51 protein-coding genes and 3 pseudogenes (2 of these 54 running past the window's edge) are annotated in these 57,355 nt (G+C 60.8%); 17 read left to right on the top strand and 37 right to left on the bottom strand.

Annotation, left to right across the window (positions count from 1 at the left end):
• Positions 1–1,355: the 3' portion of a glycoside hydrolase family 3 protein gene (locus tag ACRANW_RS12490; RefSeq protein ID WP_479432096.1), read on the top strand. The gene continues 1,024 nt to the left of window position 1, outside the view; only the last 1,355 of its 2,379 coding nucleotides appear in the window; its start codon lies beyond the left edge, outside the window; the stop codon is at positions 1,353–1,355.
• Here the strand turns inward: ACRANW_RS12490 and ACRANW_RS12485 are convergent.
• The 6 genes from ACRANW_RS12485 to ACRANW_RS12460 all read right to left on the bottom strand — a co-directional run bounded on the left by ACRANW_RS12485 (position 1,352) and on the right by ACRANW_RS12460 (position 8,893).
• Entirely contained in the window at positions 1,352–2,518 is a 1,167-nt protein-coding gene (locus ACRANW_RS12485) for a DUF1501 domain-containing protein (protein WP_479432095.1), read from the bottom strand. The two genes, ACRANW_RS12490 and ACRANW_RS12485, sit on opposite strands and share 4 nt — an antisense overlap.
• Positions 2,519–2,523: 5 nt before the next feature.
• A complete protein-coding gene (locus tag ACRANW_RS12480) occupies positions 2,524–3,969 on the bottom strand; it encodes a DUF1800 domain-containing protein (RefSeq protein WP_479432094.1) in 1,446 nt (481 codons plus the stop codon).
• A 154-nt stretch (positions 3,970–4,123) separates the two neighbouring features.
• Positions 4,124–6,100 carry an alkyl/aryl-sulfatase gene (locus tag ACRANW_RS12475; protein ID WP_479432093.1) on the bottom strand — a complete coding sequence of 659 codons (1,977 nt, stop codon included), beginning with the start codon at positions 6,098–6,100 and terminating at the stop codon, positions 4,124–4,126.
• Between the two features lie 131 nt (positions 6,101–6,231).
• A complete protein-coding gene (locus ACRANW_RS12470) occupies positions 6,232–7,764 on the bottom strand; it encodes a SulP family inorganic anion transporter (protein ID WP_479432092.1) in 1,533 nt (510 codons plus the stop codon).
• 83 nt (positions 7,765–7,847) lie between these two features.
• Positions 7,848–8,513: a carbonic anhydrase gene (locus ACRANW_RS12465; protein ID WP_479432091.1), complete on the bottom strand. Its 666-nt coding sequence runs from the start codon at positions 8,511–8,513 to the stop codon at positions 7,848–7,850.
• A 14-nt stretch (positions 8,514–8,527) separates the two neighbouring features.
• Entirely contained in the window at positions 8,528–8,893 is a 366-nt protein-coding gene (locus tag ACRANW_RS12460) for an ArsR/SmtB family transcription factor (RefSeq protein ID WP_479432090.1), read from the bottom strand.
• Positions 8,894–9,151: 258 nt separating this feature from the next.
• On the opposite strand from ACRANW_RS12460, the gene ACRANW_RS12455 reads away from it, so the two are divergent.
• Positions 9,152–10,318 carry an acyl-CoA dehydrogenase family protein gene (locus ACRANW_RS12455; protein WP_479432089.1) on the top strand — a complete coding sequence of 389 codons (1,167 nt, stop codon included), beginning with the start codon at positions 9,152–9,154 and terminating at the stop codon, positions 10,316–10,318.
• 63 nt (positions 10,319–10,381) lie between these two features.
• Here ACRANW_RS12455 and ACRANW_RS12450 read toward each other — a convergent pair whose 3' ends face one another.
• Positions 10,382–12,172 (bottom strand): TonB-dependent receptor domain-containing protein, encoded by a 1,791-nt coding sequence (locus tag ACRANW_RS12450; RefSeq protein WP_479432088.1) that lies wholly within the window; start codon positions 12,170–12,172, stop codon positions 10,382–10,384.
• Positions 12,173–12,190: 18 nt separating this feature from the next.
• Positions 12,191–13,705, bottom strand: coding sequence for a TonB-dependent receptor plug domain-containing protein (locus tag ACRANW_RS12445; protein ID WP_479432087.1), 1,515 nt, complete (start codon positions 13,703–13,705; stop codon positions 12,191–12,193).
• A gap of 445 nt (positions 13,706–14,150) precedes the next feature.
• On the opposite strand from ACRANW_RS12445, the gene ACRANW_RS12440 reads away from it, so the two are divergent.
• On the top strand, positions 14,151–15,791 hold the full coding sequence (locus ACRANW_RS12440; RefSeq protein WP_479432086.1) for an acyl-CoA dehydrogenase family protein: 1,641 nt from the start codon (positions 14,151–14,153) through the stop codon (positions 15,789–15,791).
• On the opposite strand, the gene ACRANW_RS12435 is transcribed toward ACRANW_RS12440, so the two are convergent.
• Entirely contained in the window at positions 15,788–16,249 is a 462-nt protein-coding gene (locus tag ACRANW_RS12435; RefSeq protein ID WP_479432085.1) for a response regulator, read from the bottom strand. The genes ACRANW_RS12440 and ACRANW_RS12435 overlap by 4 nt on opposite strands.
• A gap of 153 nt (positions 16,250–16,402) precedes the next feature.
• On the opposite strand from ACRANW_RS12435, the gene ACRANW_RS12430 reads away from it, so the two are divergent.
• Positions 16,403–17,218, top strand: coding sequence for a tyrosine-protein phosphatase (locus tag ACRANW_RS12430; RefSeq protein ID WP_479432084.1), 816 nt, complete (start codon positions 16,403–16,405; stop codon positions 17,216–17,218).
• Between the two features lie 55 nt (positions 17,219–17,273).
• The gene (trxB, locus tag ACRANW_RS12425; RefSeq protein WP_479432083.1) at positions 17,274–18,245 is read left to right on the top strand and encodes a thioredoxin-disulfide reductase; all 972 of its coding nucleotides are present in this window, start codon (positions 17,274–17,276) and stop codon (positions 18,243–18,245) included.
• A 20-nt stretch (positions 18,246–18,265) separates the two neighbouring features.
• Here the strand turns inward: trxB and ACRANW_RS12420 are convergent, their stop codons facing one another.
• From ACRANW_RS12420 to ACRANW_RS12380, 9 genes and pseudogenes are all read right to left on the bottom strand, one after another.
• Positions 18,266–18,694: an MAPEG family protein gene (locus ACRANW_RS12420; RefSeq protein WP_479432082.1), complete on the bottom strand. Its 429-nt coding sequence runs from the start codon at positions 18,692–18,694 to the stop codon at positions 18,266–18,268.
• A gap of 12 nt (positions 18,695–18,706) precedes the next feature.
• Positions 18,707–19,156 (bottom strand): MAPEG family protein, encoded by a 450-nt coding sequence (locus tag ACRANW_RS12415; protein WP_479432081.1) that lies wholly within the window; start codon positions 19,154–19,156, stop codon positions 18,707–18,709.
• Positions 19,157–19,360: 204 nt separating this feature from the next.
• Positions 19,361–19,846, bottom strand: a complete 486-nt coding sequence (locus ACRANW_RS12410) for an STAS domain-containing protein (RefSeq protein ID WP_479433944.1) — start codon at positions 19,844–19,846, stop codon at positions 19,361–19,363.
• 84 nt (positions 19,847–19,930) lie between these two features.
• Positions 19,931–21,118 (bottom strand): annotated as a pseudogene (locus tag ACRANW_RS12405) (SulP family inorganic anion transporter); the annotation flags it as partial.
• A 4-nt stretch (positions 21,119–21,122) separates the two neighbouring features.
• Positions 21,123–22,349, bottom strand: a complete 1,227-nt coding sequence (locus ACRANW_RS12400) for an NAD(P)/FAD-dependent oxidoreductase (RefSeq protein WP_479432080.1) — start codon at positions 22,347–22,349, stop codon at positions 21,123–21,125.
• A gap of 27 nt (positions 22,350–22,376) precedes the next feature.
• Positions 22,377–22,796 carry a protein tyrosine phosphatase family protein gene (locus ACRANW_RS12395; RefSeq protein ID WP_479432079.1) on the bottom strand — a complete coding sequence of 140 codons (420 nt, stop codon included), beginning with the start codon at positions 22,794–22,796 and terminating at the stop codon, positions 22,377–22,379.
• A complete protein-coding gene (locus ACRANW_RS12390) occupies positions 22,796–23,212 on the bottom strand; it encodes a DUF6691 family protein (RefSeq protein WP_479433943.1) in 417 nt (138 codons plus the stop codon). The genes ACRANW_RS12395 and ACRANW_RS12390 overlap by 1 nt, the downstream gene beginning before the upstream one ends.
• The gene (locus ACRANW_RS12385; protein WP_479432078.1) at positions 23,212–23,676 is read right to left on the bottom strand and encodes a YeeE/YedE family protein; all 465 of its coding nucleotides are present in this window, start codon (positions 23,674–23,676) and stop codon (positions 23,212–23,214) included. The genes ACRANW_RS12390 and ACRANW_RS12385 overlap by 1 nt, the downstream gene beginning before the upstream one ends.
• Positions 23,673–24,605: an MBL fold metallo-hydrolase gene (locus tag ACRANW_RS12380; RefSeq protein WP_479433942.1), complete on the bottom strand. Its 933-nt coding sequence runs from the start codon at positions 24,603–24,605 to the stop codon at positions 23,673–23,675. The genes ACRANW_RS12385 and ACRANW_RS12380 overlap by 4 nt, the downstream gene beginning before the upstream one ends.
• A 74-nt stretch (positions 24,606–24,679) precedes the next feature.
• Here ACRANW_RS12380 and ACRANW_RS12375 point away from each other — a divergent pair, with 74 nt between their 5' ends.
• The gene (locus ACRANW_RS12375; RefSeq protein WP_479432077.1) at positions 24,680–25,330 is read left to right on the top strand and encodes a peroxiredoxin; all 651 of its coding nucleotides are present in this window, start codon (positions 24,680–24,682) and stop codon (positions 25,328–25,330) included.
• Positions 25,327–25,680: an ArsR/SmtB family transcription factor gene (locus ACRANW_RS12370; protein ID WP_479432076.1), complete on the top strand. Its 354-nt coding sequence runs from the start codon at positions 25,327–25,329 to the stop codon at positions 25,678–25,680. The genes ACRANW_RS12375 and ACRANW_RS12370 overlap by 4 nt, the downstream gene beginning before the upstream one ends.
• 117 nt (positions 25,681–25,797) lie before the next feature.
• Here ACRANW_RS12370 and ACRANW_RS12365 read toward each other — a convergent pair whose 3' ends face one another.
• The 6 genes from ACRANW_RS12365 to ACRANW_RS12340 form a co-directional block, all read right to left on the bottom strand.
• A complete protein-coding gene (locus ACRANW_RS12365; protein WP_479432075.1) occupies positions 25,798–26,148 on the bottom strand; it encodes a DMT family protein in 351 nt (116 codons plus the stop codon).
• 267 nt (positions 26,149–26,415) lie between these two features.
• Positions 26,416–28,503 (bottom strand): TonB-dependent receptor, encoded by a 2,088-nt coding sequence (locus ACRANW_RS12360; protein ID WP_479432074.1) that lies wholly within the window; start codon positions 28,501–28,503, stop codon positions 26,416–26,418.
• Between the two features lie 34 nt (positions 28,504–28,537).
• On the bottom strand, positions 28,538–29,797 hold the full coding sequence (locus ACRANW_RS12355) for a HupE/UreJ family protein (protein ID WP_479432073.1): 1,260 nt from the start codon (positions 29,795–29,797) through the stop codon (positions 28,538–28,540).
• Entirely contained in the window at positions 29,779–31,110 is a 1,332-nt protein-coding gene (locus tag ACRANW_RS12350) for a tetratricopeptide repeat protein (RefSeq protein ID WP_479432072.1), read from the bottom strand. The genes ACRANW_RS12355 and ACRANW_RS12350 overlap by 19 nt, the downstream gene beginning before the upstream one ends.
• 67 nt (positions 31,111–31,177) lie before the next feature.
• Positions 31,178–31,867, bottom strand: coding sequence for a DUF4331 family protein (locus ACRANW_RS12345; RefSeq protein ID WP_479432071.1), 690 nt, complete (start codon positions 31,865–31,867; stop codon positions 31,178–31,180).
• Positions 31,868–31,902: 35 nt separating this feature from the next.
• Positions 31,903–32,568 carry a DUF4331 family protein gene (locus ACRANW_RS12340; RefSeq protein ID WP_479432070.1) on the bottom strand — a complete coding sequence of 222 codons (666 nt, stop codon included), beginning with the start codon at positions 32,566–32,568 and terminating at the stop codon, positions 31,903–31,905.
• A gap of 176 nt (positions 32,569–32,744) precedes the next feature.
• On the opposite strand from ACRANW_RS12340, the gene ACRANW_RS12335 reads away from it, so the two are divergent.
• From ACRANW_RS12335 to ACRANW_RS12325, 3 genes are all read left to right on the top strand, one after another.
• Positions 32,745–33,302, top strand: coding sequence for an RNA polymerase sigma factor (locus ACRANW_RS12335; protein WP_479432069.1), 558 nt, complete (start codon positions 32,745–32,747; stop codon positions 33,300–33,302).
• Complete coding sequence (locus ACRANW_RS12330; RefSeq protein WP_479432068.1) at positions 33,295–34,086, top strand: anti-sigma factor; 792 nt, start codon at positions 33,295–33,297, stop codon at positions 34,084–34,086. Before ACRANW_RS12335 ends, ACRANW_RS12330 begins: the two co-directional genes overlap by 8 nt.
• 306 nt (positions 34,087–34,392) lie before the next feature.
• Positions 34,393–34,662 carry a hypothetical protein gene (locus ACRANW_RS12325; protein WP_479432067.1) on the top strand — a complete coding sequence of 90 codons (270 nt, stop codon included), beginning with the start codon at positions 34,393–34,395 and terminating at the stop codon, positions 34,660–34,662.
• A gap of 1 nt (position 34,663) precedes the next feature.
• Here the strand turns inward: ACRANW_RS12325 and ACRANW_RS12320 are convergent, their stop codons facing one another.
• Both ACRANW_RS12320 and ACRANW_RS12315 read right to left on the bottom strand, forming a co-directional pair.
• Complete coding sequence (locus ACRANW_RS12320; protein ID WP_479432066.1) at positions 34,664–35,158, bottom strand: isoprenylcysteine carboxyl methyltransferase family protein; 495 nt, start codon at positions 35,156–35,158, stop codon at positions 34,664–34,666.
• A complete protein-coding gene (locus tag ACRANW_RS12315) occupies positions 35,155–36,204 on the bottom strand; it encodes a type III polyketide synthase (protein ID WP_479432065.1) in 1,050 nt (349 codons plus the stop codon). Before ACRANW_RS12315 ends, ACRANW_RS12320 begins: the two co-directional genes overlap by 4 nt.
• Positions 36,205–36,365: 161 nt before the next feature.
• Here ACRANW_RS12315 and ACRANW_RS12310 point away from each other — a divergent pair, with 161 nt between their 5' ends.
• Complete coding sequence (locus ACRANW_RS12310; RefSeq protein WP_479432064.1) at positions 36,366–37,922, top strand: DHA2 family efflux MFS transporter permease subunit; 1,557 nt, start codon at positions 36,366–36,368, stop codon at positions 37,920–37,922.
• Between the two features lie 130 nt (positions 37,923–38,052).
• On the opposite strand, the gene ACRANW_RS12305 is transcribed toward ACRANW_RS12310, so the two are convergent.
• The 4 genes from ACRANW_RS12305 to ACRANW_RS12290 form a co-directional block, all read right to left on the bottom strand.
• Entirely contained in the window at positions 38,053–38,793 is a 741-nt protein-coding gene (locus tag ACRANW_RS12305; RefSeq protein ID WP_479433941.1) for a hypothetical protein, read from the bottom strand.
• On the bottom strand, positions 38,690–41,035 hold the full coding sequence (locus ACRANW_RS12300) for a TonB-dependent receptor plug domain-containing protein (protein ID WP_479432063.1): 2,346 nt from the start codon (positions 41,033–41,035) through the stop codon (positions 38,690–38,692). Before ACRANW_RS12300 ends, ACRANW_RS12305 begins: the two co-directional genes overlap by 104 nt.
• 731 nt (positions 41,036–41,766) lie before the next feature.
• Positions 41,767–42,426, bottom strand: a complete 660-nt coding sequence (locus ACRANW_RS12295; RefSeq protein WP_479432062.1) for a response regulator — start codon at positions 42,424–42,426, stop codon at positions 41,767–41,769.
• A gap of 70 nt (positions 42,427–42,496) precedes the next feature.
• Positions 42,497–44,371 (bottom strand): sensor histidine kinase, encoded by a 1,875-nt coding sequence (locus ACRANW_RS12290; protein ID WP_479432061.1) that lies wholly within the window; start codon positions 44,369–44,371, stop codon positions 42,497–42,499.
• A 197-nt stretch (positions 44,372–44,568) separates the two neighbouring features.
• On the opposite strand from ACRANW_RS12290, the gene ACRANW_RS12285 reads away from it, so the two are divergent.
• From ACRANW_RS12285 to ACRANW_RS12270, 4 genes and pseudogenes are all read left to right on the top strand, one after another.
• Complete coding sequence (locus ACRANW_RS12285) at positions 44,569–44,706, top strand: hypothetical protein (protein WP_479432060.1); 138 nt, start codon at positions 44,569–44,571, stop codon at positions 44,704–44,706.
• A 324-nt stretch (positions 44,707–45,030) separates the two neighbouring features.
• A complete protein-coding gene (locus tag ACRANW_RS12280; RefSeq protein ID WP_479432059.1) occupies positions 45,031–45,327 on the top strand; it encodes a DMT family transporter in 297 nt (98 codons plus the stop codon).
• A 214-nt stretch (positions 45,328–45,541) separates the two neighbouring features.
• On the top strand, positions 45,542–45,913 hold the full coding sequence (locus ACRANW_RS12275; RefSeq protein WP_479432058.1) for a hypothetical protein: 372 nt from the start codon (positions 45,542–45,544) through the stop codon (positions 45,911–45,913).
• 530 nt (positions 45,914–46,443) lie between these two features.
• Positions 46,444–47,059 (top strand): annotated as a pseudogene (locus ACRANW_RS12270) (tyrosine-type recombinase/integrase).
• A gap of 876 nt (positions 47,060–47,935) precedes the next feature.
• Here ACRANW_RS12270 and ACRANW_RS12265 read toward each other — a convergent pair.
• The 3 genes from ACRANW_RS12265 to ACRANW_RS12255 all read right to left on the bottom strand — a co-directional run bounded on the left by ACRANW_RS12265 (position 47,936) and on the right by ACRANW_RS12255 (position 52,086).
• Entirely contained in the window at positions 47,936–50,470 is a 2,535-nt protein-coding gene (locus tag ACRANW_RS12265) for a S9 family peptidase (RefSeq protein WP_479432057.1), read from the bottom strand.
• A 97-nt stretch (positions 50,471–50,567) separates the two neighbouring features.
• Complete coding sequence (locus ACRANW_RS12260) at positions 50,568–51,488, bottom strand: hypothetical protein (protein WP_479432056.1); 921 nt, start codon at positions 51,486–51,488, stop codon at positions 50,568–50,570.
• Between the two features lie 151 nt (positions 51,489–51,639).
• A complete protein-coding gene (locus ACRANW_RS12255; RefSeq protein ID WP_479432055.1) occupies positions 51,640–52,086 on the bottom strand; it encodes a hypothetical protein in 447 nt (148 codons plus the stop codon).
• 704 nt (positions 52,087–52,790) lie between these two features.
• On the opposite strand from ACRANW_RS12255, the gene ACRANW_RS12250 reads away from it, so the two are divergent.
• Positions 52,791–53,870, top strand: coding sequence for an IS5 family transposase (locus tag ACRANW_RS12250; protein WP_479432054.1), 1,080 nt, complete (start codon positions 52,791–52,793; stop codon positions 53,868–53,870).
• Positions 53,871–53,940: 70 nt separating this feature from the next.
• Here ACRANW_RS12250 and ACRANW_RS12245 read toward each other — a convergent pair.
• The 3 genes and pseudogenes from ACRANW_RS12245 to uraH form a co-directional block, all read right to left on the bottom strand.
• A pseudogene (locus tag ACRANW_RS12245) lies at positions 53,941–54,530 on the bottom strand (DMT family transporter).
• 35 nt (positions 54,531–54,565) lie between these two features.
• Positions 54,566–55,036, bottom strand: coding sequence for a GlcG/HbpS family heme-binding protein (locus ACRANW_RS12240; protein ID WP_479432053.1), 471 nt, complete (start codon positions 55,034–55,036; stop codon positions 54,566–54,568).
• Complete coding sequence (gene uraH / locus ACRANW_RS12235) at positions 55,036–55,428, bottom strand: hydroxyisourate hydrolase (RefSeq protein ID WP_479432052.1); 393 nt, start codon at positions 55,426–55,428, stop codon at positions 55,036–55,038. Before uraH ends, ACRANW_RS12240 begins: the two co-directional genes overlap by 1 nt.
• 125 nt (positions 55,429–55,553) lie before the next feature.
• On the opposite strand from uraH, the gene ACRANW_RS12230 reads away from it, so the two are divergent.
• Positions 55,554–56,432, top strand: a complete 879-nt coding sequence (locus tag ACRANW_RS12230) for a LysR substrate-binding domain-containing protein (RefSeq protein ID WP_479432051.1) — start codon at positions 55,554–55,556, stop codon at positions 56,430–56,432.
• Between the two features lie 670 nt (positions 56,433–57,102).
• Here ACRANW_RS12230 and ACRANW_RS12225 read toward each other — a convergent pair.
• Positions 57,103–57,355, bottom strand: partial view of a sterol desaturase family protein gene (locus ACRANW_RS12225; RefSeq protein WP_479432050.1) — the end only. The gene runs 617 nt beyond the window's last position; the window shows 253 of its 870 coding nt (coding positions 618–870); its start codon lies off the right edge, out of view; its stop codon occupies positions 57,103–57,105.

Below are 57,355 nucleotides of genomic sequence, written 5' to 3'. Positions count from 1 at the left end.
TGCCCGAGGACTGGAAGGCGTTGCACGCCAGCCTGGTCAGCCAGGTGAGGGACGGCACGATCCCGCTGGCGCGGCTGGACGAAGCGGTGCTGCGGGTACTGCGCCTGAAGGCAAGCCTCGGCATTTTCGATGGTGAGGTGAAGCCCTCGGCCCGCGCGTTGGGCGGCAAGTGGGACATGCTCGGCTCGGCAGAACACCGCGCCATCGCGCGTGAGGCGGTGGCCAAGTCGCAGGTGCTGCTCAAGAATACCGGCGTGTTGCCGCTGAAGGCCGGTGCGCGGATCGAGGTGGCGGGCGCCGCAGCCGACAATATCCCGCAGCAAGCGGGCGGTTGGTCGGTGACATGGCAGGGCGGCGGCGATCTGACCGCAGCGGACTTCCCCGGCGCAACTTCGATCTATGCGGGCATCGTGGCTGCTGCCAAAGCTGCCGGCGGCGAAGCGGTACTGGCGACCGGCGAAGATGCAGGCGAGACGCCTGACGCCGCCATCGTGGTCTTCGGCGAAGAACCTTACGCCGAATTTGTGGGCGACCGGAAGGATCTGGCCTTCCGCGACGAAGAAGGGCTGACTCTGCTCAGGGCCTACCGGGCGCGTGGTATCCCGACCGTTGCGGTGTTCCTTTCGGGCCGGCCCATGTGGGTCAATCGCGAATTGAACGCTGCCGATGCCTTTGTCGCCGCTTGGCTTCCGGGCAGCGAAGGGGCTGGCGTGGCTGACGTGCTGTTCGGCGCGCGCGCAGCGACCGGGCGGCTGTCCTTCAGCTGGCCCGCCGGGTGCGATGGCGCGCCGCTGAACGGTCCGGACGGCGGGCTTTTTCCGCTCGGCTATGGTCTCGATCTGGGTGCCGCAGCGCCTTTCGCGCTGCTCGACGAGACATGCCCGGCGCTTACCGTGGATGCGGGCGCAGCGTGGTTTGCCAGCGGCAAGCTCGGGATGCAGGTGCAGGCCGTGGCGGATAACGCGCTGCTTCCGGACTTGCGCGGCGCGGGCAACGGCATCACGGCCACCGGCCTTGATCGCAAGGCGCAGGAAGATGCACGCCGGATTGTATTTGCGCCGGGCGCGAAGCTGACGTTGACGGGGCCGCAAAGCGATGCGGCCTGGCGGATCACCTATCAGGTCAATGCCCGTCCCGCAGCACCGGTCATGCTGACGGCGGGCGGCAAGCCGCTCGACATCACGCAGGGGCTCTCCGTGGCCGAAGGGAAGGGCTGGCGCGAGATGGTGCTCACACAGGCCTGCCTCGGCACGACCGGAGGCGCTCTGACCTTCACCTCGCAAAGTGCATTCACGCTCGAGGTCAGCGCAATTGCCCGCGACGATGGTGCGCTCAGCGCGGAGTGTTCGTTCTAGGCGGTCACGATTCCCGATAGCGGCGCTGCGTTGCGGCCCGGGAACAGCCGCGCCATGGCGCGTGCCTGGTCCAGCCGCAGATGCTCGGCCACCGCGCCTGCCAGCACGCTTTCCAGCGCGATGGTGGGCGCAAGGTCGCGGCCTTCGTAAAGCTGGTTTCTCGAAAGGCCCGGCCAGTCGGCAATCACCCGTCCGCCGCGCACCGCGCCGCCCACCACCAGCGCGGCAGAGGCCGTGCCGTGGTCGGTCCCGCCCGTGCCGTTCAATCTTGCGGTGCGCCCGAATTCCGTCGCAACCACCACCATCGTATCGGCCCAGCCTGCGCCCATGCCCGCCTTGTAGGCCGCAAGCAGCGCATCAAGCTGGCGGGCCGAGCGAGCGAAGGCGCCGCGCTGGTTGGCATGGGTGTCCCACCCGCCCATTTCGATCATCCCAATCCGCGCCCCGCCAGAACCGCGCATCAGTGATGCGGTAAGCTCCCCCGCCGCGCTCGCATCGCGCAGGTTGTTGAGGCCATCATCACCGGCCATTGCCTTGGTCTCCAGCGCGCGCGCCCATAGCGGGCCAAGCTCGCTGTCTGCACGATAAAGCTGGCTCACGCGGGCCAGCAAACCCTCACTCGCCTGCGGCAGGGCGGACGGGGCATAGTTCGAAACCGGCGCAGCCCCGCGCAGAGCCAGCGGCACCGCCTGCGCAATGGCGAGCGCCCGCAGCGGTTCAGGCGTGCCCTCGTTCATCAGCCCGGCCAGGCGATTGAGCCAGCCGTCCTTTGTGGCATAGGGGGCCGTCCCACCGCTCTCGATCAGGTTTTGTCCGTCGAAGTGCGAGCGTTCGCGGTAAGCGGTCGCGGCGGCGTGGACGAACAAAGCCTCGCCCGCCTCCGCCGCCATGGCGATCTGAGCGAGAGCCGGGTGGACCGCAAAGAAACTGCCGATCCGTGGCGCGCCATCGTAATCGGCAAGGCTTGCACCGCGCAAAGCCGCGAAGCCCGGATCACCGACGGGTGCGAGCATCGCCATGCCGTCCGCCGCGCCGCGCAGCAGCACGAACAGCAGATTGCGGTCGCCTGTACCTTGCGCAAAGGCGATGCGGGGAAGGGCGAGGCTGCCTGCGCCCAGCACAAGTGATCCGGTCAGCAACGAGCGGCGGTCAAGAGAGGTCATGGCGTTCATCTCCGCATCATTTCAGGTGACACCAGCAGCAGCGCAAGCGCCTGGTGGCCGCTTTCGGCGCGTCTCAGTTGCGTCAGCGTCGGCTCACTAAGCGCGCCGGGAAAAGCCGTCTCGGCGCGTGCGATCACACCGTCTGGCGGGACGTTGCGGGCAATGCGTTCGGCAAGATCCACCCTGCGAATGAGCGCGTCCGGCCCGGCCCAGCTGGCGGCGAAATCGTCATACCCAGCGGGCGAGGGTGCACGCCACGGGGCCTGCCCCAGTTCCGTCAGCGCGCCGACAATGCGCTGCGGCGGCAGCGTTGTGGTGCCGGTCAGGCGCAATGCCGCTACAAGCCATTCAAAGGGCGTGCGAAACTTCACCGGCCCTTTTACCCACGGCTCAGGTGCCTCGATCAGAGTGCGGGTGAGGCTTGCCAGATCGCCGCCGGTTGTGAGGAAATCGGCCTCCAGCCGCGCAACCAGCGCGGGCGGGGGCGTGTCGCCGGTAAAGTGACGGGCGAGTTTGGTGGCGATATGGCGCGCGGTCGCCGGGTGCGTCGCCAGATCGTCAAGGATCGCGAGGGCTTGTCCGGCCTGTCCTGCCGCGTAGGTGCGCCCCAGCACCTGACGCGGACCCGGTTCGTGCACCAAGGCGACAAAGGCAGCGCCGCTGGGCTGTTCATCGGCAAAGCGGCCCACCCGGCCGACCCCCGGCACCGTCCAGCCAGTGAGCGCACGAGCCAGCTCGGTCACGTCGGCTTGGGCGTAGCCACCGCCAACACCCAGCGTGTGCAATTCCAGCACCTCGCGCGCGAGGTTCTCGTTCAGCCCACGTGGGCGCTGCGGATTGCCGCCACCGCGCCGCGCACGCCGCTGCGAAAACGGCGCATTGGGGCCGATCGATTGGAACTCGTCGAGATAGATCAGCATCGCCGGGTGCAGCACTGCGGCCTTCAGCATGTCGGAAAAGCGGCCCAGCACATGCGGGCGGATGGCGGTGAATTCGTGCGGACCGGCTTCGAACTGGGTGCCGGGCTTGCCCACGGAAACGCTGAAATGGTTAGACCAGAAATGCACCAGCCGTTCTATCATCGGTGTGCGGCTGGTCAGAGCGATGTTCACACGCACCGCAATATCACCGACAAGCACCCGGCGCGCGTCGATCAGCTTTTCCCGATATTCGGGCGGTAGGCCGGCAAGGGCGGCGGCGCGGGGATTATCGCTACGCATGGCATCGGCCATCGCTGGTGCGTCGGCTTGCTCCATGGCGGCGAGCGCCTTGGCGTCCTGCCGCAACCGGCGCAGCAGTTCCAGCGTCTCGCCCGTCTTGGCGCGGGTGTTGACCCGTGCAGTGATGGCGGCGGGGGCGGGATCGAAGGCATCAAACTGCCGAAGCAGATAGCGGCGCGGGTCAGCCGGCGGGCTATCGCCTGCGAGCAGGCCATAGCCAAAACGGTTCATCGCGATGCTGGCCGCCGTCATCGGCTGATCGCGCAAATGGGTGTCACATGCATGGCATCACGTCCTGATCCGGTCGCACGGCAGGACAATGCGCCATGCCGCCCCTGACCAACGTGTGAACACGTCCGATCCTTCGCGGCAGGTTGCCCAAACCTCAAGGCGTGACGATGTCAAAGCCCTGCGGCAGCGGATCAAGCGCGTCGATCACCGCCTGAAGGGCCGCCGCATCGCCTTCGATCTCGAGACCTGCGCTCTGCATCGCAGTGACGGGTTGCTTGAGGAACATCAGGCCCAGCAACAGTGCACGGGGCCCGCGAATGGTAACATCGGGGGCAGGAGGCAAAGCTCCGACGCGGCCGATCATCACGGGGCCACCCACTTCGATCATCGCGTTCTCCTTGCGATCGGTCAGTTCGATGGCGACTGTCAGGCGGCGGCCTGTGAAGCGTTCCGGGGCGTAGCGGGTCGCGGCGGAATCGAGCAATTCCTGCGTCGCCAGCGCGGCAATCAGATCGGTGCTTTGCGCGGCATTCATGGGCGGGCGACCTTGCGCAAGGTCATTCGCCGCCGCGAGGAACTGGTTGCGCCAGATTGCGCTTTCGGCCTGATAGCCCTGCTGCCGGTAACTGGCTGCCAGCATCGCCTTGGCCGCCGCATTATCGGGCGCGGCGAAGACGAGGTTCTGGAGCAGGTCGGATGCCCAACGATAATCCCCGGCTGCCATTGCGCTTTCGGCCAACGCGCGCGTGCGCTCTGGCCCGCCAAGCGCGGCAATTAATCGCGTCGCCCGTTCGACCGGTGGGTGGGCGTGGAGATTTGCCGGAACCGCATCATACCAGCCGAGATAGAACTGGTAGATCGCCTTCACATTGTGGCTGACGGTGCCGTAATAACCGTGGGTCGACCACTCAGCCGTCAGCGACTGCGGGATGGATGCTTCGAGGCTTTCTGCGATTTCGTGCATTGTCTCGCCGCGATTCATCCGTCGTACCGTCTGATCATGGAGCCAACGGTAATTGTCGCGCTGTGCGCTCAGCCACGCCATGCCTTCCTCGCGCCCGAAGATCGGCCAGCAGTGGCTGGAGATCACGGTGTCGCTTCGGGGCGCATAAAGGGTCGCGGCTTCATCGAGGAAATGTGCCCAGGCCCGCGCATCGCGCACCTTGGCGCCGCGCGGGGTGAGGATGTTGTGCAGCGTGCAGGTGCCGATTTCGGCAGCGAGGAAGGTTTTTTCGGCTGCGATGAAGACATTGAATTCCGCCGGCGCCTCGCTGCCCGAAACGATCTGAAATTCGAGCGGAACGCCGTCTACCTCCCGTGTCTCGCCCGTGGCGGCGATGGTGACGTTGGGCGCAATCAAAGACAGCGTGCCGGCCGAAACCGCCATGCCGATCCCGCTGCCCATTTGCCCTTCCGGCCCCGGCGTCATTTCCGTGGCGAACTGGTAGGCTGCGCGCCGTAACATCGCGCCGCCGGCCATGACGTTTTCTGATGTGGCTTCTTCCATGAAGCCCGCAGGCGCGATTACCGCAACGCGGCCTGCCGCCGCATCGCCCGCGTCGACGACACCGCGCACGCCGCCAAAGTGATCGGCATGGCTGTGGGAATAGATCACCGCGTTGACCGGACGCTGCCCCAAGGTCGCGTTGACCAGCGCCATGGCGGCCTGTGCGGTTTCGATGCTGGTCAGCGGGTCGATCACGATCCAGCCGGTCTGGCCCCGAATGATCGTCATGTTCGCCAGATCGAACCCGCGCACCTGCCACACATTATCCGTGACCTGATAAAGCCCGTGGTGCTTCAGATGGGTCATATGCCGCCACAGGCTGGGATTGACAGTGTCGGGCGCCGGCCCGCTGACAAAGGCATAGGCGTCGAGGTTCCAGACCGGCGTGCCGGCCGCGTTCCGGATCACCGGATCGGCGCTGGTGCCTAGCCAGCCGCGGGTGGCAAAGGTGCCATCGCGTGTACCTTCACCAGGGAGCCGCGCCGCGGTGGTAATTTGGACGGCGCGGGTCGCGTCGCTCGCGCCTCGCTCAGCCACAGTGTCCTGCGCTGCGATCGCCGGCGTGTCCGCCAACCCGCCGAGCAGCGCAATCGCCGCCCCAATCCGCAACCCAGGCGTGGTCATGATGCGTGTTCCCCCGTCTCCCGCGCCTGTCATGCGCTGACCCAAGCGCGGTTTCAAGTCAGGCGATGCGAGGGGAAAGCCACGCCGTATACTGGCAGTTCATCTCCCGATGGCAGGCCGCGACCCGGCGATCAGGCGGCGGGGCGAACCATGAGGCCAGGGATTTCGGTTTTGCTCGGATCGACCGAGCGGCGGCCATAGCGTTCCACCAGTTCGTGCCATTCGACGATCAACGCGCCGCCGGTGCTCTGGTGCAGCTTCTCCCACGATGACAGCATCTCGAGACAGGCGTGGTCGATGTAATCAAGCGCCTCGACATGGATATGCACTTCCGATCCGAAAGGCGAGCTTTCCAGCGCCTTGCCCATTTGCGGGATCGAGAAGAACGTGGCCGAACCCTTCATCCACAGGTCGACCCGGTTGGTGGTCGCATCATGTTCGCGCCGGATTTCGAGGTGCGAGAAGGTGTAAACCAGCTTCAACGTCGCCAACGCGAAGCCCAGGATCACCCCGGTCAGAAGGTCAATCGCAACAACGCCGATCAGCGTGACGAAATAGATCGCCAGTTCCTGCCGGCCAAATTCTGCAATCTTGCGGATCTGTGCCACGTTGACCAGCTTGTAGCCGGTGTAGACCAGAATCGCGGCCAGCACTGAGGTGGGGATTTCGTTGAGCACGAAGGGGAAGGCGACCACCGCCAGCAGCAGCCAGCCACCATGCGCAATGGCCGAGAAGCGTGTCGTCGCGCCCGCTTCGACATTGGCGGCCGACCGCACGATCACGCCGGTCATCGGCAGGGCGCCGAGGCCACCGCATATCAGGTTGCCGATCCCTTGTGCGCGAAGCTCCTTATCGTAATCGGTGCGGGTACCGATGTGCATCTTGTCGATGGCGGTGGCGCACAGCAGCGTTTCCGCGCTGGCGACAAACGCAAACACCACGCCCAGCGTCAGGATATCGGGATTGGTAAAACCGGCCAGCGCGTCACCGGTGGGGATGTTCAGCCCGCTGGCGAGGTTCGCCGGCAGCTCTACCAGCGTGATCGGCAGCGCAAAGATGATGGCAAAGATTGTCCCGATGATCACGCCGAGCAGGGGGCCCGGCAAAAGGGCCAGCTTTTTCGGCTTGAACTGGTTCCACAGCACAATCGCGATGATCGTGATGATGCCGGCCATCGCCGCCAGATGGTGAACGGAGCCATCGACCGGAAAGATCTTCATGAAGGCTTCGGGAATAGCTGCGATATTGGCAAGGCCGCTTGCGCGCGGCGCGTCATCCAGCATCACATGAAGCTGCGAGGCGAAAATCAGCACCCCGATGCCCGCCAGCATTCCGTGAATTACCGAAGGCGAGATTGCCCGAAACCACTGCCCCAGCTTGAACACCCCGGCGAGCAGTTGCAGCGCACCGGCAATCAGCCCGACCACGCCGAGCATGATAAGCCCGTGCTCCTGCACCAATTGGTAGACCAGCACGGCCATGCCCGCCGCAGGGCCACTGACCTGCAAGGGCGAACCTGCAATGGCGCCCACGACCAACCCGCCAACGATCCCGGTGATCAGCCCCAGCGCAGGCGGCGCGCCTGACGCAATGGCGACCCCCATGCATAGCGGCAGTGCCACAAGGAAGACCACGATCGACGCGAGAAAGTCGCGTCCGATCACGGCTGAGGTTACTTTATCAGTTGGGCGAGCGAGCATGGCGTGCGGCACTTTCAAGTCACGAGAGGGAGAGGTGCTGTGCGGGGTCAGCTGGCGTGCTGATCGCCCATGATTTCGATGAGTTCGCCTGCGTAACGTTCCTCAACCGAAATCCAGGTGCCGGTGTCCTCGTCATAGGCGGACACTTCGCCGGTCTTGATGTCATAGACCCAACCGTGCAGCTGCACCGTTTTCTGTGCGAGCGCGACGGCAACGGTCGGGTGGGTCTTGAGATGCTGCAATTGCAGGATGACGTTCTGTTCGAGCAACATCCGCATTTTCCCAGCATCATCCAGTTCGCTGCCCAACGCTTCGACGATATCGACTGCACCTTGCGAATAGCCGAGCCATTCGCGCACGTGCGGCAGCGTGGTCAGCGCCGCACGGTCCATCGCTCCCTTCATCGCACCGCATTCGGTATGGCCGCAGATCACGATATGCGGGATCTTGAGCGCGCCGATCGCGAATTCAATTGATGCGGTCATGCCGCCGGTCTGGTTGGTGTGCGGGGGCACGATGTTGCCCGCGTTGCGGCAAATGAACAGCTCGCCCGGATCGGTCTGGGTCAGCATCGCGGTTTCAATCCGGCTGTCAGAGCAGGTGATGAACAGGGCTTCGGGGCTTTGGCCGGTGCTCAGCTTTTCGAACAATTCGGCTTTGCCAGGAAAAATGTCGCGCTGGAACTTGACCACACCGTGAGCGAAATGGGGCATCTGGGGTATTCCTTTCAGTGCTTTAAACTGGCTTCCGACGCGCTCCACAGGGCGCGTGCGGCTTCGATGTGGTCCACGTCTTCCAGCCGGGTGCGAATATCGACGAAGGGCAGCGCGCCCAAAATCCATTCGGCCAACTGGGGGCGGGCAAGGCGATAGAAGTGGGAACGGCCATCGCGGCGCTCCTCGACCAGACGCTGCGCGCGCAGCAACGCTAGATGCTGCGAAACACGGGTCGCGGGCAGGTTCAGTGCGGACGCCAAGCTGGTCACGTCCTTTTCACCACGCCACAATTCCTCAATCAGACGCAAACGATCGCCGTGCGCCAGCAATTTCAGAAATTCGGCGAGTTCGCGCGATACGATCACCCGGCTCGGCATTGGCACCTCCTCGGCAACGGTGTTTTCATATCTGCACACATGCGCAGATGTATAATCAAGCAACTATGGGTGATGCGGATCGGTGTCAAGCACGCCTGCGCGTAATGTGTCCAATTGCCCTGACGCTGCGATTACCGGTTGCGAGGCGCTGGATGGCCTGCGAATTCGCGCGCTCGCAAATCCCGCGGGTGACAGCCTGCGTATTGTGTGGTGTCAGGGACGCTAACGAAACGCAAAGCGCAAGACAGGGACACACGGATGAATTTCGAGCTCAGCCACGAACACGTCATGCTCAAGGATCTGGTCGCCAACTTCGTGCGCGATCAGCTGATGCCGCTTGAAGCGACGGTCATGGCGCGCGAAACGGCTGGTCAGGGCACCTATCTCAACGCCGAGGAAACCGACCGCGTCGATGCGGTCAGCCGTGAACTGGGCCTGTGGGGCCTTGATGCGCCCGAGGAAGTCGGCGGCATGAACCTGCCGATGGTGGCGATGGTGGGCGTGAACGAGGAGTTGGGCCGCTGCGTTGTGCCCTATTACCTGCCGCCTGATTCGCCCAATCTGCGGATGCTGATGGTGGCCGCCGATGAACGCCAGCGCGTCGCCTATCTCGAACCCTATGTGCGCGGGGAGACGATTTCGGCGATCGGCATATCGGAACCCGGCGCCGGCGCCGACCCGCAATTGATGAAAACGTCTGCCGTGCAGGATGGCGATGACTGGATCATCAATGGCCGCAAGATCTGGATCACTAAAGGGGATCAGGCGCATTTCACGATTCTGATGGCCGTCACCGACAAGAACCCCAACGGGCGCAACGGCATGTCGGCCTTCTTGGTGGACCGCGATACGCCCGGCTTCAACGTGCTGCGCAAGATCCCGATGATCGATGGCACCGCGACCTATGAAATCGCGCTCGACGATTGCCGCGTGCCAGGGTGGAAGCTGCTCGGCACGCGGGGGCAGGGCTTTGCGCCGATGCAAGTGCGGCTGGGCACCCGGCGCATCGAGATGGCATCATGGGCGATCGGCATGGCGCAGCGTGCGCTGGACATGATGATCGATTATGCCCCGCAGCGCACCACTTTCGGTAAGCCCCTGTCATCGCGCCAGACCGTGCAGAACTGGGTCAGCGATGCCGCGACCAAGATCCACGCGATGCGCCTGATGACCTATGATTGCGCCTGGAAGATCGACGAAGGCCGCGACACCCGCAGCGAAATCTCGATGATCAAGAGCTTCTGCATCGAGGAGGCCTACACCATTGTCGACCATGCCATGCAGTTGTTTGGCGGGATGGGAATGACCCGCGAATTGCCGCTTTACCTGATGAGCAACAAGCTGCGCACCATGCGCATCTATGACGGGCCAAGCGAGATCCACAACTGGGTGGTCGCGCGCGGATTGCTGGGCACATACGATTGACAAGAAACGGGCGGGAGCGCCGCAGTGCCCCCGCCCATATGTGGTTTTGGTCAGGCTGGCGGGTCAGAACGACCCGCGAACTCCCAGATAGAAGTACCGGCCGCGCACGCCGATCGGACGGACGAGGTCAGCGAGATAGGGTTCCCGGTCGAAGGCATTGTTGATGCCGCCGTAAATCCCGAACCTGTCGCTGACTTCGTAACTGCCGAAGAAGTCGCTTATGAGCGAACTGCCGGTGTCCCGTTGAGGCCGAGCGATAAAGGAATTGTCCTCATTCACCACAACGCTGTTGCCTTCAATATCAACGCTCACCACTTCGATATTGTCGATGCCAAACGACAGCTGGCTGCTTTCAAATCGGCCATTCCAGCCCAGTGTGAGCTTGTCGTTCCGCCAGGTGATGCCAAAGTTTGCGATCCATTCCGGATTGCCGAGCGTGCCGAGTTGATCGTTTGTGATGTTGTTGGCGATCCTTGCTCTTTTCTGTTCGAGCGGATCGTCGATTGACGAGATCAGTGTTTCGGCCGTGGCATCGAAAATCTGCTCATCCTCAAGAAACCGGGTACCGGTGACCGACAGATCGATTGCCCCCAGATCGCTGCCGATGACATCCGCCACGTCGAACGTGTAGGTCGCTGCAAAGTCGATCCCGCGAACATTCAGGGCCCCGAGGTTAATCTGGCCCGATCGGAAAAAGCTGATCACTCCATTGCCCGGGTCACGATCGATCGCGTCGCAGAACTGATTGTCGGTGGTTGGCAAGTCGACACAGGCCGCAGCAATCTGTGCGCCGGTGAGCGATCCGATCGCGCCAGTGATGGAGATATCATAGTAATCGGCAACCAATGTCAGGCCGCGTAGGAAGCCGGACGGTTGGAATACAAAGCCGGCCGTGAAGGTCTCGGCTTCTTCTTCGGACAGGTTCGGGTTGCCACCGCTGGTGCCGGGTCGGAACGCAGATGCGAAATTGGTCGGATCGAAGTTCGCGCCCACCAATGCCTGGCAATTCGTCTGACGAAATGCGCTGCCTGCACCGATGTTCACCTCGGCACACGGGTCGGCCGTCAAGCCGAGCGTGGCTGGCGAAAGCGGACCGAACAGTTCTGCCAAGTTGGGGGCACGCACCGCAACAGAATAGGTTCCGCGCAAGGTCAAGCTGTCAATCGGTTTGTACCGGCCACCGACCGACCATGCTGTTGTCTTGCCGATGGTGTTGTAATCGGAAAAACGGATTGCACCTTGCACTTCAAGCAGATCAACGAAGCGCATGTCGGCGAGGATCGGAGCACGGACTTCGGCGTACCCTTCATAGACCTCGACCGACGGGTCCTGGAACGTGGGGTCAGGCGAAGGCAAGGTGGGCCCGCCGCTGATCGCACCTGCGGTGATGCCAGGCGCATATCTGAGCGTCGACGGCGCAAACTGGCTGGTGTCACGGCGATATTCGAAACCGGTCGCAAAGCCGATCGGACCGCCTGGCAGTTCGAAAAAGGACGCCGTGTCACCCGACAGCGTCGCGAGGAATTGCTGCTGCGTCAGAACGGTCGAATCGATAATATCGAGAAACGCAAAGTCAGCGCCCGCGCCGGTGATGGAATTCTGGCCGAAGATGTTGATCGGTGCGCATTGTCCATCGCCTGGCGTGAATGTCAGCGCCCGGCCGGTGCCGTCAGCGTTTGTCGGCGGTTCCGGGAAGGGCGAAACACCGGGGGCCGATCCGTCGAGTGAGGACCGGCAAATAATGTCTCCCAATTGGGCTGACCCGGCGTTGATCGAAACATCCTGACCATTGCGGATCGCATTCACGCTTCCTGAAGGCGCGAAGCCCGCGATGTTGCCCGGCGTCAACGCCACAGCATCAATGCCGTAATATTACCGGTCTTCGATCCGGGTGTTCAGAAACGTCGATTCCACTTCGGTGCGGCCGTAATTGTAGGACACTTCCCAGTCCCAACCCAAACTCGGAATCTCGCCCTTCAGGCCGCCAACGATGCGCCAGGTTGTGCGTTCGGTTTCCTCAAAAGGCTGGACATCGATATCGAGAACGTCGCGCTGCAGATTGATCCCGGTGCCTATGCCAAGCCCCTCAAGCTGATTGATCTGCGCTTGTAACGCTGCCGGGATAAAGGGGTTGTCAGGCTGGATCGGGATTTCATCAGTAAATGGAATTCCAGCCTGATCCTTGCCTGACGTGAACGCGAAGGTGCCTTCGACAAAGGCCCTTACATTTGGCGTAATTTCGTAATCGGCCCCTGCGCTGACGACCACCTGATCCAGCTCCGGCAGGATCAGGCCAAGCGGGTTGGCACCGATACCGTCCCCGCCAGAGGAATCGAAGCCACCCACCGACAGTCCGGGATCGAAGGCCCTGAGCACACCATTGTCGAGCACCTGCGCGGTCGGGATGTTGGTTCCTGCAATAAGTGGTGTCACCCCGGCGCGGGCCGAATTTCGGCCTGCAATGAATGCAGAGCGATCAATCGCAATAATGCCGAGCGCCGAGGAGATCGGCAGGGTGTAATTGGGCACGAATGCGTTCGCCGGGATTTCGCCAGCAGGCAGGCCAAGCTGCGCTTGCGTGAATCCAAGCGCGTCCAGAGTGGCCTGGCTTGCCGCGCTCAGGGTGGAAAAGCCAACCCCGGCGAAATCGCGATCGGCCGCGATCAGCGACGTCTGTTTGCGGTATTCGACCGAGAAGACCGCACTGCCGCGCCCGTCGGAAAATTCGCCGCCAAGTGCGAGCGAGCCACGGAAGCTTTCAGCATCGCCCTTATCGGACACACCGCCCTGGAAATTATATTCGAGGCCATCAAAATCTCGGCCGCTGCGCAAGGTGAAGTTGACCACGCCGGTCACGGCGTCTGCACCATAGATCGACGAGGCGCCGCCGGTCAGCACTTCAACGCTTTTGATGCGCGCTTGGGGAATGTGGTTGATATCGACCGCAGCCGATCCACCCGTTCCAGGCACGTGTCGCCGGCCATCTACCAGCGTCAACGTGCGCACCGCCCCCAGATTACGCAGATTGAGCAGGCTGAGCCCAAGATCGGAACTGTCACCATCGGCGGCCTGGTTGACCGAGTCGGTGCCGGGTAGTGAGCCCTGTAAAGCCGGAATATTGCGTAGCAGCGTGGCGATATCGGCCTGCCCGTTGAGCTGGATTGCTTCGGCATCGACCACTGTGATCGGGCTTGCCGCCTCCAATGCCGAATCCAGCGCAATGCGCGATCCGGTAACAACAATGGCCTGGCCTGGCGCAGCGGCTGGATCGTCTTCTGCCACGCTGTCTTGCGCGGCGGCCTGCGCAGGAGCAAAGCCTGCAACAAGGAGAGCAGCGGCGATGGCGGGAAGCGACGACGAATGGAGAGAGAGCTTCGTAATTCGCATGATGTGACCTCGCATGGGTGTGACCGGAGCGGGGCTTGCAATGCTGCTTGGCATTGCAATACCCTACTGTCGTCGTCCGATGAGCCGCCACCGTGGAGCGATTGCTCCTGCCCCAGCGGCTCCCTTACGGTCCTTCCTGCGCGAGATCGGGTGGCCGGGTCTGATGCCCGTTACCTGTCCGCCCCGTTGATCAAATCTGCGCCAGCTTCCAACTGGTGCGTCCCAAGTATTACGAGACGGCGAATTCGTAGTAAGTGGTTATTATGCGTATAGACAGGTGCTGAAATCACTGTCGCCGCGTTATTGTTGCCGGAAAGCAACAATTGCACATGGCACTCGGTTTCCTCCGGCGATACCCCATCACTTTGCGGGTTCGCCTGCGCCCACTGCCTCTGCTAGCACCCATGCCATGAACGAATGGATTCAGACAGCGCGTGCGAGCCTCATGGCGGCGCACGCATATTCCGAATGTGTGCAGGCGCGCGTGGCCGAAGTGGCAGCGCCGTGCGGCGCGATGGATCCGGCCTTGCTGGCGCGTGAGCAGCACCGGGTTCACGGATTTGCCTGGATCGCAGCCAGCGTTGCCGCCTTGGACGCTACGCTCGATTGGGCGGTGCGGGCCGAGGCTACTGGGCGGTTTGGCGTGGCGGAGGAACTGGCGCTGCGGATCGGTTTTGGCGAATACTGCGCGCAGATCGCTGGCGGTCTGCCGATGAGCGCCAGCGAGATCGTGCGCCCGTCCGCGTTCGGCACCGAGGCGGAAGCCCGCATTTTTGCCGCCCATCCCGCAGTCGCCCGGATGCTGGCGCATGGCAATTCAACCGAAACCCGCGCCGCATTTGCTGCGCTGCTGGCCGAAGGCGTACGGCCGTCCGAGGCACTGGGCGATGACGCGCTCGATCAGGTGCGTGAGTCTCTGCGCGCGTTCACGGCTGATGCGATCACGCCCCATGCACACCAGTGGCATCTGGACGACGCGCTGATCCCGGACGCGGTGATTGCCGATATGGCCGCGCTCGGCGTTTTTGGTGTGTGCATCCCCGAAGAACATGGCGGGCTGGGGCTGGGCAAGCTGGCCATGGCGGTGGTTTCGGAAGAACTGTCGCGGGGCTGGATCTGCGCAGGCTCCCTGGGCACCCGATCGGAAATCGCGGGCGAATTGATCGCAGAGAATGGCACTGCCGCGCAACAGGCGCGGTTTCTGCCGCGCATTGCCGATGGCTCGTGCCTGCCCACCGCCGTTTTTACCGAGCCTGATACCGGATCAGACCTCGCCGCCGTGCGCACCCGTGCCCAGCGGCAGGCCGATGGCCGCTGGCAGGTGACCGGCGCAAAGACCTGGATCACCCACGCCGCCCGCGCCGACCTGATGACGATGCTGGTGCGCACCGATCCGGCGGTGCCGGGCTATGCGGGCCTTTCGATGCTGCTCGCGGAAAAAACGCGCGGCACAGATGACAACCCGTTCCCCGACGCCGGGATCGACGGAAGCGAGATTGCTGTGCTCGGTTATCGCGGCATGAAGGAATATGCGTTGGGGCTGGATGGCTTCGGCGTGGCAGCAGAAGGCTTGCTCGGCGGTGAGGAGGGGCAGGGGTTCAAGCAATTGATGCGCACCTTCGAAGGCGCGCGTATCCAGACCGCCGCCCGCGCGATTGGCGTGGCCTGGAACGCGTTTGATCTCGCGCTGGATTACGCGCTGGGGCGTCAGCAATTCGGACAGGCGCTCGTGACCTTTGCGCGGGTGGCGGACAAGCTGGCGCTGATGGCGGCGGAAATCGTGATGGCGCGCGAACTGACCTATGCTGCGGCCCGCGCCAAGGACTGCGGTGCCCGCTGCGATATTGAGGCCGGGATGGCCAAGCTGCTCGCAGCGCGTGTCGCGTGGAGCGCCGCCGACAACGGGCTGCAGATCCATGGCGGTAATGGCTACGCGCTCGAATACCCGATCAGCCGCGTGCTATGCGATGCAAGGATTCTCAATATCTTCGAAGGCGCAGCCGAGATCCAGGCGCAGGTCATCGGGCGCGGATTGCTGATGGCGCAGGGCGGGCCCCGGGCAGCCGCGGCCACTGCCACGGCTTAAAGCAGGCGCCGGGCTACACCGACTGAAATCGCAGCCCGCGTTGGCGTCAATCCCACCGCGCACTTCAGGTCAACGTGGCGAGGGCGGTCACCGCGCAGCTTGACGATCCGCCCGACGCGCCGGGCCAAATCAAGGGGTTCGAAGGGTTTGCTGATAAAGTCCTGTGCGCCTGCATAAATCGCCTGAAATGCGTCCTGGTCGCCGCTCATTGCAGTGAACATGATGACGGGTAGATCGTAGAATTCAGACGATCGGCGCAGGCGCCGTAGCAAGGTCATGCCAGATTCGCCGGGCATCGACTGGTCAAGCAGAAGGATGTCAGGCCGCTTGCGCTGCAGGCAACTCCATGCCTCCGCCGCGCAGGTCACCCAGCCACAGGCATGGCCAGCATCGATCAAGGCTTCACTCGCCAGTTCAGCGATCAGTTCGTCATCATCAGCAATCAGGATTCGGGCCATTATGGGTGGGCCTTGTGCTACGCGTCATGTTGGGAAATGCCTGATTAACCAAAAGGTCTTCCGCTGGGCTTGGCTAGCCCCCTCGCAATGCCACCTAGACGCAGCCAGACCCCGCCTTGCCCCTGCCTAGCAGGGCTGTAAGTGTCTCACTCCATGACCAGCGATTCTTTCGGACAATCGTCCAACAGCGCCCGCATCGGCACCTTTTATGTCACCCAAGGCATTCATAATCTTCGTGATTATGGCGGATATGTGGTACCGGGTGAAGGCCGGGTGCGCAACGGCGTGCTGTTCCGTTCGGGACAGCACATGGAAGCCTCTGACACGGATCTGGCATTGGTCGATGCGCTTGACATTCGCACGGTGATCGATCTTCGCGGGGTGAGTGAGCGCACGGGTTTTCCATGCAGACGCCATCCGAGGTTTGCCGCGCAAGTAATTGCCTATGATGGAGAAACTAGCAATTCGCCGCCGCATGAAGGTGGGGGTGGTCGGGTGGTGATGACCCCGCAGAAAGCGCGTGAGCGGATGCTGGCCGTCTACACGCGGATGCCGGTGAACCCCGCCATGATCGCGATGTTCACACGGTATTTCAACGCCTTGGATGACGGTGATGGCGGAAGCCTGGTGCACTGTTTCGCTGGCAAGGACCGTACCGGCATTGCGGTGGCTTTGCTGCTTCACGCGCTTGGCGTGCATCACGATGATATCGTTGCTGAATTTCTTCTGACGAACGAGGCGCCGACACGCGAAATTCTCGAACGCCAGTCGCTCCCCCGAATGGCGGCGCATTATGGCGCAATCGCGCCAGAAGCGTTGCACAATCTGATGGGCGTTTTACCCGAGTATATCGCGACTTATATCGTAGAGGTGACACGCGATCACGGCTCTCTCGATGCCTATCTCGCCACACAATTAGGTGTGGACGGAGCCAAAAAAGAGCGCCTGCGCGCCAAGCTGGTGGCGTGACAATCTGACTACAAATCCCCATATCAAAGATCTGATTTTGACCAGAGGCAATCCCATGGCGACCCACACCACCAAGATGCTCATCATCGGCTCCGGCCCAGCGGGCTATTCCGCCGCCATCTATGCCGCCCGTGCGATGCTGGAACCCATTGTTGTTCAGGGACTTCAACCGGGCGGCCAGCTGACCATCACCACCGATGTCGAGAATTTCCCCGGCTTTCGCGATGTGGTGCAGGGGCCGTGGCTGATGGAGGAAATGCGCGCCCAGGCCGAGCATGTCGGCACCCGGATGATCTGGGACACGATCGTCACGGTCGATCTTGAACATGGCTCGCCCTTCCGCGCTATCGGTGACAGCGGCGATGAATATATCGCCGACTGCATCGTTATCTGCACTGGTGCGCAGGCCAAGTGGCTGGGCGCACCGGGTGAAATGGAATTGGGCGGCAAGGGGGTTAGCGCCTGCGCAACCTGCGACGGATTCTTCTATCGCGGCAAGACAGTGGCTGTGATCGGTGGCGGCAACACTGCCGTCGAAGAGGCGCTTTACCTCACCAATCATTCCGACAACGTCACTCTGATCCATCGCCGCGACAGCCTTCGTGCAGAGAAGATCCTCCAGGAACGCCTGTTCGCCAATCCCAAGATTTCCGTTTTGTGGAATAAGGCGGTCGACAGCTTTGAAGCGGGCGCAAACGGTATGCTTCACCACCTTGCCTTGACTGACACGGTCACGGGCGAGACGTCGACGCTGGAAGTCGACGGGGCTTTTGTCGCCATCGGCCATGCGCCGGCAACGTCGCTGTTTGCAGGCAAGCTGCCGATGGACGAGAACGGCTATCTGCTGACCGAGCCCGGTACGCCCAAGACCGTGATCCCCGGCGTGTTTGCCGCGGGCGATGTGACGGACCACGTCTATCGGCAGGCTGTGACAGCAGCAGGCATGGGCTGCATGGCGGCGCTCGATGGCGAGCGCTTCCTCGCTGAACGCGAATATGCGGTGCAGGAAGCCGAAGCGGCGGAGTAAATCCCGCGCCGCTGCAGACTTCAGAAAATCGCCAGCGCGGCGTGCAGGATGAGCGCCATCAGCACAACCGATGACAGCGCGAACAAGGCAAACCGGACGATCACGCGATTGATCGTGGCCTGAACAACGCTGTGCGCCACGCGCAGGCCGACATAGGCCCAGGCGAGGACCGTGTTGAAACCATCCCCCTGACCGATGATCGCAAGCACGATTGCTATCGCATAGAACACAGTAGGTGCTTCGTGTAGATGGTTGTAATTATCGGCTTTCCAGCTAATGGCGTCGGGTAGTTTCGCTCTCAAACTGGCCCCGTCGCTGCCGACGAGGTTTTTGGCGTCGATCCCGGCTTTGTTCATCGCCGGAATGCGCGTGGCATACATCCACACCCACATCACCATCGTCCAGGCGAGCAGTGCCACCACAGGTTGTAGAATACTTGTGCCGATCATTATGTCGTCTCCTTAGGCAGGCAAGGCGGAAGGGTCGGCCAGGACGGTCGCCATCACGGCGCGCACTCCGAGAAACAGCAGAGCAAAGGTCGACATCATGAACAGTACGAAGCGTATCGGCACTGTATTGACAGTCGCCTGCCAGATGGAATGGATGATCCGCAGCACGACATAGACCCAAGCGGCCAAAAAATCCGGTGCGCCGGGGTCCATGATCGCGAGGATCATCACAGCGGCATAGAAAACCGTCGGTTGCTCCATCAGGTGCGTATAATTGTGCGCAGGCCAATTGACGCGGGGGTCCACTTGCCCTTCCAGATCCTGTCCGCGCCCACCGGGCCTGGCGCTAAGGTCGATCCCGGCCTTCTTCAGTGCAGGCAGGCGAACGCTGGCCATCCAGAAAAACATGATGATCGACCACACCACCAACACGGCGGCGGGCGCGAGTATCTGCGCTTGCATTGAAAGACCCCCTTTTCAGAGCGTGGCTCTTACGCACAAACTGCGAGGGCCGGAATGGATTGTCAAACGCAACCGATCAATCGCGCGGAAAACAAGATGGCAGCGCACAAGGGGGGCGGGCGGATCATGTCATAAGGCTTGGCGATTGCGAGATTAGGGCCGCTATTGCTTACAGGTTTTCAATATTGAAATCGCGATTGCGGCTTAGATCAACCCGCGCGCTTCCAGCGGGTCTGCCGTCTCCGGCACCACGCCGGTATCCTGTGCCAGTTGTGCAAAGGCACTGTCTTGCGACAGGAATACCCGGCCTGACAGATCATTGAGCAAATGGCTGCGCTTGAGGCCATCCATCACCGGCCCCTTCACCTCCGAAAGGTGCAGTTTGATGCCGCCGTCCGCGAGGCGGTGATTGATCGCCTCAAGGCTCTCCAGCCCTGAGACATCAATCGCGTTGACCGCGCTGGCCATCAGCACGACGTGGCGCAAGGCAGGCCGCTCGGCGACCTGCTCCAGCACGTATTCCTCCAGCCAGCGGGCGTTGAGATAGGTCAGGCTCTCGTCGATCCGGATCGAGAGCAGGTGCGGCAAGGTGAGCACCTGATGCCGGTCGACATTGCGGAAATGCTCGGTGCCAGGCACCCGGCCGACGATCGCGGCATGGGGTCGGCTGGCGCGCCACAGATACAGCATCAGGCCCACGGCCACCCCGGCGATCACGCCTATTTCCACACCTGCCGTCAAGGTCGCCGCAATCGTCGTCGCATGGGCGGCAAAGTCGGCCTTGGAATAGGCCCACAGCAGCTTTGGCGGCTTGAAATCAACGAGGCTCAGCACCGCAACGATGATCGTGGCTGCCAGTGTTGCATTGGGCAGGTGAAACAATAACGGAGTGAGAAACAATGAAGCAAGCGCGATGCCGACCGCGGTATAGGCGCCAGCGGCGGGGGTTTGCGCGCCAGCATCGAAGTTGACGACGGAACGCGCAAACCCGCCGGTGATTGGATAGCCTCCCGATAGCGCACTTGCGACGTTCGATGCGCCCAGGCCGATCAACTCCTGATCCGGCACGATCCGCTGGCGGCGTTTGGCGGCCAGCGTCTGGGCGACCGAGACGCTTTCGACAAAGCCGATCACCGAAATCAGCAGCGCGGGCACCCACAGCGCTTGCAGCAGGGCTGGGTCAGTCGAAGGCAGCGCAAACGGCGGCAGGCCTTGCGGGATTGCGCCGACCACTTAAACCCCGCGTGTCTCAAGCCCAAAGCCGATCACGGCAAGGATTGAGGCCGCCACAGCCACCACCGGCCCGGCCTTGGCGCTCATGTCGGCTGCGCGCGGGCTCAGGCCAAGCCGCTGGAGCGCGGGCTTCAATCCCTTGCGCACCCAGAACAGAAACAGCGTAGCCGGAACCCCGATAGCGAGCGTGGCAAGGTTGACGCTGCCGATCGATCCGGCGAGGCCTCTCAGCATCTCCGGCCATGTCTCGCCCCCGGCTTTCACTCCGAGGATGTGCTTCAACTGGCTGGTCGCAATCAGCACGCCGCTGGCTGAGATGAACCCGCTGATCACCGGATGCGACAGCAGGTTGGCAAGAAAGCCAAGCCGCAATAGGCCCAGCAACACCAACATCACGCCCGACAAAGCAGCCAGTGTAATCGCCGCTTCCCAATATTCTGGTGTCCCCGGCGTCGCAATCGCCCCCACCGCGCTCGCCGTCATGAGCGAGACGACCGCCACTGGCCCCACCGCCAGCGTCCGGCTGGTCCCGAACAGCGCGTAGGCGAACAGCGGCAGGATCGAAGCATACAGCCCCACCACCGGTGGCAACCCTGCCAGCATCGCATAGGCGAGGCTCTGCGGGATCAGCATGATGGTGACGATCACCGCAGCCATCAGATCGCTGGTCAGTGCAGGACGATCATAATGGCGTCCCCATTCGAGGATCAGGAAGTAGCGTTGCAACACGGCTTTATTGCGCAATCAGGCCGCCGGGACCGGCCAGCCATTCGCGCCCCTTGAGCATCCCGTTCCAGTACAGCCATGGGAGAAGATCTGCCTTGAGCATCCATGACAGGCGCGCAGGTTTGGTCCCGTCGACCAGCCAGGTGGGGAAACTTGGGGCAAGTTTTCCGCCGTACCCAAATTCCGCGAGCACGATCTTGCCGCGCTCCACCGTCAGCGGGCAGGAACCATAGCCGTCATAGCCTGCGGTCGGCCCCTTGCCGTCCAGCTGCCGCAGCGCGTTGACAGCCACAACTGGCGCCTGCTTGCGAACGGCAGCGGCTGTCTTGGCATTAGGCGTTGAGCCGCCATCACCCAGTCCGAAAACATTGGAATAGCGCACGTGTTGCATCGTGTGCTGATCGACATCGGTAAACCCGCTTGGGGCCGACAGCGGGCTATCAGCGAGGAATTGCGGCGCCACCTGTGGCGGAACCACGTGGAGCATATCGAACGCGGTTGTAACCTCGCCATTGGCCGTGGCGAATGTCGCCTGGCGGGAGGGGCCATCGACTGCGATCAGCGTGTTGCCGAGATCAAGGGCAATTCCGTATTTCTCGATATAGCTCATCAGCGCTGGAACATAGTCTGCCACGCCAAACAGCACCGCGCCGGAATTGCGGAACGCGACAGCGATATCACCCAGCACGCCTGCGCGCCGCCAGTGATCACAGGCAAGGTACATGACCTTCTGCGGCGCGCCTGCGCATTTGATCGGCATCGGCGGCTGCGTGAAGATCGCGCGCCCGCCCTGCATCTGCTGCACAAGCTGCCAGGTGTAAGGCGCAAGATCGCCGCGGTAATTCGAGGTCACGCCGTTCTGACCCAGCGTTTCGGTCAACCCGGCGATCTTTTCCCACGCCAACCGGATGCCAGGGGCGACGATCAACACATCGTATCGGATCGTGCTACCATCTCCCAGCGTGACCTGATTATCCTCGGGCTGAAAGCTCGCCGCGGCCTGCTTGATCCAGCGCACGCCCTTGGGCATCACGAAATGCATCGGGCGAGTGGTGGTGGCCACATCGAACACCCCGCCGCCCACCATCGTCCAGCCGGGCTGGTAGGCGTGGGTTTCGGCCGGCTCGACAATCGCAATGTCGAGGCCGGGGCGGCGTTTCAGCAGGGAAGCCGCCGTCGCAATGCCCGCCGCGCCGCCGCCGATGACGACGACTGTGTGTGAAATGGAATTCATGGCCGGTCCCTCCCGTGGCGTGCGGACTTAGCCGCCCGCTTCCATCCGCTCGGCCAATGCCGAGAGGTCAAATCCAGCCACGCTCGCGCGCGCGATCCGTTCTTGCGCGCTCAAGCCTTCGACATTGGCGAGCGCATCAAGCGTGATCGCACGCATCCCACTGCGGCAATAGCCCAGCACCTTACCGTGCGCGGCGCGCCGCGCATCAGCGAAAGCGGCCACGGCAGCGGGCGGAAACACGCCGCCTGCAACTGGAATATGATGGAAGGCGAGACCCGCATCCTGCGCTGCGGCGCGCATCGCATCCAGCGCAGGTTGGCCCGGTTCCTCACCATCAGGCCGGGTGCAGATGACGGCGGTAAATCCGTCATCTGCAAGCGCCGACAGATCTTGTGGCTGCATTTGGGCGCTCACGGCGAACCCAGCTGAAACGGGGCGAGTTTCCATCACGATTGTCCTTCCACAAGGCGCACAAACAGCATGCCTGCCAGCAGCGCGACCACGAAGATTGTGGCCGAAACGGGCGCAATCGCCAGCGCGGCAAAGCCGGGGCCGGGGCACAGGCCCGCAATCCCCCAGCCGATCCCGAACAGCGCCGAACCACCAATCAGCCGCAAGGTGAGATCAGAGCGGTCGGGCAGGGCAAAGCCGTCTGCGAAAACGGGCCGCAGCATCTTGCGTTGAAAGGCCCAGGCAACGGCCATAACCAACACGGCGCCGCCCATCACGAAAGCAAGCGTCGGATCCCATGCGCCGAACAGATCAAGAAACCCGCGCACCCGCGCCGGATCGGTCATGCCGCCGATGGTAAGGCCTGCGCCAAAGATGATGCCTGATGCGAGCGAGACGAGCGGATCGCGCATCATGGCAGCACCGCGATGCCGAGCGCATTCATGGCTGCCACCGTCGCAAAGCCGGTCGCCATGAAGGTGGCAACTGCGACCAGCGACCTTTGTGACAGGCGGCTCATGCCGCACACGCCATGTCCGCTGGTGCAACCGCTTCCAAGGCGGGTGCCGATGCCGACGATAAGTCCAGCGATTGCCAAAGTCACAGGCCCTGCAAATGCCGGCGCGGCGGCTGCGGAAAAGCTGCCGACGATCAGTGCGCCAAGCGGCAGGCCGATCACGAACGCCCAAGCGCCGAGGAGTGGTTGTGATCCGTCAGAGAGTCCGAAGGCGCGGGCAGCGATGCCGGACACACCCGCAATCCGGCCTGCGCCCAGCAACATCAGCGCAGCAGCCAGCCCGATCAATACCCCGCCGGCGAGACCAGCAAGCGGTGCCGCGTCAGGAAATCCCGGCAAAGGAGTCGCCAGCACGCTCATACCGCGTTCAGGGGGATCTTGAGGTAGGTGACGCCGTTCTCGTCTGCTGGTGGCATGTGGCCTGCGCGCATGTTCACCTGAATTGCGGGTAAAATCAGGCGCGGCATGTCGAGCGTCGCATCACGCGCCTCGCGCATCTGCACGAATTCGTCCTCAGTGATACCGTCATGGGCGTGGATATTGCCTTCGCGTTCTGCGGCAACGGTGGTTTCCCAGACGTAGGTCGTACGGCCTTTAGGCAAATAGTCGTGGCACATAAACAGCCGGGTTTCCGGCGGCAGCGAAAGAATGCGCCGCAGCGATCGGAACAGCTTGCGCGCATCGCCACCGGGGAAGTCGGCACGGGCTGTGCCGTAGTCGGGCATAAACATGGTATCGCCCGTGAACACGGCGTCGCCGATGACATAGGCAATGTCCGCCGGCGTGTGCCCCGGCACATGCATGACAGTCACCGGCACGTCACCGATCATGAAAGTATCGCCGTCCTTGAAAAGCGCATCGAATTGCGATCCGTCCCGCTCAAACTCGGTGCCGGCATTGAACAGCTTGCCAAAGACCTGCTGGACCGTATCGATCTCGGCGCCGATCGCAATTTTCCCGCCCAGCTTCTGTTGAAGATAGGGTGCGGCGGAAAAATGGTCGGCGTGAGCATGGGTTTCGAGCAACCATGATACTTTCAGATTATGTTTCAAAACATGATCTATAACTGTGTCAGCCGATCCCGTTGCCGTGCGGCCCGAGTTGGGGTCAAAGTCCAGCACGGAATCGATGATGGCCGCCGCCAACGTTGCCGGATCGTGGACAACATAAGTCACAGTAAAGGTGGCCGGATCAAAGAAGCTCGCAATTTCTGGCTTCAGCGCTGCGTTGCGTACGGCACCGAGCACCTGCTCGGTGGCCGCTTGCAGAACCGGATCACTCGCAGTCATAATACTTCTCCATTCAATTTCATAAATCATGTATATGTATTGCAATTGGAGTGTCAAGTGCTAAGGGGTCAAGCATGAACCAGACAACCAGCTCCGGTCCGCCTTGCGCAGGCCTCAGGATCGGCGATTTTGCCCCTGATTTCGAAGCCCGCAGCACCATCGGGGCGGTGCGACTCTCGGCTTTTCGCGGACGATGGTTGGTGCTGTTTTCGCATCCGGCCGACTTCACGCCGGTATGCACCACCGAATTTGTCGCCCTCGCGCAGGAGGCGGCTGCCTTCGAGGCGCGTGATTGTGCATTGATGGCATTATCGGTCGACAGCCTGTTTTCCCACTTCGCATGGCTGCGGATGATCCGGGATCGCTTCGGCGTCGAAGTTCGTTTTCCGATTGTCGAGGATCCGACGCTGGTGATTGGCCGGGCGTTTGGTATGGCCTCGGCGCAGGACAGCGACAGTGCGACGGTGCGCACAACCTTTTTCATCGACCCCAAGGGCGTGATCCGCGCCATGACCTGTTATCCGGTCAACCTGGGACGCTCAATTCCGGAAATGTTGCGGATCGTTGACGGGCTTCAAGCGGTCGACGCTCAAAAAGCCTTGGCACCTGCGAACTGGCAACTTGGAGAGCCGTTGCTGATGGCGCCATCCCACGATCTTGATGAGGTCTTTGGCGCAGATGACGTTTCCGGCTGGCTCCTGCGCGAACGTACGGGTGATGCATGATGGCCGACCAAGACCCAATCGAAGCTTTGAAGGCCCTCGGGCACCCCTTGCGTTTCCGCATTCTCATCGCGCTGGCAGCCGGTGAACGCAACGTGGGCGAGATTGAGCAAGTAACCGGGATTTCACAGCCCGGACTGTCCCAGCAACTTGGCGTGCTGCGCAAGGCAGGGTTGGTCGATACCCGCAAGGACGCCAAACTGGTGTTTTACGCCATTGCCGGCGAGCAGATCGAAATGCTGTTGGACGCAATCGCCAGACTTTCACCAGAGGTTTCTGCAAGACGCGATGCGCCGAAAGCTTTAATCGCACCGGCCGTCCCTGGTGTCGCAAACTTTGCTCGAATGTTTTGATCCGATGTTCAGCCTGATAGCGGAGGTGCTCAGCAACATTGCGCGAGCCCGTGCGTACAGGTTTTCTTTTGGCAGCGGCTCAGGCCTTGCAAACTCACAAGAGCGCCGTCGCCGGCTTCACCCCAGCGGTCCTGCAAAGATGAAGTAGGCCCCAGCGATAATCAAGCCGAAGCCGACCGCGTGATTCCATGTCAGGGTTTCACCCAGATAAAACACAGAGAATCCTGCAAACACCGTGAGCGTGATGACTTCCTGGATGGTCTTGAGCTCGGCTGCCGACCATACGCCGTGCCCGATACGGTTGGCTGGGACCGCAAGGCAGTACTCGAAGAATGCGATGCCCCAGCTGACCAGGATGACGAGCCATAAGGCCTGATTGGGGAATTTCAGATGGCCGTACCACGCGAAGGTCATGAAGATATTCGAGACGATGAGAAGGCCGATCGGCGCAAGCGCACTTTGGGTCATGATAGAACGTTCATCCTTCCGAACAGATGTTTCCCCAATTGTGGTGGGCCTGAAACGGGCTTCTTCCGATCGAATCCGATGAAGCGAACGCCATTTATTGTCCAATTGAATGACGGCAAATGACCTTGCTGAACAGACTTCACCCCTTTCGCGATGTCTCCAAGAAATTTACCATGGGGATTGCTTTGCGCATGACGTGCTTGAAAAGCCTGAGGCACTGCGGCGTTAGTCAGCTTCGATCAGTTGGTGCGGTCTGCGCAGAATGGTTCAGAAGCTGAACCGCAGGCTCGCGCGAACCTGTCGCGGTTCAACCGGGTGGAAATGCCGATCCTCCACGCCGTTCGCTTCGCCGGGTAGTCGCGACTCATAGAAATATGTGATGTCGGCGTCGCGGGCATCGAACAGGTTGAACACCTCGACCCCAAGGCGCAGCGCGCCCAGATCGTAATAGCCTGCCAGATTGACCAAGGTGGTCGGGTCGGAACGGACCGAGCGGTCCTCGATCAGCGGAGCGCTGCCGAAGTGGCGCACGCGCGCGGTGACTGTCAGGTCGGGCACGGGGCTGACCGCGATCCCGGCGGCAATCACCTCGGCCACTGCGCCGGGAATGGCATTGGCGCCTGCACCGGGTCCGACGAATTCGGCATCGGTGTACGAATAGGCAGCGTCGATCACCACCCCGGCTATGGGGCGCCAGAACAGGTTGGCTTCGATGCCATAGCGACGCGATCCGTCATTCGGCTCGGTCGCGCCGCCGTCACCGATGAAGACCAGTTCGGAATCGAGTTCGAGCCAGAAGCCCACCAGCGAGGCATCAAGTGTTGCGGTCTCCAGCCGCGCTCCCAGTTCGGCCCCTTCGGCTCGGACCAGCAGAGGCACCCGCTCGGCGGCGTCGCCGCTCACCGGATCAACCGCGATGGTGGCACCGCGTGCATCGTTGGAATGGAAGGACTGGCCGTAATTGGCGTAAAGCTCGATGCTCTTTGATGGCTGCCATGCCAGGCCGAATTTGGGGGCGAACAGATCGTCGTCCGCGGTGCCGGAATTGACGGCGAGATCGGAACGCACGTCGACGGTCTGATAATCAAATCTGATGCCGGCAAAACCGCGCAATCCGGGCGCGATCGTTATCTGGCCGTCGACATAGAGTCCGACCCCTGTCTGGTCGATTGCGTCACGGCGCACGGTATCGACCGGGACGGCATCGACGCTGCGGAACAGGCCGACTTCGTCGATCGCATCGTGGCGCAGATCACCGCCAATGTTGACCGCGACGGGCCCGCGCTCAAAGCGATGTGCGACAGCGCCGCCGAGCACCCAGCGTTTGTCACGCTGGACGAATTCGTCACCCAGGACCGGATTTTCCAGGAAGTAGGTGAAGTTGGACACCAGTTCGAATTCATATCGGGTGGCATAGGCCGAGAACGTGGTCGCGCCGACGGTTCCGCCCAGCACGGCGCCAAGCCGCGTTGTGCTCCCGCCAAGGTCATCGTCGATATTGCCGAAGCGGTCGATCAGCCCGCTTGCGACCGCACGTTCCGGCACTTGGTCGGTTGATGTCCAGCGCGCGTCATAGGCGTTGAGTTGCAGCGAAAAGCGGTTGGTATCACCGCCGAAGGAATACTTCACCAGACCCGCAAAACGCTCCAGATCTTCGGCAAGCACCCAGGGGCCATCGTAGAATTGGGCATCGCCCACGATCAGCAGATCGCCATCGCCAAGAGTGGTGCTCCCACCTGCCACGCCCCGGACAAAGCCGAATTCGCCCACCTGCGCTTCGGCAAAGGGACGCAAGGTGTCAGCGGTTTTGAAAGCAGCGGTGCCGGCCGCGCTGAAATCGCCCACATCCGCAAAATAGGGGCCCTTGCGAAAGTCGATCCGCTCGACCGCCTCGGGGATCAGAAAATTGAAATCGAGATAACCCTGCCCATGGCCATGCGAGCGCATGTTGATCGGCACGCCATCGACAAATCCGGCAAAATCGGTGCCGTGGTCAAGATTGAAGCCCCGCAGGAAAAACTGGTTGCCCTTGCCGCTGCCCGAGTGCTGCGTGGCGATCAGGCCGGGGACATTTTCCAGCAATTCGCCCACCCGCGAAATCGGGATGGCATCAAAATCGGCATAGCCCACCGTGCCTTGCGATCCCGACCGGGCGACGCCGATTTCTTCCAGCGCGCGCCCATACACCACGATCCGCTGCGGTTCGGCCTCCGTGTCGCTTTCTCGGCTGGCAGAGTCCGCTTCGGGTGAGGGTGCGGTCTGTGCTGCCGCAGGAGAGGCAAGACAGCCGGCGGCTGTTCCCGCCAACAAGATCACCATCGCCCGGAATCGTGTCGATTTGGTGTATTCGGACATGAGAAATCCTTTGTGGAACGAAGCAGAGAAGGGATCAGACCGTGTGGAGTCTTTGTGCGATGGTCCGGCGGCCGATCAGGACCACTCCGGTCGTAAGCACAGCGAAAAACACCAGCATCATGCTTGTTTCGACCACCGCCTCGAACGGGACGACGAAGTTTTCGTCGAGGCCGGCATAACGATCCACCACCCAGACCGCTGCGATGGCGCTGCAGAACAACGCCAGTCCGCTGCGCAACCATTGATAGGCCGGTGTGGCTGCGATGGTGACAAGTGCCGGAACAATGGCCAGTGCAATGGCGATCTGGACCAGCTCAATCCCGATGTTGAAGCCGATGAGGGTAACGATATTGCGCGCGACCGAGAGATCGGTCGCGCTCAGGAACCCGGCAAAACCGAGGCCGTGGACCAGCCCAAAAAGCGTTGCGAACAAAGCCTCACGCCGCGGGAAGATCGGACGGATCGCATGGATCGCGGCAACCAGAACCGAAACTGCGATCAACGTTTCAACCAGCGTGCCGGGCAAAGTCAGCCCGCCCAGTGATGCCGCGATCAAAGTGGCGCTGTGCCCAAGGGTAAAGCCTGAAATCAGGATCGCTGCCGAGCGGATGGTCGATCTGGCCTTCCGCGCCTCGCGCCAGCGCCCGCGCCGCGCCATCAGGGGCAAGGGAAGCAACAGGGCAAGCAGGAAGGCCAAGTGATCAATCCCACCCAGAATATGGCCTGCACCAAGGCTGATCGCGTTGGCAAATGGCATCCAGCTGCGCGCCGCGCCGCGCTGGACCGGCAATGCCGTGCGGCTTGCCCGCAAGGTGCCGATGACATCGGGTTCATCGCCCAATTTGCTCGCCGGATCGCGCCGCAGCATGAGCAGCACAAAATGGTCCGGCACCGCGCCGATGACGGCGCGCCAGTGGAGCGTAAAGTCGCGCAGGTCCGATGGATTGCGCGGCGTCAAGGAAAGCGTCGCGACAAGATCCTGGCTGCCATCGAGGGTGACGAATGCCAAGCTTTCGACTTGTGTGCGCCACGCACCGACATCGCCGCTCGCCGTTATGGTTTCAGCAAGGTAGCGACGGGCTTGCGAACGGGCTGCGTCGTCCTGCGCGACGCGGTGGCCGCTGGCATAGGCATATTCTGCCGCTGGGATCACGACCTCCAATTCGACCCGGTCGGCCTGAAAATCGAGATAGGCTTCGCTGTTCGGAGCCTGGTGTGCGCGCACTGTGCCTGTCAACGCGGCGACAGCGATCAGCCATGCCATGACAATCCGGATCAGCCGTGTGCGAGCCATATCAGCCTCGTTGCAGGGTCATTGATCTTAGGGTTGATGGCGTAGGCCGCATCGCTCGCGGCTGTGGCCGCCTCGCTTTCGCCCAGGATCGTAAGCGCCTGCGCCTTGATGGCAAACAGCTGTGCCGACCGCCAACCGGATTTTTCAGCGAGCTCAATCTCGATCAGCGCAGTGCGAGGTCGATCATTTGCCAGCAGCGCCCGCGCCAGTAGCAGACGGGCTTCGCCAAAGGGGCGAGACGTAGCGTTGAGCTGAGCCAGACGCAGCGCCTCTTCGGCATTGCCGAATACCAATGCGTGCTCGGCTGCATGGGCGGCGAAGGCTGCGGGGAATTTATCGGTCCATGCCTGCCAGATCGCCCCGGCCCGTTGCGCCCAGACCCGACTGCGGGCAATGTCGCCCCGAACGCGCCACACCAGCGCAAGCATATCCATCGCTTCGGGCCGCGCATGATCGCGTGCCACGCGCTCCAGTTCGGTAATGGCGCTTTGCGTCTGACCGTTGGCGAGCCGCCCCTCAGCGCGATAGAGCGCGGTCAGCCAATGGCCGGGAAACAGCGTTTCGGCGCGATCGTACCAGTTGTTCGCAGCAACATAATCGCCGCGTGCACTTTCGATCATGCCGGTCTGTAGCGCGATGCCCGACAGCACCACGGGCGTGTGTTTTTCGCTGCGGGTGGCGCTGGCCAGTGTCGCGATGGCGTTATCGAACGCGCCTGTGATGCGGTGCAGATTAGCCATACGCAGCGCCACGCTGACATGGGGGTCGATCTGCGCGGCCTCGCGGTAATGGCGATCGGCCTCGGCGTGGTTGCCGGTGTAGAGCGCCAGATCGCCGCGCATCGCGGCAGCTTCCGACAGAGCCTCCTTGTCTGGCGAGACACTGCTGCGCGCAAAGATATCGAGTTCCCTTGCCGCACCTGCCAGATCATGCTGTGCCAGTGCGAGTTCGGCGCGCAATTCCGGCACGCCTGATGGCAGTGGAGCAAGATCGCGCACCGCTGTGATCTGGGCATCTGCCATGTCGAGATAGCCTATCTGGCCGGTCAAACGGAACAGCGAAAGCGCCGCAGCACCTGTGCCTGCGTGGGGTAGCCATTCGCGTGGTGTCCGTTTGATCCGGTCTTGTGACAGAGCAAGGCGTTGGTTCGCTACGGTGACGAGCGCATCATAGGTTGCCGGGCCGTACGCTGGCCGTTCCATCGCAAAAGCAGGCGCAGGAACGCTGTCGCTACGTTGTATCGCCCATTGCAACAGCGCGACACACACGATCGCCAGTAGCGCGATCAGCGGCCGCCGTAGCAGTCTGGTCATAGCGTCCTTCCTGCGTTCTTGTGGACCGGGCAGGCCCTATCTTGAGCAGGCCTGCCCGGTCGTTGCTTCAGTTAGCGCGGGCGCAGGGCGTGAGCCCCGCCCCTACCAGATCATCCGCCAGCACGTTGGTCAGTCCGGTCAACTGCGCGGACAGTTCCGGCACGAAATCGCCGGCGGTATCATTGACCGGAGACGCATCATTGTAGTTGTTTTTCAGGCCCGAGCCGATCAGCACAGTCGAAACCGCCGGCATTCCCATGCGATCAACCCGCGTGTAGGCGTTGGCGGTATCGTTGCGGAAGGTAAAACCTGATCCCGGTGAGGTCATGACCTGGGTGCCTTGCGCGGGCGCCAGGAACGGGAAACCCGTAGGGAACGCCACGTCATTGCGCGGCGGGTTCAAAGGCAGGCCTGCCAATGTCCCCGCGCCATTGCGGCTCAGATCAAGGAAGATCACCGCAAGGGTGACATCAATCACCGGATCCGCCAGCAGACGTCCGTTGGGAAAGCCAGCATTGGCCCCCAGATTGAGCGTTAGCGTATCGGGTACCACCGCGCCCGCCACAGTCACACCGCCGGTGCCGGGGATGACCTGATTGAGACACGGGCCGACATCGAAGCCAACCGGGGTGGGAGACGGGGTGGGCGTGGGCGTCGGCGTGGGCACCACACCCACATCAGGGGGGCGGTTATCATTATCCCCGTCAAAACAGCCTGTCAGTAAGCCGAGAGCGGCGATCACGGGCGCCGTGATCAAAGCGTGGCGGAACGAACGGGAATATCTGCGTATCATTACAATTGGCCTCCGAAACGGGCAGTGGTGGCCCATACGTCCACCAGGTTGGCGCCATCTTCGATCCGGTCACGCGGGATTGAAATGACGATGGCGGTCAGGTTTTGACCAGCAAAGAAATCGCGCTGATTGTTGAAGCTCAATGTTCCGGTGGACAACGTGTCGCGGAAGCCCTGAAGATCGAAGAAGAACGGATCATCGAACAGACCGGTGCGAACGCGCACGCCATCCTTGCTGAGATCGGTTTCCACCGCGCCTTCGATTGTGCCGGTCACACCAGGCAAGCCTTTGACCTGCACACCGAAATTGTTGCTGCCCGTTCCTTGGCCAAAGCGAATCTCGATGGGGATATTGGGGGTGGTGCGCGGTGAAGCATTCGACACGTTGATTGTGTAAAGCACATCGGGATCATACACCGCTGGCAGGTTGGTGGCCTGGGGGCCGGCAAAGGTCAGCACGAGGTTGACATCGGTCGCGGTGTGCCATGCGAACACATCGGCAATATCTGCCGCCTTGTCCGGCGTGGTGTCGTTTGCCGGATTTGTGCGTCCAGGAGGATCGAGGTGATCGGCGGCGGTAAGGCCAGCGCCGGTAATGTAGAAAGCGCCCCCCGCCAGCGCCAGCATGACTCCGGCCGACAGGGGCAATGCGTGTTTCAATTTCACCCGAATTCTCCTCGCGCAATGCATCAATAAAATGGCTGCGCACGTTTATGCGCCTGGGCTCTACGCCAGGAGTCTCGGGCCGGTTTGGCTTGTTTGAAATATTTTTTAAGAACTTGCCTTGATCGCTGACGTCTTCATAGATCGCGAAAGGCTGAAGCGGGAGAATGACGGCGGGCATGGCCAGCGACCTGTATAATGAAGAGCTAGCCCAGATCCTTTCGGCCATGGCAGAGGGTGACAGGGAAGCAATGCATCGCCTGTACGTGCGAACGTCACGCGAGATTTATTCGCTATGCTTCAGCTTTATTCAAAACCGAGAAGCCAGCGAAGACGTAGTGCATGAGGTGTATTTGAAAGCGTGGAACCGGGCGTCCACATTCGATCACACCAAAGGTGCGCCGATGGCATGGTTGACCAGAATAGCGCGCAACAGCGCAATCGACTGGATCAGAGCACAAAAGCGTCGGCCAACGTCTGGTGATGACGAACTCCTCTTCATCGCTGACGAAAGTGAAACCGCAGAACAAATGCTCATCCGCGCCGAACAATCAGGCAATGTTATCCGGCAGGTGGAGAATTTGGCAGACGCTGATGCCAATTTGATCCGTAGCGCCTATTTACGCGGGATGACCTATTCGGAAGTGGCACAGGCAACGGGCTTACCACTCGGCACAGTCAAGACGCGAATCCGCAGGGGGCTTCGTATCATGCGCGAAAGAATGATCCATGATTGACGACCCTGACGCCCCAAACGATCCAGAGATGCTGGCAGCCGAATACGCGCTGGGATTGCTGGACGCCGAGGCTCATGCAGCAGCGGAAGCGCGCATCGCCACAGACCAGGATTTCGCCGCCCGTGTCGCGCGTTGGGAGGCGGTTGGCCACGACTGGGCCAGTGCAGCCCCTGCCGACACAGACTGGTCGGCCGACAGTTTGTGGCGTCGGATGGAAGCTGGCTTTCCCGAAAAGCATGGTTCGTCTGACCTGCCGCAACCCGCCAACGATACCGGCGTGAGATCAGTTTCTGGCCAATCGGCGACGGGTTGGCGTTTGGCTACGATGGCAGCCTCTGTCGCGGCTGTGGTCTTGGGTGGCCTCTACGTAAGCGAACGAGCACGTGTGCAGGAATTGGGTGAGAACCTTGCTCTTGCTGAAGCGCAAACGGCTCCGGATGCGTCAGCCATTCGCGTTGCACAGGTCAGCCGGGCCGACGGCGCACCTTTGCTCACCGTGTATTACGAGGGGGAGGGCGGCCGCCTGACCGCTCGGATTGCATCGGTTGGCGATCAAAATCTTGTTCCGGAATTGTGGGTGATCGGCCCGGATGGCAAGCCGCGCTCCCTGGGGCAGGGCGCAAGTGGTTCGGTGTTTGTCGTGGAACTTACCGATCAGATGCGTGCGGATATTGCTGCTGGCAGTTCCATTGCAATCTCGCTTGAGGAAGCAGCCGAAAGGCCGAGCGCGCAGCCGACGGGCGATCGCATTCTTGGCGCTGCACAGCTCGCTCCGGTGACGTAAATATCTTTTTGAGACGCCGACTTGCGCGATTGCATCCGGATCGACCCCGCGATCCGCATGCATTTTTCGGGAGCCGGAATCGCCGGTGAAGTCTGCCGGACTTTTACGTGCGATCCTCGCGGTGTGGTAACACAGCAACGGCTGTGAAGCGAGCGTGTGTGATAAGGGCGCAAACCCCACGCGCGGCCACTTGCAATTTTTTGCGACGCAATCGCCTTCGTCGGGTGGCCTCAATATTCACCGGTGGTTCAACCCCCATCCACCATCAAAGTCCTTGAAAATTTAACACAACGGGAAGCGCATCGTATGAAACAGAACCGGATTGGCAAACTTGTCTTGGGCATCAGTGCGTGTTTCATGGTCGTGGGCGTAACGGGAGCCGCCGTTGCCGCGCCCGACCCTGGCAAGAAGGCCTGCGCCAAGGAAGCGCGTGTCCTGTGTCCTGCTGAGATGAAGGCAATGAGCCGCAAGCGCGTTGAAGCCTGCATGATCAAGAATATCGAAAAGACCTCGCCAACGTGCAAGGCGGCCATGCTGAAAATCAAGGCCGAGCGCGAGGAAGCCGCAAAGGGCTAATTCAAGACGTGAGGCTGGCGTAGGCCGCATTCTCTGCGCGAATACGAACCCACAGCATGGCTGCATTGAGCGCCGAGTAAACGAGCGCGACCCAGATCAATCCGAACATCAAAGGCAGCACTGCGATTTCGGCGATCACCACGAAATAGTTGGGATGGCGCATAAAACGAAACGGGCCGTGCACGACCAGCGGCTCGTCTTGCGGAACGATTATGCGGGTTGTCCATCGCCGCCCCAAGGTGGCCAGCACCCAGATACGTAAACCCTGAAGAACCGCAAACACGGCCAGCAGCGGCATGATCACAGCCTCGCCCGGAGCCAAGGCCCACAGCACCGCCAACCAGGATGCGTGCATCAGAACCATTACCGGATAATGCGATTTCCCGAATTCGACCGCGCCGCCTGCAATCAGGGCTTTGGTGTTAATGCGTGCGATGACCAGTTCGGATAGGCGTTGCAGCGTAACGAAGATCATGATCGCGATAGGCAAGGTCATGCCGCGCTCCGCAAGGTTACCGAGCTTGCAGTGAACCCAGGTCCCAACGCTGTCATGACCGAGAGGGGTGGCAGCCCTGTTTGGCGCGCACGGTCCAGCACGAACAGCGCGGTCGGGGCAGACATATTGCCGTGCAATCGCAGCACCTCGCGCTCGTCATTGAGCGCGCCCTGCGGCAGGGACAGCGCCGTTTCGATCGCATCGACCACTTTGGCCCCGCCGGGGTGACAGATAAAGCGATCCACATCGCCGATCTGCAAGCCTTGAGGGGCCAGCATGGCTTCGACCGCGCCGCGAAATTCCTTCCGCGCAAACGCCGGAATGGCCCGGTTGAGAACGACACCCAGTCCAGCCGGCTCCATCTGCCATCCCATGATGTCGAGCGTGTCCGGCCAGGTCTTCTCGGCGCTGCCGGTGATTTGCGCGAAGCCTTCGTCGCCGGAACGGATCACGCAAGCCGCCGCGCCATCACCGAACAGAGCCGTCGAGACAATGTCTGCCTTGCCGACGTTTTCCGTGCGCAACGCAAGGCTGCACAACTCGACCGTGACGAAGAGCACGGTTGCGCCCCCGTCCACCCTAGCCAGCTTGGCAGCGAGACCGAGGCCCGAGACCCCGCCCGCACAGCCGAGGCCGAACACCGGCACTCTGGCAACATCATCGCGGAACCCCATCCGGCCCATCGCGCGGGCTTCAAGACTGGGCGTGGCGATGCCGGTGGACGACACCGTGACGATGGCATCCACGTCAGCAGCGTCGATGCCAGCTTCATCCAAAGCGCTTTGCGCCGCTTCAACAAACAGCTCGAGCGCCACTTCGAGATAAACTGCGGTGCGCTCCACCATACTGCGCGACTGCGTGTACCATTCGACCGGACGAGCCAGTTGCCGAAACTCGATCCCTGCGTTGCCATAGATGGAACGTAACCGTGAAAAGTCATCGAAGGCATCGCCCAGCAATTGTTCGGCCACCACCGCGCCGGTTGCTTGATCGAGAACATGGGGCGGGGTGGCAGTGGCAAGCGCGTGAATGCTGACGGGGATCATTTTGAGGGCCTTCGATCAGCCATGCGGCTGGGAAATGGATCAGTTGGTGGGAGAAGCATAATGGTGATGTCGCTGTTCCGGTGAAGCCAATCCACCAGAATTTTCCTGCCGGAACACGTTTCCCTTTCTTGCAAACCCTCTCTTGGTTTAACCGCTATGGCATGAACGCGACCGAGATGCCTCAGGCAACCTTACGAACGTGGGCCGGCTTTGTCTTCATGTGCATTGGCATGTTTATGGCGATCCTCGACATCCAGATCGTGGCAACATCCCTGCCGACAATCCAGAGCGCGCTCGACATCGGCACCGACCAGATGATCTGGATCCAGACCGCGTATTTGACCGCCGAGATTGTTGCGATCCCGCTTACCGGATTTCTAACCGCGCGCCTCGGGATGCGCTGGCTATTTGTTTCCGCCGTGTCGGTATTCACCATCGCATCGATCGGATGTTCGGAAAGCGAAACGTTCGGCACGCTGATCGCATGGCGGATCATCCAGGGCTTTGCTGGCGGCACGCTTATTCCGGCGGTGTTTTCTGCCGTGTTTCTGCTGTTTCCGCAGCGGCTTCAGGGCATCGCGACAACCTTTGCAGGGGTGCTTGCCGTTTTTGCGCCGACCGTGGGGCCGATCGTTGGTGGCTGGATCACGGAAACCTATTCGTGGCACTGGCTGTTCCGGATCAACATCGTCCCGGGCATTCTATGCGCCATCGGCGCTGCCATCACGCTGCGGGGCCCGATCAGCAACGCCCGCTCGGCCCGGTCAGTGGACGCGTTGGCGCTTACTCTGTTGGCGGTTGGTCTCACCGCGCTTCAGATTGGGTTGAAGGATGCGCCGACAATCGGCTGGCTTTCGCCGACGGTAGCGGTTCTCTTGCTGGGTTTTGCGGTCTGCACGGGTTGGTTCGTCCTTCGGACCATCCGTTCGTCCGATCCCCTCGTTGAACTGCGCTGCTTTCAGGACCGCAATTTTGCGCTCGGCTGTGCGCTCAGCTTCATTCTGGGCGCAGGCCTGTTTGGCTCAACCTATCTCATGCCGTTTTTTCTGGGCCTTGTGCGCGAACACAATGCGCTGCGGATTGGCGAGATTATGCTTGTCACCGGTGTAGCCCAACTCGTGAGCGCACCGATCGCGGTGTATCTTGAGCAGCGGGTCGGCGCCCGCACCCTGACGGCGTTCGGCTTCTTGCTGTTTGCCGTCGGTTTGCTCATGAGTTCGCCGCAAACGGCAGACACCGATTTTGCGGAAATGTTCTGGCCGCAGGTCGTGCGCGGCGTCGCGATCATGTTCTGCCTGCTGCCGCCGACACGCATGGCTCTGGGCCGGTTGTCGCCCGACCTGGTGGCTGACGGGAGCGGTTTGTTCAATCTGATGCGCAACCTTGGCGGGGCCATCGGCCTTGCTTTGATCGACACCACGATTTTTAGCCGTGCGGCGTCGTATGGAACAGACGTCGTTGCGCAGCTAGAGGCGGGTGACGTTGCCACAGCAGTCAAAATTGGGATTCCGCGTGAGGCTTTCATTGAACAGATCGGCACGCCGCCCGACGAATTCACGCAAGAGATGATACGCCCCCTCGTCGAGAAATATGCGTTGGTAGAGGCGATCAATGATGCTTGGCTGTTGGTCGGCGGCTTAACGGCGCTGGCAGTGATCCTGGTGTTCTTTGTACGCCATGTTCCACTTGAATCCCAAGCTGAAGTCGCTCTGCGTTAAATCCGCAGGAGTTGAGCTCCATCGAACGGAACGGGAGGGCGCCAGCCGCTTGGTCTGATATGCGTCCCATGTCAGGCAGCTTTAGGGCCGTCTTGAAACGTTAACGCGTTGGCACCCGCCCGATCGACACTCAAAACTGCAATCGGGTTCCAACCCGGAAAACCCGGCCAAAAGGGTTGCCGATAAAAGGATCGTAGGACGGCTCCAGCCGCGCGGCAGGTGGATCAGCGTCAGTCACATTCTCGATCGAAAACTGCAATTGGGCCTTCACTGCGGTAAATGGAAGATCGTATTGGAAGTGAAGGTCGTGTTGCGTGAAGCTGCCGACTTCCCGTCCGAAATTGGTCGGTCCGAAGTTTGTCGCAAAGCACGGATCGATCCCGATGCACCGATCATCATCAACTCCGGCAACATACAGTGCCTGATACCGGGCGTTGAACCCGCTGATGTTGAAGTTTACCCAGCCATTGCCGCGGAAAGGCGAAATGGTCAGGGGATCGCGGAAATAATTGGTAAATCCCTTGGCCTGATAGGAGGGCTGCACCAGCAGGTCGCGGAAGATGAAATCTTCGAAGGTGTAATCCAGTACGAAGCTGCCCTGCGCTCCGATGTTGAGTTCTCCGCCCAGCAAGTCGGTCAGATAATCGAACGTCAGGTCGATGCCGCTCGTTGAGAGTTCCGGCCCGTTGACCCAATCGGTGCGTACCCGGCTGATGTCGATGCCGCGGGTTGTGCCCTGTACACAGCCGCCCTGAAATGTAATCAGATCAGCGAGCGCGCTGCCACAATTGGCAAGTGCGGTGGAACTGGCAACCACACTGCTGGCAATCGCTTGCGCTGGCGTGGTTGTGATCCGGTCGGACACATTGATGCTCCAGTAATCGGCCGACACTCTGAAGCCTGACGTCTGGATGACCGCCCCGACATTTATAGGTGAAGGCGGTTTCCGGTCCCAGATCATTCGGGTTGCCGAAGATGTCGACCGATTTGAAGTTGTTCGCGGCGGCCTGAATGCCGGCGAGCGTGGTGATCTGATTGTTGGCGACCTGATTGGCGAGCGGGGCACGGAAGGTCGTGCCAACCGATCCGCGCAGCACCAGCCAGTCCACCGGCTCCCAGCGGACGGTGCCTTTGGGATTGAAGGTGGAGCCAACGGAGCCTCCATAATCTTCAAGTCGCGCCGCACCGGTGATTTCCAACCGGTCCGTGATCGGCACCTGCACCTCGGCAAAGACGGCATTGACGCTCTGCTCCTGCGTTTCTGCGCGGGTGCCTCCCAAAAAGATAAATGACCCCACGCCTTCGATTGGTGTGCCAACGCAAGAACGATCGCCTTCGATGAAGCAGGGGTTGATGTTGAGATCGGACTCCGGGTTGATCGGTCTGGTCGACCAGTCATTGCCGCGATGCTGCACACCAAAGGCATAGGCGATCGGGCCGCCGCCCAGATCGATACCGGTCTCACCAGAGAAGATGGCATCGAACACCACCTGCTCTTCGACTTGAAAGGTGCCGTTGCGCACGTGGACAAAGTTGACCAGATCGACGCTGTTTTCAGCACCAGGTACAAAGTTGGGGTTGGTCAGCCCCTGTATTGAAATCGGTTGCGCAGCATTGATGAACGGATTGAACCACTGGCAGCCATTGCGGCCCGGTTGGTTCAACGTGCGATCGCAATTTGGTCCGCCAAAACCGTTCAGCGCGTTCTGAAGGCGCGACCCGACCATGTCGGGCACTGCCGTGCGGCGCTCCGACCGCCACCACGTTGCCGCAAACTGGGCCCGAAAGCTGTCGGAGAACTCATGGTCGATGGCCGCTGCCGCACGATAGGCCTGATTATTGGCGCTGCCTTTGCCGCTTCCGCGGTCAGGATCAGCGGGGTTGCCGAGCCAGCCGAAAGGTCGCCACAGAACGGCTGTGATCGCTGCGAGCGGCCGCGCGGCGGTTGATGGTGCAAGTCCGTTCTGCGCGAGAAAAGCCGGCACGCCGGGGTTGAGCGGGCTGACAGTGAAAGCATTGGCCGACCCCGAGCCTCGCGGCCCCTGCGTCGGTGGAAACGATGGTGAATAGCCAAGCGAGTTTAGATCGGTTTGGGCATAGAGCAGTTCGATATGAGCTTTGGTCCGGTCCGAAAGATCGATATCGGCCTGCACATACCCCTGATACCGGTCTTCCTCCTCGATGATGTTGTTCCACGGAATGAAGCTGAAACGGCAAATCGGAAGAGTGCCTTGCGTATCGAGCAATCCGCCTACCGCCGGGCAGGCTGTGGTTCCGCCATCACGCACAAGTGTGGTCGCAGGGACACCATTGTTGAGATAAGTCGCGCCAAACAGCCCCGGCGTTCCCAGAACCGACCAGCCGGAGAGGTTGTCGGCATAGGCCGTGCGGCTGAAATCCCGTTCGAAATTGGGTAGGGTGGAGCGATGTTGCCATCCGAAGCCTGCCATGATGTTCATGGCGCCGAAGCTCTTGCCGGCAAGGATCGACGTGGTCCAGTTGCCATCCGAACCTTTGATCGCCTCAAAATCGCCCTGGACGATAACACCGTTCAGATCGCGCATCGTGGTGAAATTGGCCACGCCTGCAATGGCATCGGAACCATAGGTTGCCGCAGCCCCGTCTTTGAGAATTTCGATATTCTGGAGCGCAAAAATGGGGATGAGGTTGGTGTCGGCAAACCCGTCACCCGGTGCCAGAATGGTGCGACGCCCATTGAACAGGACCAGAGTGCGCGTCGGTCCGAGACCGCGGAGGTTCAGCGATCCATTGCCCTGAAAGCCCTGCGACTGGGTCGAATACTGGTTTGAATCTCCCAGCGTTGCGCCGACTGAAGGCAGCTGCTTGATGAATTCGAGCGGTGAACTGATCCCTTGCCTGCTGAGGTCTTGAGCGGTGAACACATCGACCGGCATCGCTCCATTGGTTCGGCTACTGCGAATGAAACTACCGGTGACGACGATGTTGGTTTCAGGTTCGACGCTGGCAGTGTCCGCCCCGTCAACGTTTTCGACATCTTGCGCAAACGCAGGTGTAGCTAGTCCTGCCATTCCGACGCTGCCGATAGCCAAAGCCTTCCACGCGCAGAAAGTGCGCGAAACAATGCGTGCCATATCTCTCTCCCCCTGGCGGCGTCAAAAACTGCCTGTTCCCCGAAGAGCTGGCGTTGATCACCGCGAGAGACGAAAGAATATAACCATTTATACGCAAAATAAAGCAGAAAGTTTTGTGCATTGCAGCGATGGCGCAGCATTTTCATGTACCGCCGCATCGATTTTGGAACCGTACCCCGCACCGTTCCAATTTGCTGTATTGAGATCTTACAAGGACTGCGCTTTGGGACCCGCACTGCAACTGGTCTGAAGCGTGAATTGTGCGTTATCTGACTGGCGGACCCAAGGGCCGGTGTGTGACCGACGGCGCGATCACATGGGGATCTTACTTGCGTTTATTCGCACGCCGGTGCTCGTAACGCCAAGGTCTTGATGTTTCAGACCGATGCGGAGCGCCAATCGTACTGTCATTCGCTGAAATGTAAGCATCTCAGAACGTTGGCTGGGGCGGAAGGACTCCCAGCCAGGAATGATCCAAACATCCGGAATAGCGTGTTTCTTGCAACCGCATCCGGCCAAAGCACCACAACAGGGTGCCACGGCAGGAGACCACGGCCATGTGCCGCATTCAGAACGTTACCCGAAAGCAGGGAACCTATAATTTTTGTAGGCTCATACGTTTATCCGAGGCCAGCTTACTGACGCTCAACGTTGTGAGATCGGCCTCATCACGGACATCTGGACCTATGTGCCCGCATAGAAACTACTGGCGTGTGAGGAAGTGGGCTCCTTTAACTGCGGAAGCCCTGTCGGATCGCGTCGCTGCGCGAATTGACTTCGAGTTTGCGGTAGATCGCCTTGACGTGGGTGCCGACTGTGTGGGGCGAAATGGCAAGCGCTCGGGCGGCTTCCTTGTAGCTCTTACCTTCGGCAAAGGCGCGCAGCAGTTCGGTTTCACGCTGGGTGAGCCGGGCGTCCGATACACCGTAGGGTGAGGATTGCAATGTGGGCGCAGGCGCGCGCAGCAGATCGAGCAGGTAAACCGCCGCTGCCGGACTGACAGGCGCACCGCCGTCAAGCGTGATCGCGATGCCATCAAGGATTTGCTGCGGCGAGCTGTCTTTGAGCAGGTATCCGTCGGCACCCGCAGCAAGGGCCTTCACCACTGTTTCGCGGTCGCCGAAGGAACTAATGATCAGCACCTTGGCCGCGCACCCCGCCTTGATTTCGGGCACCAGATCATAGCCGTTTCCGTCGGGCAGGCCGATATCCATCAGGAACAGTTCGGGCACCAAGCCGATCAGCCCGCGGCCGGTGGCAAGATCTGGGGCCATGGCGATCACATCGTGTCCTTCGGCCATCCCCATAATCTGCATGAAGTAGCGGCGCACCGCCGGTTCATCCTCGATGATTGCAACGCGAACGGGCGCAGAGGGCGAAGGCGTGATCATGCCGCTAATCTATCAGCCGCACGCATCCGCGCCCATCCCATGCCGGGGGCAAGGTTATGGGATGCTTGCATCAGGCAGGCTGGAGCAGGCCAAGCGTGATGCGCGTGCCTTTGCCGGGGTCGGATTGCACTGAATAATCGGCGCCCACTGCTCTTGCGCGCACACGCATGTTGGCAAGGCCGCGTCCCGCATCGCCGGCTTCCGCGCCGCCAGAGCCGTTGTCGGCAATGGCGATGTTTACCGCGCCATTCACGGTCGTCGCTACCTCGACCGTAATCTCGCTCCCGCCCGAATGTTTAAGTGCGTTGGTCACCGCTTCCTGCATGATGCGGAAAACCTGTAGCACATCGCGCGGGCCAAGATCGGGGGCACCAAGCGATGCGGGCTGGTGCCAGCGGAAGGCAAAGCCCGCCGCTTCGATCCGTGGTTGGATACGTGCGCGGAAAGTGGCGAGCGCCGCTTCGAGAGATTCGCCCACCGAATCCATCGAATCGACCATCAGCCGCATTTCATCAATGACGTTCTGCAAACCTTCGGCAACCTTGGGCGGATCAGCTTCACCCAGCCTTGCGCTCAGCATCATCGTCATCAGTTGACTGCCGAGGCCATCGTGCAGATCGCGCATGATCCGGCGGCGTTCCTCGTCATGCGCCTGCGCGCGCACGAGCGCCTGTTCGCGTAAAGCGGCTTCGGCCAGTTCGGCTTCGCGCCGCGTGACCTTTTCCTGAAGCATCGCGTTCAATGCCCCTTGCGACTGGAACAGCCGGAAGTTGCGGGTGAGGAACGCCGCTGTCATCGCCAGCAGCAGGAAGACGGCGGAGTTTCCGACATTGTCCCCTGTCAAATCCAGATCTGGAAACCATTCCAACGCGGCATCCATCAGCAATGCCGCCGCTATTACTGTCATCAGGGCGCTTTCCAGCAGGCGATCTTCAGCCTGTGTGGCAAAATGCCATGCAAGCCGCGCAACCACCGCCACCGCCGACGCGCCCAGATACCACACCCAGATCATGGCGGGCACATCGAAGCCCTCCGGCATGGGCACGCGATAAATATGCCAGGCGATCACCGCCATCGCGGCGACATAGACAGCCATCGCTATTGGTTGCAGCCATGGCACGGGCCGGCCCGTCCAGCTATCGACGAAACACAACATCGCGGCCGGGATCAGCTGGTAGATCGCAAAGAAGGCCACCATTCGGCCCCAACCATCGACCGGCGGATCAAGCCACAGGTAATAGCCCGCATTGGCCACAAATCCGGCACACAACAGGCTGAGCCAGGCAGCAAATCGCCAGTCGTCCGATCGAAACATCATGATCGTCGCGATCACGCCAAGCAGGCCGAGCAACCCGCCAGTGAGAAGGTAGAAGGACGATGCGAGAAACAATTTGCGCGCTGTGTATTGTTCCAGCGCGGCGTAATCGGCGATTTTGGGTTCGTATACATCGGTATAGGGAAACCCGTCACGCAAGGTGATGAAGGTTAGCGTGTTCGTGCCTTGCTTAAGCAACCCCGAAGGCATCCGCACCAGGGTTCGCACCTGACCGTGAAAGCTGCCATTGCCCGGCTCCATGCGCCCGCGCACGACAATCGGCGATCCGTTCAAAGCAAGCTGGAAGTTGTCAGTCTGCAAGTTGGGGTAAATCCCCAATCCCTCCGCTGGCACGGAATCAAGCGCGAAGGTCATTTTGACCGCAAACACCGCCGTATCGCAGCAATATGTCCACGGCAGCTCGGCCGGTTCGAAACGTGCCTTTGCCGCCTCCGCAAAATCCGGGGCGGTGAGCCGGGCGACTGCGATATCGCTGACGCTTACAAGGTCCGGCTCCTTGCCCGGGTCGGCATGGAACAGGGGGCGATCGATCGCCAGCCAGTAGATCGCTTGCACCAGCAACACGGCGGCCAGCAGCTTGCCCAGCTGAGCCCAATTAAATTCACTCATTTTGCTTATGACACGATCCCCCGATTGTATGCCTGCAATGGCGCAAAGCCATTTATCTGAAAAGAGGTCTGATCAGTCAGGGGCCAAGATAAGGAGTAATAGGCGGATATCCGGGTGCAAGCGAGGAACTTGATCCCATTGATGAACTGGCAGAAGCCACCCCCGTCTGGATTTGTGAAACCAGCAATGACGAAGAAATGGTCGGGATCATCTATGCGACATACCAGGGCGAGGACTGCGAAGTATCGTCCCCGGTCGCAGAAGATACCGATTATTTCGGGCCATGTGATTCCGGCTGGGTGATGGCACAGGATGTCGAACTGCTGGCTGGCTGAAGCCGGGCCGAAGCGATTGCGGCTTATGCGGCGGCAGCGGGCTCGAAAAGATTGCCTTGTTCACGACCGCAAATTTGCTCGTCAGACGTTCGTCCGGGGGGTTGAACGCAACGGATTCAAGGTGGCAAGTCCCCGATGGCCGCGATGGCGACAACACACCTGCTCCCAATAATACGCATGAGCGTAGTTCATTATCTTAAGCGGAATGTCGGCTTCGGGCGGGATCGGACACTCAGTTCAGCATTCCAGAACGACCGACTTTGGGTCGGAAGCTGCCAGAAGGTATTGGGACAGGCCGTGTAAAAGCGCATTGGCAGACGAACGGTGCTGATTTCGGATTGGCGCGGAAGATTGCCGCCCACCCTCAGGTCTGGATTGCGGCGATCATCGCCTGGGCACCGAGGCTACGGCATATGCTTCTGGCTGCTGGCCTTTGCGATGACACGCATCCCGATGGGGGTCGCGTATGCCGTCTGGTCAGGGGTGGGGATCGTTGCAATTGCGGCAATTGGTTGGATCGTGTTCCGCCAGAGCCTAACCTTGGCGCAGGCAGGCTTCATGGCGCTGATCCTTGTCGGTGCCATCGGGCTCAATCTGACGACCGTCCGCACGGCGGCCTGAGGCTGGCGCCGAAAGGGTCCTCGGGCGTATTTCGCCCAAGGAACGGGTCACGCGGAAAACTGGCCATGACTGCTTCCGCCCAGCCTCGGCCATGACTGGGACTGATGCGCCATCCGGAAAGCGGCACGTCTGCATAGCCCTGCTCGCGAAAAATTCCCGCTGGTCAGCAAACGACCCCCTTGCTGCCACAACTGACTCCGGTTCATATGTTCACATGACGCAGCTTCTATCATCTGAGTTCTTGTTAGTGGCGTCGATTGCAGCGGTTGTTTCAGGATGTTCGGAAACGTCGTCAAAGACCGCCTTACGATTTGACGACGATGTGATCTTTGTCACTCACGTGAGCGATGCGGGTGGTGCTCTCGGTGAAACAACCTACCGACTAGAGGCTAAACACGCTGGCGAGCAGGCTCCCTTCTTCGAAGGTTCCAACCCTAAAGACTTCCGAATGTCCAAGCGCGGACCTAACCAGCTTGCAGTTCGCTTCTGTGACGGGAACATCCGCTTGGCTCAACCGATCTTCGTGCCGTCAGATGGACGGCTGATACATTTACACGTCGAGATGGATTGCACTTCCCGAAGCTAACGGCAAATATCCACCCACCAGCGGTCATAAGCGGCGCTCTGTCTCGGTCCCAAAAGCAGACGAACAGCTACACGATCGACGCGTCAATCGATCCCTTTTTCATCCGCAACAAACGCAGATAACCCTCGTTGCCGAGTCCAACATCATATCCTTCCACACCATGGAAGAATCCGTCTGGCCACAACCGTTCAAGCTGCGAACTACGCATCCTGCCGGCCACTAGGAACAGCCAGAATCTCGCCATGTGCTCCCGAGCCAATGGCGATATGCGAGACGCCCCGTCGGAGCCCAACACACTCAGCAGATGGATGCCTACCGCACGCTTCATGACCTCATAGGCTTGGACTGGTTTACCGTGGTTCCCGTCCAGGACGGCCGGCCGCGAATGCGCTGGGCCCGTGCCGGGAGCATCCCATGCCTCCAAGCTCCGAAGCTCAGTCGCGGATGCTCCCACAATCTCACCATATTGCGCCATCGACGCATAGGCGCCCGCTCTTTCTTTTGGCCAATCAAGGCCATGGAGAAAAGTCATGACCTACTCTCACCTCGACCCGGCGATGCAGAAACGGGTCTCGTGGAATGCCGGCAAAATCGTCGGCACTAAGCGGCCGCTCACTTAAAAGCAGATTTGGGCGATCCGGTTCTTCCTTGATCGCGAGGAGCGGCTCCGTGACCGCGCCGACAGCAAGCTGCGGGGCTGCGATTTGGTGAAGCTTAAGATCGGCGACCTTGTGGCCAGATCTGAAGTCCGCGACCGCGCAATGATCATCCAGCAGAAGACAGGGCGACCCGTGCAATTTGAAATTACAGCAGACGCCCGAACAGGTCTGCTAACATGGCTCCTGCACCGGAGCGGTACCATCGATGATTTCGTGTTTCCAAGCAGAATTCGTGCCGGCCAACCGATCAATACGCGGCAGTATGCTCGCCTCATCGATGAGTGGGTCAATCGCGGTCGGGTTGAGGCGGGAGGAATACGGCACCCATTCCATGCGGCGCACCAAGGCGGCCATGATTTACCGGACAACCGGAAATCTGCGTGCAGTGCAAATCCTGTTAGGCCATTCCAAGATCGAGAATACAGTCCGGTATCTCGGGGTCGACGTGGAGGACGCACTAGTCCTCGCGGAGCGCATTGAGATTTGACACAGCTGGCGGCCATCGGACGGGCTCCTATGGCCGCTTTTGTCGAAGTCCGAAGATCACCGAACCGGCAGCAAGTGGGTGGATTTGCGACATCCTGCTGTTAGACGTGTAACGCCAACGACAACGCCATCGCCCGGCGGATAAGGCCGCCACTTGCTAAATCCGTTCGCATTTTCCTGCTCTGAGCAGTGCAGTTCTACTGAAGCGCCGATACGCGGCTACCATGACGTCGGCACAGGCGTTCCAATTCATGCACCCAAGGGCGGCTTTCAAGATAGGTGCTTGTTCCAATGTCTGCATCAGTTGGAACTATGTCGTCGGTCAGGCTAAGGTTCCGCGAGGATAACTCGAGCTGGTTTTCGCCGGAAAACCATCGGATCAGCCGATCTCCTCCGCGCCAAATGACCCACACCGCGTCGATGTCATCGGCTTTATGTGTAAGTCCAACTACGCAAGCGCGAGAGTCCTCGCTTGGAGCTTGCCTACGAAGGTAAGAGCCTACAACGTTCTGATAATCGGAGAATTCTGGCTGGGTCATAAGGTCGAATGGCGTGTAGTCCGAAAAGCGCGACGCGGAGGACGGACTTTCTTCAACGCACGCGGACGCGAACATCAAAGATGCTGCTAATAGAAAGCCAGTGTGGCGCACTGATCATTGTTCCTGCGTCTGCAATAAAGAACCCAAGTCGCATGCCGAACATTAACGACCGCTTTCGCGCGTGCGATTGGAAATCCTTGAAGGCCGCATTGGGGGCGCTTGCTGACCAGCAGCAATTTTTCAAAACCGAGGCAAAGCCGCAGGACCGCTTTCGGGATCGCGGATCCTACCTGCTGATGACTGCAACTGGGTGGAATTCTGCCCGTCCGCTTTGAGCTTCAGTTAGTGTTACCAAGCGGCGCTTCTGAGTGACCGCCCTGCTTTAGGTGGAGATCGAACCAGTCGATCAGCTCACGCGTGATATCGCGGATGTTGGCAGGCGAGTTGGCGAGCGAGTGGTTCTCGCCCCAATAGCGCAGAAGCCGGGCCGGACGACCTTTTCGGCGCAGCAGCGACCACAGCGCCTCCGGCTGCGAGAGCGGCGCGCGCGTGTCGAGCTCCCCGTGGATCAGCATCAGCGGTGTGTGGATCCGGTCAGCGAAAGTGAGGGGTGAGTTGCGGTGATAAAGCGCGGGATCGGTCGCGGGGTCGATCTTGAAGCCCAAGCCCCGCTCGTAGATCGGGCCGTTGACTGCCATGTCCTGATCAATGCCGGGCCAGCCCCGCGCTGCGGGATCGAACGCGCCGTAGTTCGTGGCAATGTCCGTTGCCCCCGCAATCGCGGCCGCCGCTTTGAAGCGGTCGGTCTGCGCTACCAGCGCGCTGACGGTGTAGCCGCCAAAGCTCTGGCCGAACACGCCGACGCGATCTTTGTCGGTGATGCCGAGCTCCACCAGCTTGTCGATGGCGGGAAGGACGCCGCCTGGGAACGCTGCAAGTGGCTCGCCCGGTGCCTCACTGCGCGGGACCGGGATGGCGGGAATGGCCACGACATAGCCGCGGCTCGCGTAAAGCTCGAGGTTGTAAATGCCCGGCATGTGCGGATCGAGGAAGTAGTCGTCGATCCCGGATGGGCTGTAGCTGCCATAGACCCACATCAGCGTCGGATATCGCCTTGCGGGATCGTAATCCGCAGGAAACAGCACCGCCATCTTCAGCGCTGTGCCATCAGCGTGGCGATAATCAATCATGCGCCGCTCGCCCCAGGCGATATCGGCGAGATGCTGGTTATGTCGCATAAGAGCGCGGGGCGCCGCGGGACTGTCCCACGGTGTGAAGTTCACGACGCTGCCTTCAAACCCGTTTTCGGCCCAGACAATCCCGCTGCAATCACGATCGAGCAGCCGGGCGGACGACGCGAGAGTGATGCTCTCGGGGCGCGGGCCGTCGCTGGTCCAGAGGCTGTAGGCGGAGGCCCCGTCTTCCCACTCGGTGACAAGCTGTGCCGCGCTGCTGCAACCCGTTGGGTTGGAAGCCTGCCATGACACGAACCGACGTGCGTCGGGATCGAGGCGGACAGGGCCGGTCTTGCTTTGCCCCGTGATCTGGCCATTTGGAAAGGTGCGGAGGCTGGCAGGCCATTCGACGCTGCCCTCGACCTCGGCCGTCCGGCCGGTAAGAACATCGACGAGCTGAAAACCGCTCGCGGCGTTGGAGTCCCTCACCAGCATTCGCGTCCGGTCAGCCCAGAGGGCATAGGTTGTCGCACGCGAATGCGCTGGCGCGGTTTCATTGAATGTGAGGCCGGGTGCTTGGGCAACCATCGCGAGGTCGCTTCCGGCAAGGGTCCAGAGGCTGGCTGATGTAATGTCCGCCGCCGGCCGGGCGCGCAGAGCGACGTATTCGGAACGCGGAGACCATCCAATGATGTCGAGCGGAAAATGTGCGCCGCTTGGTGCCTCAATCCGCTGCAAGGCGGGCCGTTCGCCAAGGTCGAGCATGAATAGGGCATTCTCCACCGCCCATGCCATGACATTCGGCATATCGGGTGACCGGCGGTGCGGCGGAATCGCCTGAACCGGTGCAAGAATTGCGGCGCGGCGGGCATCGGGCGAAAGGGCGATGGTCAGCGCGCCGAACATCGGGAATGCCGACACCTCGCCAATCTTGGTCGACGAGCCATCCGTCAGATTGAAGATCACCATTTCGGCCGAATAGTTACCCTCTGCCAAGTCCGCAGCTGCCGTGCCGCTGTCGGAGCGCGATACTGTCGGCACCTCGCCCGCACGAATCTCTTCGCCCGCCTGTGAAGCCTCGCGGTGGAACTTGGCGTAGCGATCCACCATCGCTGAACGCTCACCCGGCGGCATCAGCACCGCTAGCAGGCGATCCGGGCCGAGCCACAGGAAGGGCGCATTCTCGTCATTATCGCGGCACGTATTCGGGAGACTTGCCCCTGCAGCGCGCAGGTCAAGCTCGTTGAGCGGGGAGCCGTAGCGCACCTGCGTCATCATGGCGCGATCACTGACGCGCCGGGGCGCTTCGGCTCCGCGTTCCCACACGTAGAGGCGGGCATTGTCACCGCCGTGCGGCTCGCCTTGTTCGGGCGCGGTTGAAAGCATCGCCAGTCGCTTGCCGTCGGAGCTCCAGTAGGGGCACCAGAAGCCCGCCGCGCTCGCTTGTCCATCGGTCAGCTGGCGCAGCTGCGATCCGTCGCGCTTCACCAGCCAGATATCGGTGCGCGAGGAGTCGATCTCATAGGAATTGCGGCCATAAACCTCGCCTGAGGTAGCCGGGCGAGGCATCGCAATCGCGATGTCGTCGGCATCCGGAGAAATGTCGGCGCGGTCAACGGTGGCTGTGGCAAGCACATCGTCGATGGTCAGCGGACGGGCCGAAACCGTGGGAGCGACAAACAGCGCGGCGAGGGACACCAGCCCTATACAAGACCGGGTTATGGCTCGCTGATCACGCCGCAATCGCCTTCTCCTCATTTGCTGCGATGGGTTTAGCCGCGCCGGGCACCAAGGGCTATGAATTTGGCAGGGGTGGCTGATCGGGGCACATGAGGGTGACAGTCCCGGCTCTGAAATCATAGGTGATCGACGCGCAATGCCCGATCGTGCCCATGCCGATATAGAGCCGCTGTCTAGGGACCTTGCCCTTGCTGTCGCCGGAGACAACAATCTCGTTCGGATCCTCCTCGGGCACGGGCCCCTCGGCAATCCCTCGAGAATTGCCCATGTCCGACACCCGCACAGCAAGGTTGCGGATTTCTAGCTCTCCGAGCATCAGCGGACGCTCAAGACTGAGCGAGCGGATTGGGCGAGCCACGCCGTAGAGGATCGGCGCCTCTCGTGTATCGCCATCGAACCGTCCGCTATTCACATCGGCGATCCACTTGCCGCCCGTTGCTGTCACCAGACTTTCTGCGCGTTCGAAACTGAAGGCTACGTAGATCGGCCTGCCGCCGACATCGATCCGCACACCTGTCTGGCTGCGCCCCATTTCTGTGTCGAGCGGCAGGGTGATCGGCCGGTCACCGGGCTGTGCCTCTCGCATGATGAATATGGTCCGGGCGAAGGGGAGTGTCTCAGGGCCAGCGATGCCATCCGCACCCTCTGTCAATTGCCGGTCGCTGAAGGCCGTGCGGCGCTTGAATGAGGCTGTGCCGGCGCGATAACGTACGTTGTCAGTGCGGAACCCGATCTTCTCCGGGCCAGTTACATAGATGTAGCCGATCATGCTGGGCTTCAGCCCGATCCGCTGCGCTGCATCGGCATTTAGGGTGGGAACGGAGATGGCATCAGGCGCGAGGCGCATACGCACTGGCTGATCGTTTATGGTGATGGCGATGGCTTCGCCCATCCGAACCTCGAGGTCGCTTTGCGCGGTATCCTGAGGTTTTGCAGTTGCTGTTGCGGCGATCGCGACCGCAGTAGCCGCGAGCATCGATAGGCAGTGTCGCATACGGTTAAACCTCAAGAATACAGGGAGAAATAGCGGTGGAGGCTCTGAACATCGGGTGAATGGCATGCCCCATCTTTCCACTGTTTCAGTATTCTGGACGACGGCCAGACGTTGGTCACAAGTCCGGGCGCACCTACTCCTCATTTTCAGGCAGCTCGCCCTCCTGACCCAGCGGCGCTAGCCCGCGCGCCATGCGATCCGCGTCCGACCCTGCAGGGGCCATTGGTAATGCACCGAAATCGACGACGTATGCGGGCGGAGGTGCCTTGCCGAATGCAACGCAGCCGAATGGATAGCCCTGATCATGGCAATCGATGATGAAATCAGGTGCGCGAGGAGCGCCCCTGAGCATCGTCTCCTGCGCGTAACGCCTCCGGGTTTGTTCGCGGGTGCCTGTCATCGCGGAGTCTTCGCTGCCCACCTCGCGACAGACCACGATTTCTCCGCTGATGGTGCCTGCATCTTTTCGATCCTGACACTCCTTCAATCGCAGCAGACTAGAGTTGTCGCGCGGGACTGAAACATTCAGATTGAAGATCAGCACCGAAGGGGGCGGGGGTACGGGTTCGTTAGGAACCATGTCCGCCCCCGCGGGGTTATCTTGTCCGGCCAAAGGGGAGGCCCCGATTGCCGCCAAACACATCAAACCAGTCTGTAAGTTTCGGCAGACGGTTGCTGTAGTTCTATACAAACCCGCCTCCATCCATTTATAATCCCATGACATTTAGGTGATTACTGCAGCTGAAGCAATGATGGGCTGAATTGCGCCGAAGTTTGGCAGCGAATTTTGAGCCCGTCACCTTCGTCCAGTAGCATCTTGGCGCCCGTGCTAAGTCAAAATATAAGAGTAAATAATAAAGTCACACTCATTTTTTTAGGCCTAAGAAGGTGGGCATGGAACGCGAAATGAACTCAAACATTCTATCGACGATTACGATGGCTTCTTAGTGACTTTTATCCGCAGGGGTATCTTTTGCACTCATTGGTTTGCTGACAATTTGTTTCCGTCGAATCTTTATGGATATTATAGATTATCATGGTCAAGAAATGCTGTATGCCTCGGTGTCGATAGCGTTTATATTTGCAAATCTAATATTATTTTTTCTACACCGAGCGATGCCATTGGAGTGGATCTTCATTCCTATCCTTACCAACGTAATAGCGGGCTTTGGGATCGCTTACTATTTCTATAGAATGCCTCGAAGGTGAGATGGACACCCGCAAAAACCCCTCGCGTTTGAGGCCATGATCTGATTGATTTGGCGCATTGGACGGAGAGGTTTGATGCACCCACGCAGCCTGTTTTCACTGGCGGAGCATTTGGAGCGGCTGAGCAAGGACGGCGATCCGCTGGAGGCGTTGGCGGGCACGGTGGAGTTTAAACGCTTCCGGCCACTTTTGATCCGCGGCCTTGGTTATAGCGACGGCGCCAAGGACGGCCGGCCTCCCTTTGACCCGGTGGCGATGTTCAAGGTGGTGGTGATTCAGGCGCAGCATAATCTGTCCGATGCGCGCATGGAGTTCATGATCCGGAATCGGCTGTCATGGATGCGTTTCTTCGGCTTTGACCTTGGCGGTGCGATGCCCGACGAGAACACCATTCGTCACTATCGTAACCGGCTGACCGAGAGCGGCACGCTCGATGCGCTGATGCAAGCGTTCGAACAGCAACTGCGCGAGGCTGGGTATCTGGCGATGGGCGGCCAGATCGTCGATGCCACGCTGGTGCCCGCGCCCAAGCAGCGGAACACCGAGGACGAGAAGGCCGCAATCAAGGCGGGCAAGTCGGCAAAGCAGATATGGCGCGGCAAGCCGAACAAGCCGCACCAGAAAGATGTCGATGCGCGCTGGACGATCAAGATCGGCGGCAAGATCCGCTATCGCTCCGACGGGACCCCGCCACCGCAGATCGCCACGCCTGTGTTTGGCTACAAGTCGCATATCAGCATCGATCGGCGCTTCGGCTTTATCCGAAAGGCCAGTGTCACCTCAGCGGCTGACAGCGATGGGCGCCAGTTGCGCCGGGTGATCGACACGAGCAACACGGCCAGCGATGTGTGGGCTGACAGCGCCTATCGCAGCAGCAAGAATGAGGCCTGGCTGAAGGCCAGCATGCTCAAGAGCCGCATTCATCGCCGCAAACCCAAGGGCAGGCCGATGCCCGAGCACACGGCGCGCGCCAATGCAGCAAAGTCAGCAACCCGGGCCCGCGTCGAACATGTCTTTGCCCACCAGAAGAACCGCTTCGGCCTCTTCATCCGCACCATCGACATTGCCCGCGCGCAGGCCAAACTCACGCTGGCCAATCTGGCCCACAACTTCGACCGCCTGATCTTCCACGAGCGGTGCGCAGCCACGGGATAGGTGCGCCCGAAATCCGCAGAAAGCACTGAAAGGCCAAAGACCATCGCCGAAAAGCGGCCAATCGGCCCCATCAAATAGCGTCTCTCGCGGCAATCCCCGGAACCCGCCCAATCACATAGGCAAACTCATGGTTGTTGCGCTTGCGCAGCAGCACGGAGTAAAACGACCAGACGACGACCGCCGCGCAGATCACGAGATCGCCTGTATCGAATTTCAGCCCGAGAAGCGCAGACAGATCACCGCGCAGAACGATGATCAAAGCGCCGGCAATCGACAGGCATATGCCGATGATTTGCGGAACCCGGACATTTTCGCCGAATACGAGGGCACCGAGCATTATTATCAGCGCTGGCTGCATCGACTGAAGCAGCAAGCCGTTGACCGCCGTTGTGGTCTGCAGGCCTGTATAAAGGAGGGTATTGAAGGTGCCGATCCCCAACGCCCCCAACACCAGTTGGCTTTCAGGGTGGCAAGGTCCCGCCGCAGGTGTGGCCATGCAAACGGCAGGAGCAAAAGCAAAGCCAGCGCCCAGCGCCAGAAGGCCAGTGCAACCGGCGGCATGACATCACGAGCAGCACGTCCGACAATCGAATTGCCGGCCCAAAACAACGCGGTGAATGTGAGCAGCAGGTAAGGGCGCGACCAAACCCAAGCAATCATTCGGGTTCCATACGAAGGCACGGCGAATTCAGGCCCTATGATGTCAGCGTTGCGAGCGCTGCGCTGGCGCATTGCTCATCGCTTACCGATCCACCCGAGCCTGCGACCCCGATGGCGCCAATCACCTCTCCCGCGTGCACGATCGGCAAGCCGCCGCCCAGCAGCAGGAGTTCAGGGACGTTCGTCAGGTTGCGTGATCCGGGATCTGATGCAGTCCGCTCCGCAAGCGTAGATGTGCTGGTCTTGGTTGATAGAGCCGTGAAGGCCTTGCGCTCGGCGGCACGAGTGTTGTGCGGCCCTATGCTATCCCCCCGCTGGAGCACAATCAGGTTACCGCCGCGATCAACGATAGCGACAACAGCATCCCTGTTCATGGCACGGCACGATGCGAGTGTTTCGTCAGCGAGAGCATTAGCCATTTCGAGCGACACAGACCGCTGCGCGGCAGGTGCCGGCAAGGCGGTCACGGCAGCAACCACAAGCGGGATCAGCATTTCAATCATCATCAGTTACCACGGTAGGTCGAATAGCCAAAGGGGCTGACCACGACGGGAACGTGATAGTGGCCAGCCTTGTCTGTCACACTGAAGGTAACAGTAATTTCAGGGAAGAAGGGCTTCGCTTCAGCGTTGGGATAGGCGGTCATATCGAATTGCAGCCGATAGACTCCGGTGTTGAAATCGGCTCCCGGACCAAAGCTTCGCACCCGTCCATTGTCGTCGGTGCGGGCCTCGCCCACCTCAACCCAGGTTCCGCTGGTATCACGCTTCGACAAAGTGACAGGGACATTCGTTCCCCCGACACCCGCCGCAAGGTCGAGCACGTGGGTCGAAATTTCGGCTGCAGCAGCGGGAGCCGCCATCAGAGTGAAGGCAAGCGGAATAAGGACGCTGGTCATCTTCATTGGTGTGATCCTGATTTTATGGCTGGGCCAAAGAATGGGTATATCCGCCCGTAGCGCGCAGCCGCTTCATATTCGAATGAAATGATTGAATAGCTATCATTCACTTCTATAATGATGCGGTGTTCGATCCCAGACTTCTCGTGGCGTTTGTGGCGGTTGCCGATGCAAAGAGCTTTACAGCTGCGGCCCATCGACTTCATTCGACCCAGTCAACTATCAGTCAGCAGATCGGCCGGTTGGAGGGTCTGGTTGGCAAGGCTCTGCTCGATCGCTCTGCCCGGCCCGTAAAGCTTACCCCGGCGGGCGAACGCCTGATCGGATATGCCAGGCGCATTCTCGCCCTTCAAAGCGAGGCTGCCGCTTTGCTGGCTGATCCTTCGGGCAGCCGAACCCTTCAGGTCGGCTTGCCCGATGATCTGATGACGGCCCCTATGAGCCAGGGGTTTGCCCGCTTTGCCGAGCGCTACCGTGAAATTCGTCTCGATGTCACGACAGGGCTCAGCAGGGATTTGTCGCGGCAATTTCGCGAAGGGGAGTTTGATGTGGTTATCGTCAAGGAACCCCGCGCGCAGGCTGACGCACGCGCTAGCTTTTCCGAACCATTGGTCTGGGTCGAGGTCGCCAACCAATTGCAGCAGTGGTCTGAACCGATACCGCTCGTCGCCTTTCCGCCGGGCGGGCTCTACCGGGACCAGATGATCGACCAGATCGAGGCTGCGGGATTGCGCTGGTATCTGGCCTTCACGGGCAACAGTCTTGTTAGTGTGCTGCGCGCCGTGGAAGCCGGACTTGGCGTTTCGATCCTGCCTGTTGCCACAATTGCATCCTACGCCGTTCAGACTTGCCGGCAGTTAGAGCCCGTCCCGCCAATGGTGCTGTCGGCTTACGCTTGGGAACAGGACACCGCAACGAACGAACTTCTGTCGGTTTTAAACGAGATCATGTCGCTCGAACGCGCGGCCACCGTTCACCCGGACATCCCAGCGGTCGAGGTCTGAGCACAGGCCAGAAAAGGCCGCCCGAACAGCTAGTCAGCATGCTTTGTGGCGATGGCAGGTAAGTCCCAAGACCTTTGGGCAGCTGGGCAGCTGCCGACCAGCATATGTCGTTCCGGATCAGGACTACGGACGGCAACTCCTCCCAAGACCGGTTGTTCGCCTGCCGTAAAGCTGGGGTGGCCCGATGCGCTAATTTAGGCCGTTCGCCAAGGCCTCGGCGTTCCAAAAACTGACCAGCCATTCTAAAGGTTTATTGACCTCGAAGCCTAACGGTCGTTGTGGAATTCTGGCCAACAATTCTCGCACGCACTGACGATAATCTGCTGGGTTCGCGGTGCCATAACCGCGCGGTTATGACACCTGCTGTGAGGCACAGGTACGACAACCGTATGGCAGCATCCTTCGTCGCGCGCGGCGTTGCTTTGCCCTGACGGGCGGACCCCCGCGTGATGACGCGGCGATCGTCGCGTCGAAACGCTGGGATGTAGGGCCTTAGCTCATCCGGTCAGCCCACCCGCCTTTTAAAGCGGTATGTTTCGGGCTCAACTCCCGAAAGAGCCACCACCGCGCTGGCGCGAGGGAAACGAGAGGCTCACTTGCAGCCCTTTTCGACCCATCTGGCGGCCTAGCTTTGCCGCGTGCCTTTTTCTCTTCATTTCGATCTCTTTTTTCACCCATCTCCTAACTGATTGTGCGGCTTAGCTTCCGAACGTGGCTGAACGCCAACCGCGTCCCTGATCATTCGCGCCCATTCCATGAACGGCCACGCCCAAAGCGCGACGAAATCGGTGTCGGGCACGCCGGCGCTTCGGGCGCCCATGGGCGCATCGAGCCGGTGCGGGGTGTGATAGGTGCCGAACAGCCAGTCGAGCAGCGGCAAGGCATTGGCAAGGTTGGTGTTGTAGGCTGGCTCGGCATCGACA

It is taken from the genome of Erythrobacter sp. 'gip.4 top 5' (assembly GCF_056495765.1).
Note: the sequence above shows the minus strand (reverse complement) of the source record. Positions and strands in the feature narration are given on the sequence as shown.

Coding starts and splice junctions, on each gene's coding strand:
- ACRANW_RS12255 (WP_479432055.1), bottom strand. CDS start 52,086: ATGGTTCCTAACGAACCCGTACCCCCGCCCCCTTCGGTGCTGATCTTC.
- ACRANW_RS12275 (WP_479432058.1), top strand. CDS start 45,542: ATGACGCAGCTTCTATCATCTGAGTTCTTGTTAGTGGCGTCGATTGCA.
- uraH (WP_479432052.1), bottom strand. CDS start 55,428: ATGACCAGCGTCCTTATTCCGCTTGCCTTCACTCTGATGGCGGCTCCC.
- ACRANW_RS12285 (WP_479432060.1), top strand. CDS start 44,569: ATGGTCGGGATCATCTATGCGACATACCAGGGCGAGGACTGCGAAGTA.
- ACRANW_RS12315 (WP_479432065.1), bottom strand. CDS start 36,204: ATGATCCCCGTCAGCATTCACGCGCTTGCCACTGCCACCCCGCCCCAT.
- ACRANW_RS12350 (WP_479432072.1), bottom strand. CDS start 31,110: ATGACCAGACTGCTACGGCGGCCGCTGATCGCGCTACTGGCGATCGTG.
- ACRANW_RS12250 (WP_479432054.1), top strand. CDS start 52,791: ATGCACCCACGCAGCCTGTTTTCACTGGCGGAGCATTTGGAGCGGCTG.
- ACRANW_RS12330 (WP_479432068.1), top strand. CDS start 33,295: ATGATTGACGACCCTGACGCCCCAAACGATCCAGAGATGCTGGCAGCC.
- ACRANW_RS12380 (WP_479433942.1), bottom strand. CDS start 24,605: ATGACTGCGAGTGATCCGGTTCTGCAAGCGGCCACCGAGCAGGTGCTC.
- trxB (WP_479432083.1), top strand. CDS start 17,274: ATGGCGACCCACACCACCAAGATGCTCATCATCGGCTCCGGCCCAGCG.
- ACRANW_RS12300 (WP_479432063.1), bottom strand. CDS start 41,035: ATGGCACGCATTGTTTCGCGCACTTTCTGCGCGTGGAAGGCTTTGGCT.
- ACRANW_RS12400 (WP_479432080.1), bottom strand. CDS start 22,349: ATGAATTCCATTTCACACACAGTCGTCGTCATCGGCGGCGGCGCGGCG.
- ACRANW_RS12260 (WP_479432056.1), bottom strand. CDS start 51,488: ATGCTCGCGGCTACTGCGGTCGCGATCGCCGCAACAGCAACTGCAAAA.
- ACRANW_RS12290 (WP_479432061.1), bottom strand. CDS start 44,371: ATGAGTGAATTTAATTGGGCTCAGCTGGGCAAGCTGCTGGCCGCCGTG.
- ACRANW_RS12395 (WP_479432079.1), bottom strand. CDS start 22,796: ATGGAAACTCGCCCCGTTTCAGCTGGGTTCGCCGTGAGCGCCCAAATG.
- ACRANW_RS12480 (WP_479432094.1), bottom strand. CDS start 3,969: ATGAACCGTTTTGGCTATGGCCTGCTCGCAGGCGATAGCCCGCCGGCT.
- ACRANW_RS12420 (WP_479432082.1), bottom strand. CDS start 18,694: ATGATCGGCACAAGTATTCTACAACCTGTGGTGGCACTGCTCGCCTGG.
- ACRANW_RS12485 (WP_479432095.1), bottom strand. CDS start 2,518: ATGACCTCTCTTGACCGCCGCTCGTTGCTGACCGGATCACTTGTGCTG.
- ACRANW_RS12430 (WP_479432084.1), top strand. CDS start 16,403: ATGACCAGCGATTCTTTCGGACAATCGTCCAACAGCGCCCGCATCGGC.
- ACRANW_RS12325 (WP_479432067.1), top strand. CDS start 34,393: ATGAAACAGAACCGGATTGGCAAACTTGTCTTGGGCATCAGTGCGTGT.
- ACRANW_RS12465 (WP_479432091.1), bottom strand. CDS start 8,513: ATGCCCCATTTCGCTCACGGTGTGGTCAAGTTCCAGCGCGACATTTTT.
- ACRANW_RS12320 (WP_479432066.1), bottom strand. CDS start 35,158: ATGACCTTGCCTATCGCGATCATGATCTTCGTTACGCTGCAACGCCTA.
- ACRANW_RS12370 (WP_479432076.1), top strand. CDS start 25,327: ATGATGGCCGACCAAGACCCAATCGAAGCTTTGAAGGCCCTCGGGCAC.
- ACRANW_RS12295 (WP_479432062.1), bottom strand. CDS start 42,426: ATGATCACGCCTTCGCCCTCTGCGCCCGTTCGCGTTGCAATCATCGAG.
- ACRANW_RS12460 (WP_479432090.1), bottom strand. CDS start 8,893: ATGCCGAGCCGGGTGATCGTATCGCGCGAACTCGCCGAATTTCTGAAA.
- ACRANW_RS12445 (WP_479432087.1), bottom strand. CDS start 13,705: ATGCGAATTACGAAGCTCTCTCTCCATTCGTCGTCGCTTCCCGCCATC.
- ACRANW_RS12355 (WP_479432073.1), bottom strand. CDS start 29,797: ATGGCTCGCACACGGCTGATCCGGATTGTCATGGCATGGCTGATCGCT.
- ACRANW_RS12310 (WP_479432064.1), top strand. CDS start 36,366: ATGAACGCGACCGAGATGCCTCAGGCAACCTTACGAACGTGGGCCGGC.
- ACRANW_RS12410 (WP_479433944.1), bottom strand. CDS start 19,846: ATGCTGTATCTGTGGCGCGCCAGCCGACCCCATGCCGCGATCGTCGGC.
- ACRANW_RS12385 (WP_479432078.1), bottom strand. CDS start 23,676: ATGAGCGTGCTGGCGACTCCTTTGCCGGGATTTCCTGACGCGGCACCG.
- ACRANW_RS12335 (WP_479432069.1), top strand. CDS start 32,745: ATGGCCAGCGACCTGTATAATGAAGAGCTAGCCCAGATCCTTTCGGCC.
- ACRANW_RS12360 (WP_479432074.1), bottom strand. CDS start 28,503: ATGTCCGAATACACCAAATCGACACGATTCCGGGCGATGGTGATCTTG.
- ACRANW_RS12415 (WP_479432081.1), bottom strand. CDS start 19,156: ATGCAAGCGCAGATACTCGCGCCCGCCGCCGTGTTGGTGGTGTGGTCG.
- ACRANW_RS12365 (WP_479432075.1), bottom strand. CDS start 26,148: ATGACCCAAAGTGCGCTTGCGCCGATCGGCCTTCTCATCGTCTCGAAT.
- ACRANW_RS12440 (WP_479432086.1), top strand. CDS start 14,151: ATGGCGGCGCACGCATATTCCGAATGTGTGCAGGCGCGCGTGGCCGAA.
- ACRANW_RS12240 (WP_479432053.1), bottom strand. CDS start 55,036: ATGATGATTGAAATGCTGATCCCGCTTGTGGTTGCTGCCGTGACCGCC.
- ACRANW_RS12455 (WP_479432089.1), top strand. CDS start 9,152: ATGAATTTCGAGCTCAGCCACGAACACGTCATGCTCAAGGATCTGGTC.
- ACRANW_RS12390 (WP_479433943.1), bottom strand. CDS start 23,212: ATGCGCGATCCGCTCGTCTCGCTCGCATCAGGCATCATCTTTGGCGCA.
- ACRANW_RS12435 (WP_479432085.1), bottom strand. CDS start 16,249: ATGGCCCGAATCCTGATTGCTGATGATGACGAACTGATCGCTGAACTG.
- ACRANW_RS12375 (WP_479432077.1), top strand. CDS start 24,680: ATGAACCAGACAACCAGCTCCGGTCCGCCTTGCGCAGGCCTCAGGATC.
- ACRANW_RS12475 (WP_479432093.1), bottom strand. CDS start 6,100: ATGACCACGCCTGGGTTGCGGATTGGGGCGGCGATTGCGCTGCTCGGC.